Below are 57,671 nucleotides of genomic sequence, written 5' to 3' on the forward strand. Positions count from 1 at the left end.
CGCTCGGGCTGCTGGCCCGCCCGACGGTGGTGGAGGCCCACCGGGTCGACCTGGTCGGCGAGCACCTGGGCGCCACCGCCATCAAGACCAACCGGGTGATCGACTCGGCGCTCGGCGGGGTGCTGTTCATCGACGAGGCCTACGCCCTGGACAACCCCGGCTACAGCGGCGGCGACGCCTTCGGCGCCGAAGCCGTGCAGACCCTGCTCAAACGCGCCGAGGACGACCGGGACCGCCTGGTGGTCGTGCTGGCCGGCTACGAGGCCGACATGGACCGCTTCCTGCGCTCCAACCCCGGCCTGGCCTCCCGGTTCGACGTGCGGGTGGTGTTCCCCTCCTACGGGCCCGACGAGCTGCTGAAGATCGCCCAGGTCATCGCCGAGCAGGGCGGGGACCGCTGGGACGAGGCCGCCCTGGACGACCTGGCCGGCATCTTCCAGCGGGTCTGCGGGCTGGGCCGCATCGACGAGCTCGGCAACGGCCGCTTCGCCCGTTCCCTGTACGAGCGGGCCTGCGCCTCCCGGGCGCTGCGCGCCGCCCGCCTCGGCGCCGCCGCCACGCCCGCCGACCTGACCGTGCTGACCGCCGAGGACGTCCGCGCCGCCTACACCGAGCTGCAGCCCCGCCGCCGCTGACGTGGGTACGGCGGCCCTCGCGGGCGGTGCCTCCGGGTTCCCGTGAAATGACCCGCGGCGGGGACGATGGGACGACTCTGCGGACTGGTCGGTAATCGTCCGATCCTTTGCCTTTCGCTCCGAGAAACCTCACATTCCCCGGGAATGCCCATTTGGCAGAGGAGGCACAGAGCTTCGCCCGGCCCCGCGGGCCCCGAACCGGGCAGCGGTCGCCCGGGTCCATCCGGCTGACGCCGTCGGGAGGAGTTTCCTGTGACGACCGTCCGCTCCAGCCCCGCCGGAACGCGCGATGCCCGGCGAGCCGCCTGCGCGCCGCCCGCCCGGCGGATCGGCCCGCACGCGCTGCTCGCCCTGATCGCCGGCGGGGCGGCCGGGGTGCTGGCGCTGTGGTGGGTCAACACCCCGCCGGCGTCCGGGCCGGGCGCCCTGATCGCCGGGGCCGGGCGGATCACCGGGCTGCTGGCCGGGTACGGCTGCGCCGTCCTGCTGCTGCTGATGGCCCGGGTGCCGGCGCTGGACCGGGGCGTGGGCACCGACCGGCTGGCCCGCTGGCACGCCTTCGGCGGGCGCTATGTCGTCGGGCTGGCCGTCGCCCACACCCTGCTGGCGATCTGGGGTTATTCGGTCAACACCCGCACCGGCCTGGCGAGCGGGGCGGCGACCGTGGTGCTGGACCAGCCGGACATGCTCAAGGCCACCGTCGCGACGGTGCTGCTGGTCGGCGTCGGCGGCATCTCCGCCCGCACCGTCCGCCGCCGCCTGCCGTATGAGGCCTGGCAGCTGCTGCACCTGGCCACCTATCTGGCGATCTTCCTGGGCTTCTTCCACGTGCTGTCCAACGGCGATGAGTTCGTCGGGAACCGCCCGGCCCGGCTGGCCTGGTATGCGCTCTACCTCGTCACGGCGGCGCTGCTGGTGTGGTACCGCCTCATCACCCCGGTGCGGCGCGGCCTGCGGCACCGGCTGCGGGTGCTGGGGGTCCGCCCCGAGGCCCCCGGCGTCGTCTCGGTGTACCTCACCGGCGCGCACCTGGAGGAGCTGCGCGCCGAACCCGGCCAGTTCTTCCGGTGGCGTTTTTGGGCCCCCGGCCTGTGGTGGACCGCCTCCCCCTACTCGCTGTCGGCGCCGCCGTCCCCGCACCGGCTGCGCATCACCGTCAAGGACGTCGGAGGCCACAGCGGCGCGCTGGCCCGGCTGCGCCCCGGCACCCGGGTGTGGGCGGAGGGCCCCTACGGCGGGTTCACCGCGGGACGGCGCCCGCGGCGCAAGGCGCTGCTGGTGGCCGGCGGCGTCGGCATCACCCCGCTGCGGACGCTGTTCGAGACGCTGCCGGGCGATGCGGTGCTGCTGTACTTAGCGCGCCGCCCCGAGGACCTGGCGCTGCGCGCCGAGCTGGAGGAGATCGCCGGCAGGCGGCCGGGCCGCGTTCACTGCTTCGTGGACGAACCGGCGGCCCACTCCTGCCCGCTGACCACCTGCGCGCTGCGGCGGCTGGTGCCGGATGTGGCCGACCGCGACGTCTACCTGTGCGGGCCTCCCGGCATGATGCAGGCCGTCATACGGGCCCTGCGGAGAGCCGGAGTGCGGCGCCGGCACATCCACTACGAGTCGTTCGAGTTCTGAAAAGGGGCCGACATGCACCGAGCCGTCGTGACCGTCAGCGTGACCGTCGCCGGCGTCTGCCTGATGCTGGCGCTCAAGGCGCACCAGGCGACCGGGTCCGCCGGCTGCCCGGCCGGGCAGGGCCCCACCGCCGGCCCCACGCCGGTCACAACCGCTCTTCCCGCAGGTCGCTGACCTCCTCGCGGGGCGCCCAGGCGTGGTAGACCCCCAGGTCGAACTCCTCCAGGCCGAGCCGCTCGGCGACCGCCGGATCCTGCCCGAGGTACTCCACCCGCAGCCATTCCTCGTGCTCGCCGAGCACCTGGAACGGCTCGCCCCGCCAGGTGCACAGCGTGACCACGTACACCAGGTGGTCGACCTCGTCGGCGGCCACCACCCGCACATGACGTCCGGGGGCCGCCTCCAAGAACCCCTCGGCCGGCGCGCCGGTGTAGAGCCTGACCACCTCGCCGTCCGGGCTGGCCTCGTACTCCAGGCCCCGCCAGCTCGCGTAAAACCCGTCCCGGACGGTCACTGCACGGCCTCCTCGATCCGGATCCAGCCGCGGACGTCGGCGTCGTAGACGGCCAGGAACGTCTCGTTGCCCAGCTGATCGATGGCGAACATCTCCGCCCCGTGCGGCAGCCGCTGGCTGCCGGTGCGGAACGCCGGCACCGTCGAGCCGGCGGCCGGGGGAACGGGCCGCAGCAGGGCCGGCTTGAGCACCGGCCAGCGGATCACGAACACCTGCGCGTCGCCGGGCGAGAACGCCGAGCCCTCCCGGTCCAGCCCGAGCTCGCCGATCAGCTGCCCGGCCGTCCGCAGGCCGCTGACGTCCTGCAGCCGGTAGATGCGGCCGGCGACCCAGTCGTAGCCGCCCTCCAGGTAGTGGACGACGTGGTCGGGTCTGATGACCTTCTGCATGACCACGCCCGCCTCCGGAACATCGTCGGCGGCCTTGTCACCGGCCTGCTCGCGGGCGCCGGAGGGCGCGGCGCTCCGGCCGGCGGCCGGGCCTTCCGCGACCCGCGGAGGCGGATCGCCGCGGAGGGCGTCCGCGGCCGGGGAGGGCTCGTGCGGGGCGGACGGGCCGGCGGCCTCGTCTCCTGCCTGCTGGGCGGGCTCGGCGGGCCGGTCCGGCGGCGGGCTAGGCGCGACGTTCGGGGACGCGCCGGTCTGGAGAACGTCCGCGGCCGGGGAACGGTCTTTGGGGGAGTCCGCGGCGGTGGCGGACCGGCCGGTGCCCGCGGCCACGGCCTCCTTCTCCGCAGGGTCGCCCTGGAGGGCATCGGCCGTCCCGGACCGGCTTTCAGAGGAGGGGGCGGCCGTTTCGTCTTCGGCCGGTGAGCCCTGCCCGGCGGCGGGCTCATCGGGCCGCTTGACCAAGGCGCTCCAGGCCACCGTGCCGCTCTCGGCGGCGGACCGGCCGGTGCGTTCCGGGCCGGGGGAGTCCGCGGCGGGTGCCCGGGAGGCGGGCGGCACCGGCGATCCCCCGCGGGCCCGCTCGGCGGTCTGCAGGATGGTGCTGGTGTCGATGTAGGCGGCGCTCGGCAGCCTGGTGTTGATCGCCAGCTGCCAGTCCGGGCGCTGCCAGTTGAGCGCCAGCTCCGTGAACGTGGTGCGCCGGTAGTCCATCAGCTTGCCGCCGAGCGCCCAGTCCATGTCCTCCGGGGAGGTGAACGCCAGCACGTACGTCCCGTCGCGGTAGTCGGCGGTGACCGGCTGCCCGTCCTCGGTGACCGGCACATACAGCACGCACCGCAGCAGCACTCCCAGGTACCCGGCCTGGTCCCCGCGGGACTTGGCGGCGACCAGCTCCGCCTCCACATCGCTCGGCGAAAGCGGGGCCGCCGCGGCGGGGGAGGCGAAACCCGCGGCGGGGGCCTGCTCCGCGGCGGGCGGTGGCTGCTCGGGGGGCGTCCGCCCCGGCAGCGGCCGGCTCGCCCGGCGCACGTCCACCCGGGCGGGGTCGGCGAGGGGAATGCCGAACTCGGTCAGCTCCACGTGGGAGGCGCCGATGAACGCCTCGTACACCAGATCGGCGGGGTTGCCCGCCAGCTGGACGTCCCGCAGCGCGGTGACCATCATCGCCGCCAGCCGCCGGTACTCCTCCGGGGAGGCGCCGGCCGGCAGCTCGCAGGTCCAGTTGGGATGCTCGCCCGGCGGCCGCCAGCCCGCCGCGGCCAGCCGCTCCTCGGTGCGGGCGTCGAAGGCGGGCGCCGACGGCGGCAGGGCCCGCCCGCTGACCGCCTCCGCCCGCACCCGCTGCGCGTCCCGGAACGCCTGCACGTAGTAGCTCTCCTGGAGCCGGTGCGAGATCACGATCACCATCTCCGGCTCCATCGACGCCAGCTCGCCCGCCAGCTGCTCGGTGAACTCCGTCCAGCTCAGCAGCTCCTCTTCGGCCGGAGTTCCGGCCGCCGGGATGCCCAGGCCGGGCATCGGCAGGAAGGCCGGCTGCTCGCCGCCCCGGCTCGCCTCATAGGTCAGCTCGGCCACCGAGGAGATCCCGTACACGTCGCTGAACGCACCGACCATGCGGTCGGCCAGCTCACCGCACTCGGCGGCCTGCTCGGGGGTGATGTCGGCGATGTCGGCCGGCAGCATGACCCGGCACCACCAGTTGCGGCGGGCCTGGCCGTCAGGGGCCAGCCAGCCCATCTGGGACAGGCGCGATTCCTGCTTGGCGGTCAGCGGCTCGGGCAGGTAGTCGCTGCTGACCGCCTCGGCGTGCAGCCCGTTCCGGTAGCGCATGGCCTGCACGTACGGAAGGCCGCCCGGGCCCTGCACGATGACGAACGCGTCGATCGGCAGGTGCATCAGCTCACGGGTCAGCCGCTGTGCGAAATCGGTCCAGTCCAAATGATTGAACTCCCCGGCAGGCAGGTGATCAATTGGCGCGATGTGACGGTAGCGGGTGGAACGCTACCCCATCGCTTATTTCATTCGGGTTCCCCGATGGCATCCACCCGCATGCGCACCCAGCCGCCGCCGGCGGCGTCGTAGACCGCAAGCGGCCGGGACCGGGTGCCGTCCCCCAGGTCCTCCCATATCTGGGCGCCCTGAGGGAGCCGTATCGCCCTGACGTCGCCGGACGGTGCCCCGGTGGGGCCCGCCGGGGCGGCGTGCCGGCCGGGGGGCGCGGGAGCCGCAGCCGGTGGTCCGCCCGGCGCGGCAGGGCCGCTCCCCGCCGCCTCGTAGGGGGTGGGAGCGCTCAGCGGGACCGCGGCGGTGCCGGCCGCCGCGAGCCGCTCGTCCGCATCGTCCGGCGCGGACGTCGCACGGTCGCCGGCGGTGTCCGGCCCGGTGCGCCGGCCCGGTGCGCCGAGACCCTCGGGAACACCGGGGACGGCATGACCGGCCGGTTGCGGGCCGGTGGCCTGCGCGAACGGAGCACCGGCCGGCTGCGGTCCCGAGGCCGCCTCCGGTGCGGAGCCGCCGTCGCCGGGGACGGGCTGCGGCCCGCTGTCCTGCGGACGGGGAACGCCGACGCCGGCCGGTTGCGGTCCCGAGGGAGCCTCTGCCGCGGGAACGCCGCTGCCGGAAGAGACGCCCTGAGGGGAGGCGGAGTCCGCTGCAGGGTGCGATCCGGTGTGCGTGGCCGGCGTGGGGACGCCGTCGGGAGTGGCGTGCTCCCCGAGCGTCGGCTGTGGCCCGGTGCCCGCGTGCGGAGCGCGGTGATGCGGTGCGGCATGGCCCCCGGGCATCGCGGGCTGCGGCCCGGTGTGCGCCTCCGGCGGGGGGACATCGCCCTCGGACGCGGTGTGCCGGGGGGAGGCGGTGCGGTCGTCCTGGGCGGCAGGCCCCGAGTGAGGGGCCGGGACGCCGCCGGGGGTGGTGTGTTCGCCGAGCGTCGGTTGTGGTCCGGTGCCCGCGTTCGGGACGAGGGCGGGGCTGTTCGGTGTGGGCTGGCCGTCGGAGGCGGTGGGTTGAGGGCCGGTGTGTGCGTCCGGTACCGGGATGCCGCCGCCGGGGGTGGTGTGCTGAGACGGTGCGGCAGGGCCACCGGGTTGGGGGCCCGCCCCCTGCGGGACGGAGGCGGCGTGCCGGGGGGAGGCCGCGTGATCGTCCGGTGGGAGGGGCGATGAGCCGGTGGCGTGCCGGGACGGCGGGACGGAGGCGTCCGGCGGGAGCGCGGCCTGAGGGGGAGTGCCCCCGTTGGGCGAGGAGGCCTGCTGCGGCCCGGCGGCCTCGGGGGAGAACGGCTCGGTGGGCAGGGACGCCGGGGAGGCGGGCTGACCGGTGGTGCGGCGGCTTTGGTCCAGGCGGGCGATGGCCGCCGCATCCAGCAGGATCTCACTGGGCAGGCCCGCGTTGACGGCCAGTGACCACGACGGGTTCGGCCAGGTGGCGGCGAGCGTGCCGAACGACACCAGGCGGTGCGGCGGCGGGGTGGGCGACCCCGGCCGCATCGCCGCGGTCATCGCGCCGACCGAGGAGAAGGCCACCACGTAGGTGGTGCCGGCGATCGTGGTGGTGACCGGATCGGCCGCCCCGGGCTCCTCGGGCAGCGGCAGGACCAGGTCCGAACGCAGCAGCAGGTCGAAGTAGGTGACGTGGTCGCCCTGCCGCTTGGCCTCGGCCAGCCGCCGCTCCAGTTCGCCGCCGTCGGGATCCGCCTGGGCAAGCGGGTCGGAACCGGCCTGCGCGGGCGGGGCGGACGCGGCGCCCTGGGCGACCCCGTTGACCGAGGCCGCCGGGCCTTCGGCGGCCGGATCGCCCGCCGGGGCCGCCGGCGGCTGGGGGGACACCGGGGCGGGGGTGGAGCGCCGCTCGGTGACGCGGGCCGGGTCGGCGGGGGGGATGCCCAGGTCCACCAGCTCGATCAGGCCCGTGGTGCCGAGCCGGTGGAACGACTCGTGCACCAGGTCGGAAGGCCGCCGCACGCCCTGCACGTCCCGCAGCGCGTGCACCATCATGTCGGCCAGCCGGAAGTGGTCGGCGACGGTGGCGAACGAGGGCAGCTCGGTCCACCAGTTGCGCGGGCCGGGGTCGCTCGGCGGCCGCCAGCCGGTCTCCCTGAGCACCTCCTCATCAGCCGGCGTCAGCAGCAGCGGCCCTTCCAGAAAGAAGTTGCTGACGGCCTCGGCGTACAGCCGGTCCGCCTCCCGCATGGCCTGGACGTAGTGCCTGCTTTCGGCGCGCTCGCGGATGATGAGGATCGTGTCGCGATCGAGACCCGCCAGCTCACGGCCGAGGCGTTGGGCGAACTCGGACCACTCCAACAAGATCACTCCTCACTGGCCATCGGCGGGCTTGGCAGGGCTCCGAGTGATGTGGCGCTTGCCTCGCGGGCGGGTTCGGTGGATTCCCGGAGCATTTGATAATCGCCTTCTCAGAAGTCTCCCGCAAACCGGAGATCTCGGCTGATCTTCATGGTCCTGCTCACATCGGCGGAGGAGAGTGACGCAATGTGTCGAGCTGGGCGCGGAGCGCCTGCGGGTCGTCTCCGTGCCGCTCCAGCACCTCGATCAGCCGGTGCAGGATCTCGTGCCGTTCAAAGCCCCTGTCCAGCAGCGCCTGCGCGGTCTCCCACAGCTGGGGCGGGTCCCCGTGCCACAGGCGCACGGCCAGCCGTTCATGCGCCATCAGGTGCTCATCGGCGTCGTCGGGATGCTCGAACCGCAGCATGATCCACCGGTCGCCCGGGTCGGCCGGGTTCAGCGTGCCCAGATCGACCCGTCCATGCCCGGGAATGTGATGCTCGCCGTTCAAAAAGGGCAGCGCGAACGCCCGGCGCGGCAGCGCGTCCAGCTCCCCGTCCGGCAGCAGCCGCCGCACCAGGTCGCGGTCCAGCCCGAACGCCGACGGGTCGCGGTAGGCCTCGGTGAAGGCGCCGGTGGCGTCCCAGACCGCATCCAGCGTCGCGCGGATCCCCTCATCCGGCAGCCCGGAGCGGCGGCCCGCCCAGCGCACCCAGGCGGCCAGCACGTGCGGCATGGCCTCCTGCTCGTCCGGTGACAGCAGCACCTTGCGGGGCAGCCAGTCCAGCAGGAACATCTCGCACTTGACCGGGCTGACCCGCAGCGGACGGCCCTGGTCGTGCTCACAGCCGTACTCGATGATGCGGTCCACGCAGCGGCCGGCGGCCGACCGGTCCGACAGCTCCTCGGCCTCGTCGGAGGCCAGGAAGCGGGCCGCCAGCGTCGCCCGCCGGTCCTTGCCGTACACCGGCGCCGTCGGCCGGCGGCCCCCCGGCGGCAGCGCCCGCACCCGGGCCCGCAGGAAGGCGTGGTAGCGGGCGAAGGACTCGGCGACCGGCGGGTGCTCGGCGGCGTCGGTGCGGTCCAGGGCGTGCTCCAGCAAGGCCCTGGCGTCGCGCGGATCCAGCTCGACGAAACGCATCAGGGGGTTGGTGCGGTGCTCATGGCGGCACTGCTCCAGCAGCTTGCCGACCCGCGAGGACACCCAGGCGTCCCGCACCATGCTGGAGCGGTTGTGATCGACCTGCACCACCAGGGCGTGCCGGTCCTCGCCGGCGTAGCTGTAGACGCACACCACCGAGTCCTGGTCGCCGTAGACGTCGCGGGAGGTGAAGCACTCCTCGGGGGTGACCATGCCGACCCGGTCCGACCAGGCGGGCCGGGCCACCCCGTGCTCCATCAGGTCCAGCGCGGCCCGTTCGGCCTTGACCGCCTGGCGGGCGGTGCCCAGGTAGGCCATCCCCGTCAGCAGCGCCAGCGCCGCCGGCACGCGGGCGCGCGCGGCGTGCCCGATCAGCGCCTCTCCGACGATGCGGTCCGCGTCGCCCTGGGGGGTGCGGTGCCCCCACCAGGTGCCCAGAATCTCGCTGACGATCAGTTCGGCGTCCAGCGGGCTGCGCACCGCCAGCAGTTCACGGGCGTGCCGCAGCATGTCGTCGAAGATGCCGGCGATCTCGTTCGGCGGCGGCTGGGGATCCCCGGAGGAACGGCTGCGGGGGTTCACGCCTCCACCTTCTCAGACTCGGTCACGTGCCAGATCACCAGGGCGGTGCCGCGGACCGCCGTAGGATCGCCCGGCCAGGGCCCGCTCAAGCGGCGCCGGGAGGGACGGCCGATGCCCGCATCGCCACTCTACCTTCAGGCAGTGGCGTCCATACCGGGACCGCGCGACAAGGCACGAAAACCGGTGCCTGGGGCCGGGACGGGGCGTATCGGCGCATCTGCTCAGCGGGCCTCGCTGGAGCGTTCCCGTGATCGGGATCTCCACGGCGTGGCCCGCCCCGACGGCGGCTCGGACTTGACCATCCCGGTGAGCCGCTCGCGGGCCATGCGCTCGACCAGCGAGGGCGTCGGCTCCACGCCCAGGTGCGCCATGCATGCCAGCACGTCGGCGACGCACCGCCGCACGGTCTCGGCCGACAGCGGGACGAACTCCGCCGCCAGGCGCCGGGACAGCAGCTCACGAGTGTCGCCTCTCCGGTCGGCAAGCACGCGCATCCGGGCACCCCCTCATCTGCGCCGGCCCCGCGAGAGCACGCCGAACTTCCCCCAGGTCCGGCGCGCGGGCTCACCGCCCATTCCAACCGTTTCGCGGCAAGTGTCAAGGGCCGATCGGCCCGCAGCCGGCACTCTTTACGGAACGTTCCGGGCCACGATCCACGTCCTTGACCAATCAACCTTTTCCGGCACTCGTCCCGCGGGCCGTCTGCGGGGCCTTCCTCGCCGTCCGGGGTGTCGCCGGCTGTGCCCTGCTGCACTGTTGTCCACGGGCGATCACAGAAGAGACGTGGGACGTGACTGTCCAGCCGCCCTCCTATTGCACTGTTTGTCTTTTTTGTCGCGAGTTGTGGAGAGTGTTCGTGTTCTGTCGGGAACGCAAGGCTGCGGATATGGATCCACGCAAGACCTGCAGAGCGGCTCTCATCTGCTCCTGAAGAGATGCGGCCGGGGTTAAGACTCGTCTGGGAACCTCACGCATTGCACCATTCCCAACAGTCACGACGGTTAGAATCGCGCGTTGGACGCGAGCAAGGGGGCTGGCCAATCCAAGCCCTGGACATGCGCCGGCAGATCCTGCCGTCCAGGGGCAGAGGGGAGATCGTTCGGTGGATGACGCGGACGCCGCGGTCGAGTCGGGACTGATCGATCTCAGCGAGTTCTCCCTCCAGGAGCTCGAAAAGCTCTCCAACCCGGTGCTGCAAGAGGCGGTGCGCCGAGTGTGCGCAGAGGCGACCGACCCCCGCCAGGTCGTTGCCGGGTTCGAATCGTCCCTGGCTGACGCCGTACCGTGAGCACCGTCCATAAACGAGAGGTGAGCTCCGGTATCTCAACCCAGGGCTCCGGCGGGACGTCGCAAAGCCGCTCGTGGCCTGAGGACGGGCTGGACGTTGCCCGGCTGCTGGCCGGCGGGTGGCGACCGGTTCCCTTCCAGGAGTTCATCCTCAAACTCCACGGCCGCTGCAATCTCGCCTGTGATCATTGCTACGTCTACCGGGCCGCCGACCGGAGCTGGCAGGACCGGCCTCGGGCGATGAGCATCGAGACCATCCGGGTGAGTGCGGCTCGCATCGCCGAGCATGCCGCCGCGCACGAGCTGCCGCGGCTCGATGTCATCTTGCACGGCGGGGAGCCGCTGCTGGCGGGACCTCGACTGATCGAGCTCACCGCACGCGAGCTGCGTCAGGCGGCCCCGGCCGGTTGCCGGGTGAACATCGGCGTCCAGACCAATGGCGTTTTGCTGACCCGGTCGATGCTGGATCTGCTGGCCGAGTGCGACATCGGCGTGTCGGTCAGCCTCGACGGCACCAGGGAGGCACACGACCGGCATCGCCGTCACCGGGACGGCCGGGGCAGTCACGCAGAGGTCATGCGTGGGCTCAGGCTGCTGGCCGGGCCGTACCGGAGGCTCTACCGAGGACTGCTGTGCACAGTTGACCTGGCCAACGACCCTCTGGCCACCTACGAGGCGCTGGTGGAGACCGAACCGCCCAAGGTGGACCTGCTGCTGCCGCACGGCACGTGGGCGGCCCCGCCACCCGGGCTGCGCCCCACGGGGGACGGCCCCACCCCCTATGCCGACTGGATGATCGCGGTCTTCGACCGGTGGTACCGCGCCGCACCCCGGCGCACCGGGATTCGGTTCTTTGAAGAGATCATGAACCTGGTGCTGGGCGGGCGCAGCCGGAGCGCCTGCATCGGCCTGTCCCCGGCGGCCATGGTGGTAGTCGACACCGACGGCACGATCCAGCAGGCCGATGTCCTCAAAACGGCCTTCGCCGGAGCCCCTGAGACGGGGTTGCACGTGGCTCGCGACTCCTTTGACCGGGCTTTGCGACACCCCGGGGTGGTGGCGCGTCAGATCGGCCTCGCGGCGCTATGCGAGACCTGCCTGAGCTGCCCGGTGCGGGACGTCTGCGGCGGCGGATCGTACGCTCACCGGTACCGGCCCGGCCACGGTTACCGCAACCCATCGGTGTACTGCCGCGAACTGGAGAAGATCATCCGCCATATCAGTGCCGAGATGCGTCGTGATCTGGCCGCGCTCACGCCCGCCCGCCCGATCCGCAGACACCGCTTGCCCGCCTCGGACTTTGCGGCGCTCGCAGCCGGCGGTGGCGGCCGAGCGACGGTGAAGCTGCTGCAGAACGCCGTCCTCAGCAAGCAGCTGCTTCGAATACGCGCACTGAACGAACTGACCGGGGCGCTGGACACCGCGAGTTTCCGCCTGCTGGCCCGGGTCCAGGCCACAGCCCCGCAGATCGTCACCGAACTGCTGAGATATCCGCACGTGGTCGCCTGGGCGGCCACCTGCCTGCGCAGCCTCCGCACCGGCGAGGGCGACGACGGCGACCTGGCGCACCTCGGCGGGATAGCGGCGGCGGCGGCCATCCGGGCGGGAGCGGATGCCACCGCCACGGTTCCGGTACGCGGCGGTGTGGTCGCGCTGCCCACTCTGGGCTGCGCCCACGTGGGGCCGCCGGACTTCGACGGTGTCGCGCGCGTCCTATCGGCACCGGACGGAGCGGAGATCTCCACTGAGCACGGCACCGTCCGTCTCCCCTCCGATCCCACTGCCGACGCCCCCGGATGGCTCGGCCTGCGGCGGTTGCGAGCCGACTGCGATGGGCGGGTTCTGGAGATCTACCTGGACGATCTCGATCCGTTCCGGGGCGGCTGGCAGCTCGATCCCGCACCGCGTCTCACAGAGGACGCCATACGGTCATGGCAGCGGACTTTGGAGGGCGCCTGGTCGATTCTGGTGCGGCATCACCCCCACTGGGCCGAGGCGATCGCGGCGGGGCTGACCGCCATAGTCCCCCTGGCCAGACGCGGAAGACATCGCGGCGTGAGCGCGACGAGCGCCGAAGCCCCTGGGGCGATCGCCTTGTCCCCGCCGGGCGATGCGCTCTTGCTGGCCGAGTCTCTCGTTCATGAGTTCCAGCACGTCAAGCTGTGCGCGGTCATGGACATGTTCGCCCTGCACACCGCCGATGACAGCCGGTGCTTTTACGCGCCCTGGCGGGAAGACCCCCGCCCGTTGGGCGGACTGATTCACGGCGCCTACGCGTACCTGGGAGTGACTGATTTCTGGGGCCGCCAGCAGCAGGTCGCGAACGGCGATGAGGCGGCCTATGCCAAGTACCTCTTGGCGTTGTGGCGGGAAGAAACCTGGCGCACCCTCGGGGTCATTGAACGCTCCGGCCGGCTCACCGGGACGGGGGAGAGATTCATCGCCGGGATGCGTGCCGCGCTGGAACCGTGGATGGACGTTCCGCTCCCGGCCGACTCTTGCGCCATGGCCGCCGACACGGCTGCCGATCACGCCCTCATGTGGCGGTTGCGGCACCTGCGCCCAGCCCTGGACGCAATCGACCGCCTCGCCGCGGCGTGGCCACAAGGAGAGCCGGAGCAGATGACCGCCACTGCGGCTTTGGTGCTCTCCGACCGAGGCCCCGGTAACCGCGCACGCCGTACCGAACTGCGGCACTTGCGGCTGCGTTTTCCCGAGAAATTCCAGCGATTGCGGGCTCGTGCGGAAAACACAGATCCATCCGTCCGGATGCGGGAAGAGGCAGATATCGCGCATGTGAGCGGAGACTTCGCCGCGGCGATCGATGGCTACCGCGCTCGGCTGGCGGACGATCCACAGGACATCGAGGCCTGGTCCGGTCTGGCCGTTTCCGCGCGCCGGGAGTACTCAGATCAAGGCATCGGGCCGTTGTTCACCCATCCCGAGGTGGTGATGGCCGTATATCGCCGAATTAGGGAACACGGGAAAGACGCACCCGACCCGGTGGACTTGGCGCGATGGCTGGCACCCGCCCTCCAAAGGGCTTCGCGCGAGTGGAGCATTCCCGCCTCGCACGGCTGAGCGATGCTCACAGCGGGATGGGGGCGATGTCACATTCGATCAGCTCGTCTGCGTCGGCTCTGCGTACATCGGGATGATCTGCGCCAAGAACGCTCGCGAGGTTCTGCGGAAGGGAAGGCCCTGAGGATTCACGGCCCAGCCTTCTCAACAGAACCTGGTGATTGTGCTCACAGATGAGGCTGTAGACATGGTCTGGGCCGTACTGCTCGCGGAAACGGGCGCGCGTGTCCTCTGATCTGCCCAGTGCGGCTTCCAGCCGGCCGGTGTGGAACAGGTCGTGCACCAGGCCCACAGAGCAGCAGAGCGAGTAGTGGTGGTCGGCTCCGAGCGTGCGCTGCAGGGCACGCAGGGCAGAGTCGTCGGCCAGGAGCGCGGCCTCGTGCTCGCCCAGTGCCCGCAGGTTAAGGGCCAGGTCGGTGGCGCAGGCATGCGTGAACGGATGGTCGGCGCCAAGAAGCCGGCGGTATCCGCGGGATGCCTCCTCGCTCAGCTCCCGTCCCCGTTCGGCGTCACCGGTGACCGCGCACGCCACCGCCAGGCTGCGCTGCGCGGCCAGCGTGTCGGGATGCTCGGGGCCGAACCGCTGCCGGTGGAGTTCGAACGTCGCCTCGGCCAGCTCCCTGGCCTGCCGGTAGGCCCCCAGCCGACGCAGGGTGCCGACACGGCTCATCTCCGCCTGCAGGACGATGGCATGATCATGGCCGAGCGTCTCCCGCATCATTTCCAGCGCCTGCCGGTGCAGGGTTTCGGCTTCTCGGTAACGGCCCAGCCCGTGCAGATCGCGGGCGACCTGGTTCATCGCCACCAAAGTGCTGCGATGCCGCAGACCATGCTGGCCGAGCAACCGATCGAACGCGTCTGAGTCGGTTTCATAAGCTTGCTGGAAACGCCCCATCAATCGCAGGTCGATGCCCACGTTGTTGATGACCCTGAGCGTTTCATCTCTATCCCTGCCGAGTATGCGCACCATGCGTCGCAGGGTTTGCCGGTCGAGCCGTAGCGCTCCGGCGAAGTCACCCTGCAACCGCAGATCGGCCCCGACGCTGTTGGCGATTTGGAGGGTCTTCAGATTGTCCGGCCCGAACCGGGCCAGGGTGCGCTGGTGGACCTCTGCATTGAGCCGTCTGGCCTCGCCGACCTCTCCGAGGGAGCGCAGCACGTTCCCCATCTGGCGGCCGGCGTCCAACACTTGCTCGTCATCTGAGCCCAGCAGGGGAGTCCACCGTTCCAGGGCTTTTTCACCGAGATCCCGGGCGCCTTCGAAGTCCCCCAGCAGGTACCGGTAGCGCATCTGATCGAGCACCACTTCTCTGGCGTGCTCGGTCGTGCCGTCGATGGCGCCTGCGGGCACCACATGGGGGGCGATCTGTTCCCTGCGCGCCCAGGTGGTCTCGTTGTCCGGGGGAGCCTCCGGGATCGCGGCGGCCAGGATCCGGTGGACGCGGTTGCGGACTTGCTCGCCCCTGCGTCCCGGCAGCCTGGCCTGCAGCATCACCCGCACCAGCCGGTGCACTTGGAGACTGGCCGTCTGCCGGTCGAAGCGGCCGAGCGCATAGCGGCTGATGTCGTTCATCGCCCGGGTCAGCCGGTGCGGATCCTCCAAGATCGCCTGAAGCACGGTCGGCAGCCGAGCATGGCCGCCGCTCGACAGCAGCTCCCGGGGGACTGGTTCGGACCCGAAGAACGCCCACAGTTCCAGCAGCCGTGCGGTCGCCGGGGCGTCCTGGCGCAGCCGTTCGAAGGCCAGTCCCAGCGTCGCTGCCAGAGGTCTTGGGTACTCCGGCGGCAGGGTGCGAATCCACTGCTGGGTGAACTGCGCCTCAAGTTGCCGCAGATATTCCTCGGTTTCCAGGCCGGTCTCGCCCAGCAGCGCGGCGGTCTGCTCCAGTGCCAACGGCAGGTCTTCCACCTGGGCGGCCAGCCGGTGGGCCTCGGACGCCGACAGCCGCGGTACCTGGTGGCGCAGGAAGGCGATGCTTTCCGCACGGGTGAACACGCCCACCTGGAGCACGGTGGCCCGCTGGCGCCACCGCTCGTCACCAGAAGTGACCAGGACGTGTCCCAGTCCTCTTTGCTGTGGGACGACAAGCCGCCCTTCGACCAGGTCAGCCGGCATCAGCGGCATGAGCTCGTCGGGGTCTATGGCGTTGTCATAGATCAGCAGCCATCGCCGGTACCGCCCGCCTCTCCGCAGTTCCTGGAGTACTCGTTCGACGGTCCGGTTGATGTCGTCGCTCAGCGGCGTTCCCAGCCGTCGCGCCAGCAACGTCAGAGAGGACCTGGCCAAAGTGATCTGCTCGGCGGGAATCCACCAGATGAGGTCGTAGTCGGCGATGTGGCGATGTGCGAACTCGATCGCCAGCTGGGACTTGCCTTCTCCTCCCAGGAAGTGGGCCTGTGGCAGCAGCGCTGTGACGCCGCTGTTCAGCAGGTGGCGGGTCTGCAGCAGCAGTTCGTCGCGTCCGATGAAGTTCGGGTTGCGCGGCGGCAGCCCGCCACCCAATACCGGCGCCGCCGGCCGGGCTCGGGTGATTTGCGGCAGGCCGCTGAACGGCGCGTCGTCCTCTTCGAACTCATCTGGCTGCCCGGTGGGGCCGGCGGATCCGAATTCGGCTCTCAGCCGCTCGGCGATCGCCGCATAGCGCCCGCCCAGACGGGCCAGCACCTGTGCCGTCACTCGAGCGAACGGCGGATCCAGCGGTGGGGTCTCGGCGCCCTGCTCCACTGCGCGCAGCAATGCCGAAAAGTCCGACCCCGCTCCCCACCGGTTCCGCATGACTTCCCAGACCTCCTGCACCACACGCAGCGCCTCACTCCGTTTGAGGGCGCTCAGCAGGATGTCTCGGATGCCGTCGAGGAACTCGTAATCGGCCTCCTCGGGATCTGCGGTCGTCCCCGTCTTGCGCAGCAGGCCGCTCAAGAAGACCTCGGCCAGATGAGAGGGCCGGGAATCGGGCAGCATGGCCTGCTGGACCAGTCTCATCACCGGCGGTCGCAGCGGAGCGGCGGCCAGATAGGCGGCCAGGCGGAATGCCGTGGGCGAGGCCGTGGCGCGGAACCGCTTCACCCGCTCGGCGGGGGAGAGCCCGTCCGGCTCGTCCTCGGGAGAATCCTCGGCGACCGGACGGCCGGTCGGCAGCGCCATGCCGGTCAGCCGGTTCGCCGTGCCGCCGACCAGCTCGGCCCATGGCCGCAGCCAGCGAGGCTCCAGTTCCAGCACCGGAATCGCGATGCCCGCAAGAGCCTCACCGCTTTCCTGTGACCGCACCTCCAGCTGTTCGTTCGGCTGGCCCGGCTGCGTCGCCCTGATCGACACCGGCACCACGTTCGCCGCACATCGCCACCACAGCCGTTGCGGCAACGGCTGGATGATCGCCACCGGCCCCATCCGGCCCCAGCGCGCCAGCAGCGCTGCGAACCGGCCGTCCTTCCAGGCACGGCCGATGCAGTCGCTGACGACCAAGACCACCCGCCGGTGAGTCGGATCGATCAGTTCCTCTGGGCTGCGGCCGGACCCGGTGCGTGGAGCGCCGGTATACAGGGCCAGCCGGTCATCGTCGGTGTCGATCCGCCACACCCGCACGTCGCGGAAGGCGGCGAGCTGTTCCAGGACGGACCGGAACTCACTGACGGTGCGCCGCCAGACCGCCATGGAGGCGCTTTCGTCGACCACCAGTGCGATGTCCAGGCGGCGTTCCTGCTCAGGGCGCAGCTCCGGCTGCCAGATGCCGGTGTCGGCGATCTGCTGGGCGGTCGCCTCCTCGTCCAGGTACTGACGCGTGCTGGAGTCGGCTCCCACCCGCAGCGGGCGCAGCGCCCGGGCCAAACGCAATATCCGGGGGAGCGCGGGTGGCGCGGGGACGCGCATCACCTGCGGGCCCGAGGCCTGGGGTGAGGTCAGGTGCAGGCCTGCCCGTGGGGGCGCGGGCCTGGCCGCCGCGGAGCGGCTCGGCGGGTCCGGGCGCAGGGCCGCAGGCTCGGGGAGGGAGGGCTCCTCCTGCCGCTCAGGAGGCGGGGGAGAGGGGTCGGCACGCGAAGCGCTCGTGGGTGCGCCGCCCGGCGCGGACAGATGACGAGCCAGCCAGAGGGCGTCGGCCAGCTCTTCGGCAGTGGGCTGAGGGTCGAGCCCGCGCAGGGTCTCGATGAGCCGGTCGATCATTATGAGCCGGCGGCGTCGAGCGGGCGCAGAACGGCTTCGCGCAGCTCCTCCATGGTCGCCTGCGGTGCACGCGCCCCGGAGGTGGCGAGGTAGATGGCGTTGAGCAGCTGGTCGGTGGCCAGCTCACCGCGGGCGCGGCGCTGCAGGAACTCCTCGATGAGGTCGGCGCTCTGCTCGCGTGCCTCCCTGCCCAGGTGCGCCTCGACGATCTCGGCGAGCTGCTCGGGACCGGGCTGTTCGATCATCAGCCGGATGCAGCGGCGCAGGAACGCCGGTGGGAACTCACGCTCCCCGTTACTGGTGATGATCACGATGGGGAACGCCGAGCAGCGCACCTGCCCGCGCTCCACCGGCACACGGTCCTGCCCGTCATTGGTCATCACGTGGACGATCGACTGCTCCTCGGGCAGCCGCTCCAGCTCCGGGATCGCGAAGCCGCCCTCTTCGAACACGTTGAGCAGGTCGTTGGGCAGGTCGATGTCGCTTTTGTCAAGCTCATCGATCAGCAGCACCCGGGGACGCGGCTGCGGCAGCAGCGCCGTTCCCAGCGGTCCGAGCCGGATGAAACGGCCGATGTCCGGAGCCTCATCACCGGCGGTGGACGACATGGCCTGACGCAGGCTGGTCTCGTGCAACCGGCCGATCGCGTCGTAGTGGTACAGCCCTTGCGCCAGCGTGGACTTGCTGGTGATGGGCCAGTACAGCACCGGTTCCAGCCCCAGTTCATAGGCCACGCTGTAGGCCAGCGTCGACTTGCCGGTACCCGGCTTGCCGGTCACCAGCAGTGGGCGCCGCAGGTAGATGGCGGCATTGACCATCGTGACCACGTTCTTGTCGGCCCGGTAGGAGAGCGCCCGGTCTCTGCGCCTGTCAATGCCGGAACGGTCGAACCGCCGCCAGGGCGGCGGCTCGGGCAGCCGGTCGAGTCCATCGTGCGGCCGGCCGTCGCCTCGGTAGATGAACCAGGTCTCCTCCGGAGCTGCGGGTGCGGGCTCGGTCGTCGCCACGGGGGTCCTCCAGGGGGTCAGGCCGGCGCGCTGAGCCGGACATAAGGTTCGGGGAGCCGGTCGGCGTCGTCGAACATCAGCGTGAGCTGGAACCCGAGGTGGTCATCGGCCGGCGCCTTCTCCAATGCACGCAGGGCCTTGCGCCGCAGCTGCAGCACGCTTTGCGGAAGAGAGAACACCCCTTGGTCCCACAACTGCTGGACCTCGGTGAAGAAAGAACCCGGGTCGCTTTCCCGGCGGCGGCACCAGACGGCGATCGGTATGCCCGCGTGCAGGCTGACCCACAGCTCGTCGGGCGTCTTTTCGCGCTCCGCCGACGGGGGGAAGGACATCGCGACGCCGATCGAAGATTCCTCCAGCAGGTTGTTGTAGAGCAGCTCGTGTCCCAAAGTGCTGCGTACCGGCAGCCGGCACAGGCTCGCCCGGGTGGGGTTTCCACGCAGCCAGTTCCACTTGCGCCGCCAGTTGTGGTGCAACGTCCGGCTGCGCATCCGGTCGAAGCTGCGTACCACGACCGGGTACTCGATGCCCAGCCGGCGCGTCAGCCCTTCGATATTGATCTGGATCTGGTCGAAGGGGACGTCCAGCAGGACACGAGGCAGAACGAACTCCACCATCAGCTCGGTGTGGGGCCGGTTGACGACCTGTGGGTCGGCGAGCAGCTTTTCGATCACCTCTTGCAGCCGGTGCCGCGGGAGGGGATCTTCATCGTCACAGTGGAGCATGACGCCGTGTTCGCCGTCGCACTGCAACCAGGCCGAGGTGAGGTAGTGGTCGGCGGTGATGGCGTCCGGCCGGAATTCGATGATCAGGTAGCTGTAGGGGCCGGCGGACTCGGCGGCAGGGACGGTGCCTTCCAAAGCGCGTACGGCGCGTTCGCGGACCGCCCCTTTGGCTTCGGGTGCCAGTTCGAGCCGATCGGCGAACCGGTCGGCCCAGGAACGCAACGCGCTTGCGGTGGGTTCGGCGACCCGGGCCGCCAGGTTTTCGACGAACACCAGCAGCGGTGGAACCCCATCCAGGCCACTGGTGAGTTCTTCCAGCTGAGCGAGGACTTCGCTCAGATCGCCGGGGTCGCAGTGCAGCGGTGGCCCGAGCGGCTCCACCGCCTTCCGGTACAAGTCGGCGACGAGGGCGGGGGTTATCGTCCTGAACCCGCCTTCGGCTGACTCGCGCACGATCCGGTGCAGGTCAGAGCGCTCCTGGAAGGTCAGCAGCGGCTCAGGGAACAGCTGCTCGACCAGCTCTTTGACACGCCGCACGGCCCTGCTGTCTCCACAAACCTGCTCAACGATCTTTACCAGAGTCTGGATCGCCCCAGGGTAGGCGAGGCATGCCCGCACCAAATGCATCACGTCGTACAAAGGGCGTTCATCGCGTGCGAAGGGCAGGTAGTGCCCCAGGGCGTCTTCCAGAAGCTGGATGTACAGATCCCGGTCGCTCTGCCGCCGCATGCCCTCTACCTCTAGGAGGGCGCGAACCAGTTGCAGCTGTTCTTCGAAATCTGGTGACCAGGCCACTCGGCCTCACCCCCTCTGGGCGCAGAGCCGCCGCATCCCCCTCCCGGTCGCCATATCGTACGTGCTCCAGAAGTGGTGGTCAGTTGGGCGCTTGTCAAGAACCCGTGCCGGAGGGAAGCAAGGGGTATTGGCCGAAGTCTCTATTAGAGGGCGCCTTCAACAACATTTTGGGATCGTCCGATACTGGTGAGGTGGTCGTAGGTGACCGCGCATGTCAGCAGGACCATGGTGATGAACACCGACCAGATGACTGCTTGCGTGTCCAGCATGGAGATCACCAGTCCGGCCATCAGCGCGCCGATCGCGGACGGGGCTCGGGTGGCGAAACTCTTCAGGCCGGCCACTCTGCCACGTAGCCTCTCTGGGACGCTCCTCGCTTGGTAGGCGGTGAGGGCGACGTTCATATGCCCTCCGACGAATCCCACTCCGAACCAAGCGGCCACCAGGACGATCGGGTGGTCGGAGATGAGAAGCGTGAGGGTGAGGAGTAGCCATATCCAGGTGCAGATTGTGCTTACCCGGGAGAGCGAGATCCGGTACAGCAGCCGTGGGGCGGTGCATGCGACCAGCATTCCGCCAACGCCGGAAGCGGCCAGCAGGATGCCGATGAAGGCGTGAGGGAATCCGTTTTTCTTGGCCATGATGATGAGCAGCAGAATAATCGCCTGGAAAAGCAGGTTGGTGATGGTGCATACCATCATGGCTCTTCTCATGGGCTTGTCGGATCGCAGCCAGGTTACGGCTTCACGGATTGGGGTGGTATGTCTTTTGCCGCACCGGTCCATCCGGAATCGGTTTTTTTCTATCTTTGTCAGGGTGAGAACGGAAATCAGGGTCGTTGCCGCGCCGAAGGCGAAGGGGTAGGCTGAGCCGGCCCCACAGAGAAAACCGCTGAGCGGGCGTCCCAGGGCCAGCGCCCCATGATTTTGTGCTTCGCTCTTGCTTACTGCTTTGAGCGTCGCCGTCTCTTTTGGTGGGAAGAGCCGAGGGAAAGCTGCAATTTCCGCGGTATTGTAGAGTGTTAGAAAGACGCCATCCAAGGCCGCTGCGAGCGGTAGCAGCACCATGAGCAGGCGGTGGCCTGCCGATCCCGCCAGTCCCGCTCCCAGCAGCATGAAAACCAGGGCGCGGGCCAGCTGGCTATAGATCATGATCTTCCGCCGGTCGAAGCGGTCGGCCAGCACTCCCGCCAGCGGGTACATCAACAGGATCGGCAGAATTCCGGCAGCCGTCACTGCACCGGCGAAGGCAGGTGAGAAATTCGCCTCCAGTGCCAGCAGAGGAAATGCCATGGTGACGCTGATGCTGCCGAGCCGCGATACCGTCGAACCACCGAGCAGAAGCCATAGGTCGGTTGACTGTTGTGCTTCCGGACGATCGAGCTCGGCGGCCTGGGTATCAACCGTCTCGGTCAACTCTGTACGCTCCTCTGCCTTGCTGGACCGCCGGCGTCGGTGCGTTCTCGGTTCAGGCCGGCCGGATGGTGGAGGCATTATCCGATCAAGGATCTGCCGATGCGTTCATTGCAAAAGCTTGATAATTTCCTGCCGGCCTCTTAGACTGGCATGAGAAGTGTGCGCATGGCACACAGAGATGCGGTGTGAGAATGGTACCACCGCTCGAAGATGATGTCCGAATTTACAAAATTGGGCATCTCTATTTTGGCCCCTTTTGTAGCATTTGTCGGGAGATGTCGCAAATCTTTCAAAGAAAGAGTGTTTTGTGGCGTCTGTATATCGGCGTCCAGGTGATGGCTTGCTTGTGTCTTCTGTGACCATGAAGATCGTTTGTCCTTTTCGGGGGCTGCTGGTGCCCCTCGGACGCCACACGAGTGACAAGTGCGGCAGTACGGCGGCAAGCAGGGGGAACGCCATCTCGGTCTGCTGGACGCGTCCGGATCTCTGCGCCGATCACAGCGTCCGGGTGCGACGGGGGAGAGCTTGTGACCCGACACTCGGCGTGTCGCCGTAGTGACAGTGTTCGATGGGTGCCGCCCCTTGGGATAGCGAGTCGCAGTGATCTACAACACTGACTCAGCTTCAAAGCCGCATAGCGGTCGGCACCCTTCATGGCCTGGTGGCCGGTGCAGGTCCAGGAGCGGCCTGCCCGCCGCGCGGATTCGGACACCACGCCTTGAGGGGACAGGTCTTCAGGGCGTGGGGGCGCTCTGTTTCCAGGCGGCATCGCGCCGGGCTCGATGCGACGGACGGCCACAGTGGGGCGGCAGGCGCTGAACCTTATTTCAACACGCCGTCTCCGCGGGCCGAGGCGGGCGCCCTTGCAGCCGAGGAGGAAGCCGTGACCCACCGGCCGCTGCTCCGCGGGGCGCCGGGGCCACGAAAAACGCTCGAACCGGGCCGGGAGCATGCTGAGCCGCCTCAACCAGCGGTTGCCTTCTCACTGCAATAGGCGGTGTGCCGACCGTGTCCGCCTGGAGCGCCGGCAGTTCTTGGTGGTGCTTCAGTGTTAGTTATGACTGAACGTAAAGCAGTTACGGTTGAGCGTAGAGCTTGAGACTGAAGCTTTGGCAGCAGTTTTAAGCTCACAGGGCACCAAGAAAGCCGGTGCTGTTGGCAGCCTTGCCAGAGCTACGGCATGGCCAAGGGAACGGACCGCTGCAAGCGGTTTGCCGTCACCCGCCCCCATTGTCGCCGGTGGCGGTGACGGTCTATCCAGCGGCCGGGACAGGGAACACGGCGGCTCTGCGGGCCGCCTCGTTGTCTGCACAGAAGGCGGCGCGTCCCCCGGTGTGCAAGGACGCGCCGTTGATCAGGTGTCAGGCGGCGGTGTGAGTGGGCTCCGGCTCCATGACCGAGTCGAAGCCCGCGGACGAGACCACCGACGAGGTTAGGGCGAGGGCCTCCCGAAGCTCCGCGAAGAAGGGCGAGTCACCTTGCCCGTCGTCCAGCTTCTGGAGCTGAATCAACGTCAGCCCCGACAGGTCGATCAAAGAAGCCTGGTGGGCGAGTTTCTGGTCTTGCATGGCCTTCTCCCTTGCGATGACCACCGGTGTTCGCCGCGACGACGGTGTCGATCTACACAAAAGCGACAAAACGCTCTCTTGTTCATAGTGCCATGGCCTGGCGGCCATGGGCCATCCCCGAAGCTCCACCGTGGCCCGGAGAAGCAAGAGATCAGACGATGTCCCAATTAAGGGGCGGCCGAAACGTGCTAATACGGAGAGCTGAATAAGGGCGGGAGGGAGGAGAACTGCCGAACTATGGCGTATTACATGATCGCTGTCTCTTTGTTATGGGACGCTCGGTTGAGCGAGCTTAAGATTCCCGGAAGGGAAGTCTTCCGTGGCGGTCTGGGAAAGCGGAGGTGGGGCATGACGCGGGGAGGATACACCGGGGCCGGCGGGCCGTCGGTTGCCGTCCCTGAGGTCTGGGGGAAGATCCCGCCCCGCAACAAGAACTTCACCGGGCGGGAAGAGCTGCTGGCCACCCTGCGGCGGAACATCAGCGGGCAGGTGACCGTGGTGGTTCCACACGCCCTGCAAGGCCTGGGCGGTGTGGGCAAGACCCAGATGGCGATCGAGTACGCCTGGCGGTTCCGGTCCGAGTACGAATTGGTGTGGTGGATCCCGGCGGATCAGCCCATCTTGGTCCGTTCGTCCCTGGCGGCGATGGCTCCGCACCTGGGCCTTCCCTCGGCCTCGACCATGGGAACGGAGGAGGCCGCCGAGGCGGTGCTGGCGGCGTTGCGCCGGGGCGATCCCTACTCGCGCTGGTTGTTGATCTTCGATAACGCTCACGAGCCCGAGGACATCAACGATGTCATTCCCCGCGGGCCCGGCCATGTGCTGATCACCTCTCGTAACCAGCGCTGGGAGGGAGTGGCCGAAACCCTCCCGGTGGACGTGTTCACCCGGGAAGAGAGCGTGCAGTTTCTCAGCAAGCGAGTGCCGCGGGCGATCAGCCCGCAGGACGCCGACCACCTTGCGGAGGCGCTGGGAGATCTGCCGCTGGCCCTGGAACAGGCGGGCGCGCTGCAGGCGGAGACCGGCATGTCGGCCAGTGAGTACTTGCGGCTGCTGCGCGAGCGCACCAGCCAGTTGCTGTCGGAGGGCAAGCCCAGCGAATACCCGGTATCGATGACGGCCGCATGGGCGCTGTCGGTGAACAGCCTCAACGAGAAGATGCCCGAAGCAGTGGAACTGCTGCGGTGCTGTGCCTTCTTCGGACCCGAACCCATTCCCCGGGACGTCTTCTTCCGGGCCCACCCGGGGCTGGGCCCCAAACTGTCCGCACTGCTCAAAGATCGCATCCGGCTCACCCGCGCGATCGGGGAACTGGGCCGCTATGCGTTGGTGCGCATCGACTTGGCCAGCCGCACGATCCAGGTGCACCGGCTGATTCAGGCCCTGCTGCGCGATCAGCTGTCCGAGGCCGAGCGGGCGCGGATCCGCAACGAGGTGCACCTGCTCCTTGCCCAGTTCGCGCCCGAAGACCCCGAGGACACCAACAACTGGGGCAGATACCAGCAGCTGGTCGGGCACATCGAGCCGTCGGGAGTGCGGGAGAACCAGGACCCGGCGATCCGTGACTTCGCCCTTAACATAGTGCGATACCTGTACATGTCCGGTGACTATGCCTCGGCCCGCCGGCTGGTCAATCAGCTGCTGGATCAGTGGGCGGCCGACGCCGGCCAAGAAGATCTCCGCATTCTGGCGGCCAGGCGGCATCTCGGCAACATCCTGCGGGCTCTCGGCGAGTACAGCGCCGCCTACGAGATCAACAGGGCCGCACTCGACGCCGCTCGGGAACGGGGCTTGGAGAGCCATCCAGAGGTGGTCAACCTCACCAACTCGCTGGGGGCCGACCTGCGGGCCCGGGGCGAGTTCGCTGAGGCGCTGAAACATGACGCCGAGTCCCTCAGACTGCACGAGGAGGTCTTCGGCAGGGAGAACATCGCGACCCTGCGAGCGATGAACAGCCTCGCACTGGACTACGGGCTCAACAGCGACTACGCCCGCTCCAGGGAGCTGCATCAGGATGTGTTCGATCTTTTGCACTCCGAAGAGCAGAACGCCGGCGCGGCCACCGTCCTGAACGCGTGGACCGGGCTGGCCCGTGCGGTACGGCTGTGCGGTGACTACGCGGAGGCCTGCGACCTCGGCGAGGACGCCTACTACTACGGCATCGAGCAGTTGAGCGCCGATCATCCGTGGACCCTGCGGACGGCCAAGGACCTGTCCATCGCCTGGCGACGCGCAGGCGACTATGAGAAGTCCCTGGAAGTGGCCGAGGAGATGCACTCCCGGCACTTCCGGCTGTTCGGGATCGACCACCCCGACACCTTGGCCGCCGCGATCGCCCTGGCGAACATCCAGCGGACGGTGGGGCGGCTGGATGAGGCCATGGAGCTGGCCGCCGACACGGCCCGGCGCTACTCCAAGGCGTACGGCGGCGACCATCCCTTCAAACACGGCTGTTACGGCAACCTGGCGCTGCTGCGCCGGGTGTGCGGGGACGCTCAAGGCGCCCGGGAGACCAACGAGAAGGCATTGGCGGGCCTGGAGAGCAAGCTCGGGCGGGACCACCACTACTCGCTGACGGTGGCCACCAACCTCGCCAGCGACCTGGCGGTGCTGGGCGATCTGGAGAACGCCTGCCGGCTCGGTCAGGGCACGCTGCGCAGGCTGCGCAAGCTTCTGGGCGAGACGCACCCGATGACGCTGCTGTGCGCGGCGAACCTGTCGGTCTCCCTACGGGCGGCCGGCGAGGAGGAACAGGCCGAGCGGCTGTACGAAGAGACCATCGACGCCTACGCCAGAACGCTGGGGCTGGAGCACCCGGACGCGGTGGTCGCCCAGGAACGCCGGTACCTGGACGCCGACTTCGACCCGCCGCCCATCTGATCCGAAGCCAGGTCCGCCCGGTGTCCGTCTCCCCCCGCGAGACACCGGGCGGATCTCCTTTCAGGAGGCGGGCAGCAAAGAGGGCTCCCCGTTGCGGAGCCGCCAGCGGGTCAGGTGACGGCGGGCAGCCTCGTGGGCGCGCTCCAAGGCCGGACGGCTCACCGGCTCGTCCAGCCAAGGGCGCAGGGTGCGGCGCATCCGTGCGACGAACGCCTCGCCTTCGGGGGTGAGCCGGCCGCTGGCCAGCAGGGTCCGGGCGCCCAGGTCCGCCGCCTCCCGCCAGCGGGCGAAGTCGCTGTGGGCGCGCAGGGCGAGCGGGCCCGACTCGCGTTCGCGCTGGCGCCGCCAGAAGCCGGCGATCCCGAGGTGGGCGTACGTGCCCTGCAGCAGCCCTTCGGCCGGACGGGGATCCTCCCGCCAGGGCGCGTAGTAGCGGCTGCCGTCGTCGGGCAGGGTCAGCGGGACCACATCCAGCAGCGCCGACAGCTTGGTGTGCTGCACCTCGTGGGCCAGCGTCACCGCGAAGAAGTGGGGGTCGGGCGGGGTCGACAACCCCACATTGCCGAAGGCGTGCCGGGGCGTGGCGCTGGATTGGCCCTGCTTGGGCGGGGTGAGCGGAGTCAGCACGGTGATGGAGGAGACGACCTCCTCGGCGGTGGTCCAGTGCCCGCTGCACAGAATCCGCCAGGCCTGCTGGAGCGTCTCCCGCCAGTGCCGCAGTTCTTCGTCTGTGAGCCGCCGGTCCAAAGGGGCGCTCCCAGGGGCGCGGTCGGGGTCGTGGTCGTCCAGCAGGAACTCCACCCGGGATCCCTGCCACTGGGCGCGCAGCCGGCGCAGCGCCTGCCAGCCGGGGCCGTCTTCGTGCGGGTCGGCGGGGATCGTGATGGTGGTGCCCGCCGCGATCACTTCGGACCGGTCGGGGCTCGACCGTACCAGCGCGGTGTCCTGGCCCGGGAGCAGCGCTCGTCCCAGGGAGGGCAGGATGACGGCGCCCTCTCGTACGGGGACCTCCACCGTGCAGGGACGTCGCGCCCGGACGGCCGCCGCGGCGGCCAGGGCCGCCAGTTCCCCTGGGTGGGCCGTCTTCGGATCCCCTTGCTCGCCGAGCAGTGCCAGCAGGGTGCGCCGTGCCCAGACCCCCACGAGGGGGTAGGACAGCACGGACCAGGTCTGGGCGGGGTGGGTCTGCTCGATGTCGGCCAGCAGGCGGTAGGCGCGCCGGGCCTGGTCCGCCTCGGCATGGCCGACCTTGACCGCGGCGTTCTGCACACCATGGATCAGCAGCATGCGTTTGCTGCGCTGCGCCGCGTGCAGCGCGGTCAGGGCGCGTGCCCCGCCTCCCCCGGCGGCCAGGGCGAAAAAGTCCTTTTCGGGGATGTGGTGCCTGCTGAGATCCATCGAAGACTGCCTCCGCATGATTGAGCACGGTCAGGAGGAGGGCCGGATCAGCGTCGCCATGTCCTTGGCGACCGCTCCTTGGATGTGGGTGATCAGGCGGAACAGGTCCGGGCAGTAGACCGAAGGGTTGGCAAATCCCGTACCGGAGCGGTAACGGTGCGTGTAATGCCCTCCGCCGCAGACCCGTTGCAGCGGGCAGGAACGGCACTGAGCGGCCAGTGCGCGACGGCCGATCTGCCGGGCGGCGATCTGGGGCAGCAACAGCGCGGAGTCAAAGGAATCCCGGGCGACGTGCAGCGGGGTCCCCGTGGCGCCGTGGTAGGCGGACTTGAGCGTGTCAACCTGCTCGATGGCGCCGTTGGTCTCCACCACGGCGACGGCGACCGGCGAGAGCCCGACCGCCTCGCTGCTCGAGGGACGCCCCAGCAGCAGCCGGAAGATCTCGCTGAACAGCCTGATCCGGGTCTTGCGGACCGGCGCCCGGTACCAGTGCTCGAACACTTCGATGAGCCAGTCGGCATAAGGGGTGGCTGGGTCACCGGGGACGCGTCCGGGAGGCGGGGTGTCCCAGTTGCCGTGGGGGAGCAGGAAATCGATGCTCGGCGGCTCGAATTTCAGCAGCGCCTCATAGCAGGAGACCGGGTCGTTGCGCAGGTCGATGGTGCTGAGCAGACCGCTGAACAGATGCCGGTAGGCCGGGTCGGTCAGCTTGCGCAAACCCGCTGTCACCGCGGCGTGGCTGCCCCGGCCGTTGGCCCACCGCCGGTGCCGGTCGTGGGCCTCCTCATCGCCGTCCAGGCTGACGCCGACAGAGATGTTCAGCTCGTCGAACAGCGCCAAAAAGATCGAATCAAGCCGGACACCGTTGGTCTGCACATGAAAACGCACCGAGATATCCGGGCCCGCAGCCGCGCGTATGGTGTTCACCGCGTATCGGATATGGTCCGGACCGGCCAGCAGCGGCTCACCGCCGTGCAGAATGACCGAGACCTCTGACAGCTGGTTGGCGCGGGCGTGCTCGGCGATTCGCCGGGCCGTGTGGTCCAGGACGGTCCTGCTCATCCGCCGGGGCTGTCGCCGCCATCCCTGGTCGGCCATCTCGTACATGTAACAGTAGTCACAGGCCAGGTTGCAGCGGCTATGGATCTTCAGGACGAACCGGTTAAAGGGGGTGGGCCGCCAGCCCGACTCCAGTAGCCCCTGGACGTCGAGCAGCGCCGGCCATTCGCTTCCGGGACCCGTCGGACCGGCGGCGACTGTCACGCTGATCAACCCCCATGGTTGGATACGAGCGCGACACTGCGCTTTGCCCGACTTGTAGTTATATGTACACCCTAAGAAGATTCTCAAAACCCGCCAACCCCTCCGATGTGCGTGATGGGGGTTGTACTTGTTCCGGTGTGGTCGGAAAAACGGTGAAGTTCTGCCTATATCGGCCGTGAAGAGACCGTCATCCTGCAAAGTGACCGGAACCGGTCACCGATGTTGTCCGTGATCGAAAGCGCGCAGCCGGGTAACGCCGTCTCGCCCACCCGCCGGTGCCGTACGGCGTAGGATCTTCTGACGGCCGCCCGTCGTCGGAGTGCCGCCCCGCCGAGCTCTCCGGCGGCATGGGGGACGCCCGTCACCTGGTGACCGGGGATGGGCGGCCGGCAAGGCCGTCCGAACATGTTGCCGAACGGGACTTCCTTCGGCGCTGAACCCCCGAGATGATGAAGACCTGATTCCGACCGGTGTTGCGATGGAGGTGGGAGCGCTAACCTGCTCCCATTCACTCATAGTGATGAAGACTTGCCTCACGGTACGGGCTCTTCTGCTATCCGTGCTATCCGGAAGGCTCTTGAAAATGAGCGCCGCCGACCGGCGACCGAAGGATTCGGAGGTGTCGAAGATGAGCGCCGATACGTCCGTGCCGCATCCACGGGTCGCCGGCTTGGACGCGGTCGACTCGGCGTTGCTGGCGGCGCTCATGAAGGACGCCCCGGTGGGGCTCGCGCTCTTCGATGAGGAACTGCGCCTGCGGCGGGCCAACGACGCCATGCTGGAGATCCTGGGAGCGCGGGCCGAGGACGCGCTGGACCGGCGGCTCTCGCAGGCGCTGCCGGGCGATCCGGCCACCACCGTGGAGACCGCGCTGCGCAAGGCGCTGGCCGAAGAACGCGCGGTCACCGACATCGAGCTGGCCGTGCCGCACGGCGAGCAGGACGCCTCCGGCGGCCGCCCGCGCTACTACGCCTGTTCCTGCTTTCCCTGCCGCCAGGACGACGAGCGGTCCGCAGGAGTGATCTTGACCGCCCTGGAGGTGACCGAGCGGAGGCTGGCCGAAGAGCAGATCCGGCGCAGGGAGCAGCGCTACCGCTCGCTGGTGGAGACCAGCTCCCAGGTGGTGTGGGTGACCTCCGCCGACGGGAGGGTCGTCGAGGACGCGCCGGAGTGGCGCGCGGTCACCGGCCAGAGCGTCGAGGACTACCTGGCCGGCGGCTGGCTGGCCGTGGTGCACCCCGAGGAGCGCCCGCGGGTGGAGGCGGCCTGGCGGGAGTGCCTGGCCGACCAGAGCCCCTTCGAGGCCTCCTACCGGGTGCGCACCCGCGGCGGTACCTACCGGTACTTCGATGTGCGGGCGGTGCCGATCTGGCGGGGCGATGCGGTGGTCGAGTGGGTGGGCGCCAACACCGACGTCACCGGGCAGCGCGAGGCCGAGGAGATGCGCGGGCGGCTGACCGAGCAGCTGTCGGCCGCCGCGCTGCGCACCGCCCGGCTGCAGCAGGCCACCTCGATGCTGGCCGAGGCGCTGACGGTCAGCCAGGTGGTGCAGGTGATCACCGAGGTGGGGCGCTCGGCCATCGGCGCCGACCACTCGGCGGTGGCGCTGCTGGACGACGACAAGCTGCGGCTGAGCATCATCGCCCCGGCCGAGGACGGCGACGGCGGCACGGCGCTGCGCGGCGCCATCTCCATCAACGAGCCGACCGTGATGTCGATGGCGATCCGCGAGGGCCGTCCCTTCACCGCCGGCTCTCCCGACCAGCTGCGGCTGCACCTGGGCCGGGACGAGACCGCCACCTTCCCCTGGCACGCCGACGAGCGGGCCTGGGTGGGGCTGCCGCTGCTGGCGGCCGGAGCCCCGATCGGCGCGCTGCGTTTCTCCTTCACCCGGCCGCGCGAGATCACCGAGGAGGAGCGGGTCTTCCTGGAGGCGCTGGCCGGCCAGTGCGCCCTGGCGGTGGAGCGGGCGCTGCTGTTCGAACGCGAGCACAAGACCGCCGAGGAGCTGCAGCGCAGCCTGCTGCCCAGCGACCTGCCGCAGGTGCCCACCATGCGGCTGGCCGCCCGCTACCACCCGGCCACCCGGCATGTGCAGGTCGGCGGCGACTGGTACGACGCCTTCCGGCTGCCGGACGACCGGCTGGCGGTGGCGGTGGGCGATGTGATGGGCAAGGGCGTGCTGGCCGCCGCGGGCATGGGCCGGGTCCGCAACGCGCTGCGGGCGCTGGCGCTCAACGATCCCCGGCCGGCCGCGGTGCTGGCCGGGCTGGACCGGTTGTTCGCGGCCACTGAGGACGAAGAGCAGTTCACCACGGTCGCCTACGCGGTGATCGACCCCGAGACCGGGCAGGGAGTGCTCAGCAACGCCGGGCATCCGCCGCCGCTGCTGCTGGGCGGCGAGCGGCCCGCCCGGCTGAGCACCGCCGAGCCCGGAACCCCGCTGGGCTGGCCGAGCCAGCGGCAGCAAACAAGTTTTTCCATCGAAACCGGCAACACTGTGGTCTTCTATTCCGATGGACTTGTGGAGAACCGTAGGCGGGGGGTGGACGCCGGCCTGGCCGAGCTGGTCACGGTAGCGGCCGACGCCCCACCGGAGGTGGTGGCTGATCCGGAGAGACTCGTCGACTTCCTGGTCGATCGGATGCTTGCCGGATACGAGCAAGTGGACGATGTGACCGTGCTGGCCCTGCATGTCCCGCCCAAGTAGGGCGTGCTGACCGCACAGGCGTACGGAGGACCGCCCGATGCCCTCTAAGGTGGTTGGGGTACCGGGCAGGACTCTTCGAAGCGGAATGTGCGGCCGTGCCACAATGCTTGACCTTGGTGAGAGCGGGTACGCTGCAGTGCCGCGCGATCAGTCAGGCCCTGCCGAGTGCGAGCTGCTCAGGCTCCGCCACCAGCGGGGTCACGCCCGCCAGGGCACTTGGGTCATAGCCACACGTTCGTTCGAGAGGTATTTGTGTCGCCTGCTAGCTCGACCTCGAAAGCGTCAGATCTGCACGAGCACGTCATCGGGCAACTGATCGAGCGTGGCTCGAAAGCGTCAGATCTGCACGAGCACGTCATCGGGCAACTGATCGAGCGTGGACGGTCCCAGGGTTACCTCGAAGCCGACGACGTACGCCGTACGTTCGAGGAGGCCGACATCCCCGTGTCTAAGGCCTCCAGCATCTTGCGGAGCCTCAGCAAGGAGGGTGTGACCGTCATGGTGAGCGCTGCCGACTCCGCGGCGCCGAAGCGTTCGCGCAAGCGGACATCGGCGGGGCGCAGAACTAAGACCAAGACGACGGCCGCGGCCAAGGAGCAGCAGCCGGACACGGTGACCGCGGTCGTCGGCGAGGAGACCGGCAAGAGCAAGAGCACGGGCAAGGCCACATCCAAGTCCACTTCGGCCAAGAAGAGCTCCGCCTCGACGAGCCGTGGCAGCACGACCAAGAAGTCCGCGCCGGCCAAGAAGAGCTCCACCAAGAAGTCCACCTCGACCCGCAAGACGGCCGCCAAGGCCGGCTCGGCCAAGGCGTCGTCCCTCCTCAAGGACGACCCGGAGCTGGTGGACGACGTCGAGGTCACCGACCTCGACGACGACCTGGACCTGGACGTCGACCTGACCGACGACCTCGTCGATGACGTGATCGACGAGGAGGACGAGCTGGACGAGGAGGAGGACGAGGCCGCCGAGACCTCCAAGAGCTCCTTCGGCAAGGACGACATCGACGACGACGTCCTGGTCATCACCGACGACGACGATGACGCCCCGGCCCAGCAGATCGCCTCGGCGGGCGCCACCGCGGACCCGGTCAAGGACTACCTCAAGCAGATCGGCAAGGTTCCCCTGCTCAACGCCGAGCAGGAGGTGGAGCTGGCCAAGCGCATCGAGGCGGGCCTGTTCGCCGAGGAGCGGCTGGCCACCATGGGCGACCAGCTGTCCGAAGAAGACAAGGCGGACCTGGAGTGGATCGCCGAGGACGGCCGCCGCGCCAAGGCCCACCTGCTGGAGGCCAACCTGCGGCTGGTGGTCTCGCTGGCCAAGCGCTACACCGGGCGCGGCATGCTGTTCCTGGACCTGATCCAGGAGGGCAACCTGGGCCTGATCCGCGCGGTGGAGAAGTTCGACTACACCAAGGGCTTCAAGTTCTCCACCTACGCCACCTGGTGGATCCGGCAGGCGATCACCCGGGCGATGGCCGACCAGGCCCGCACCATCCGCATCCCGGTGCACATGGTCGAGGTCATCAACAAGCTGGCCCGCGTCCAGCGGCAGATGCTGCAGGACCTGGGCCGCGAGCCGACCCCGGAGGAGCTGGCCAAGGAGCTCGACATGACCCCCGAGAAGGTCATCGAGGTCCAAAAGTACGGCCGCGAGCCGATCTCGCTGCACACGCCGCTGGGCGAGGACGGCGACAGCGAGTTCGGCGACCTGATCGAGGACTCCGAGGCGATCGTCCCGGCCGACGCGGTCAGCTTCACGCTGCTGCAGGAGCAGCTGCACTCGGTGCTCGACACCTTGAGCGAGCGTGAGGCGGGCGTGGTGTCGATGCGGTTCGGGCTGACCGACGGCCAGCCCAAGACCCTGGATGAGATCGGCAAGGTCTACGGGGTGACCCGCGAGCGCATCCGGCAGATCGAGTCCAAGACCATGTCGAAGCTGCGCCACCCCTCCAGGTCGCAGGTGCTGCGCGACTACCTCGACTGAGCGCTTCGCCCGGCGAGCCGTCCCCTGCGGGACGGCCCGTCGGGCTCGCCGTCTCCCCGCCGTCGGCGGGTGACGCCCGCGTGGTTGACCGGTTGAAAATTGTCAAGTCAAGTGTTTCGCGGGTGCGTAACATACTATTTACATGTAAGTAGCGCTGCCTGTTCCGCTTCTTCCTACGCTCCCCAATATGGGAGTGATGGAGCTCGACCGGGTGCGCCACCGGTCTTCTGGAGCACGATCCCGCACTGCACGTCTGGTACGTGGGCGTCCCTGGTGGGACCCCATCCTGGACCGGGCCGTCGAGGCCGTCCGCGACCGTTACCTGAGAGCCGGCGTGGCCCTGCTGGCCGACAGCCGTGCCGACCCGGAGGTGCGATCCCTGCGGGTGGAGGCGCTGTCCAAGGCCGCCGTCGGCTTGAGCCAGGGGATCGAGGCGTTGCTGGCCGAAGATCCCCGCAATCCCGACCTGTGGCTGTGGCTGGGACGCACCCGCGTCGAGGAGGCGTGGAAGATCCGGCCCGACGCCCGGGCTCGTTCGGTGCAGGCCTCCGGCTTCACCGCCTACACCAAGCGGATGCGCTCGGCGCACGAGCCGCTGCTGCGAGCCGCCGAGCTGTTCCCCGCCGATCCCGTCCCCTGGGAGTCCATGATGTGGATGGCCCTGGGCCTGGGCATGGACCGGGAGAACAAGGACGCCCTGTGGGAGCAGGTCTACCGGCGCTGTCCCACCCTGTTCGGGGCGCACGTGGCCCGGGTCGTCACCCTCTCCCCGCAGTGGGGCGGGATGAAAGAGGAGATGTTCGACTTCGCCCGGGTCGCGATGAGCACCGCCTCCCAGGAGGACCCGCGGGCCGCGCTGATCCCGCTGGCCTATTTTGAATATTTTGTACAGGAACGTTCCGGAATCATCCGTGGGGCGTCCTCCTGGTTCTCCGCCGACGAAATCCGCGAGGTCCAGAACGCCGCACGAGGGTGGTTCGAGGGCCATCGCCCCCATCCCCGCACGATCCAGGCGCACAACTTCTTTGGAGCCGCCTTCTACCTGGCCGACGCCCGGCGGCCCGCTCGCCAGCACTTGATCCGCACCTACGGGCGGCCGAGCGGCCGTCCCTGGAGCTACCTGGGCGACGAGACCGACCAGTACATCAAGGCCTGCCGCAACCTCAACCTCGACATCACCTGATCCGGGCCGAAGGCGCCGGGGCGATCAGGCGTGCAGGACGACGTCCAGCCGCCCGCCGCCGTCGGCCAGTTCGGCCGTGTAGCCCAGATCGCGGACGGCCTTGAGCAGCTCCTCGGGGGAGGCCGGATCCACTCCGGCGTTGAGCAGGTCATGGGCGATCTTGCCGCGCGTGGCCTTGGCCGCGTGGCTGACGACCGTGCGCCGGGGAGTCCCGTCCGGGCCGGACCTTTGGCGGAGCACCCGTACGGCCGTGCAAGGCGCCGCGGGCCGCCACGCGGCCGCATAGGGGGCCGAACGCATGTCCACCACCAGGCCCGCCGGGCGCAGCGCCCGCGCCAGGGCCGGCCGCCAGAACGCGGCCAGCGCGCCCAGCGGGGGCAGAGCGAGCCCCATCGCCAGCCGGTAGGGCGGGACCCGGTCCGTCAGGCGCAGCGCGCCCCACAGCCCAGACAAGATCACGATTTGTTCTTCGGCCGCCCGCCTGGCGTCGGCGTTCAGCGATTCCAGCGCCAGGTTCTCGTGCAGCACACCGGTGTAGAGCCGGGACGCCGGCAGGGTGGGAGCCCGGCGCAGCTCCCGGTTACGGCGCAGGGCCTCCTGCGCCTGCGTCCGCGGCAGCGCCAGCACGTGCGCGGCGTCCTCGCGCCGGCAGACCCGCTCCAGTGCCGCCAGCGCCCGTTCCCTGGCCGGTCTCAGCTCAGGGAAGCTCAGCTCCTCCAGACGCAGCGGCGGGCCGTCCCCGCCGGAGGCCTTGCCCTCCGACGGCGGCAGCACGATCAGCATGGTCTCCCCGATCCATGGTCAGCGGTGGACGCACGCGCGAACGGCGGCCACCGCTGTGATAGCCGCCGTTCGTGGTCTATGACCCCGGGGGCGTCCGGGGGCTTTTTATCGAAGGGCTACCGCTCCTGCCGGTGAGCGGTGGCCGGGGTCTTCATCAGCCGGTCGGTCTCGTCGTAGATGTCCGCCCCACAAGCGCGGAGCGACGCGCTGTACTTACGCCCGTGGTGGGCGCAGAACAGAAGGTCGCCGCCGCCCGCCAGGACCGCACGGACATAGGCCTGAGCACCGCAACGGTCGCACCGGTCGGCGGCCGTCAGCGGCTTGGTTGGGGCTAGGGCTCCGGTCACGGCACCTTCCTCAAATCTCGGGGTCGGTACTTAGGACAACATCTAACCCGACGCCGAGCTTCCCAACCCGGTTCTCACTACGCCCAGAGCGGAATGGGCCAATAGGTGACCGACGTCACATGTTGTCCGGTGCCGGGAAACTCACCGCTTCGCCTCCTGCCAGGTCAGAGCGGTGAAGCGGCGAGCCTTTGAGTGAAATGTCAGCGGGCGGGGGTAGCCTTCTGCCCGATGCCCTGACCCCCGAGGAGCGCAAGCACGTTGACCGCAGTGACCGCCGAAGCACCCGCACATGACGACCCCCACGGTTACTCCGCCCGGCACCTGTCGGTGCTGGAGGGCCTTGAGGCCGTGCGCAAGCGGCCGGGCATGTACATCGGGTCCACCGACAGCAGGGGCCTGACCCACTGCCTGTGGGAGATCGTCGACAACTCCGTGGACGAGGCGCTGGCCGGTCATTGCACCAAGATCTCGGTGGTGCTGCACGCCGACGGCTCTTATGAGGTGTGCGACAACGGCCGCGGCATCCCGGTGGACATCGAGCCCAGGACCGGCCTGCCCGGTGTGGAGCTGGTGATGACCCGGCTGCACGCCGGCGGCAAGTTCGGCGGCGTCTCCTACACCGCCTCCGGCGGCCTGCACGGCGTGGGCGCCTCCGTGGTCAACGCCCTGTCGGCGCGGCTGGACGTGGAGGTCGACCGCGACGGCCACACCCACGCCATGAGCTTCAAGCGCGGCCTGCCCGGGGAGTTCGCCGCCCCCGGCCCCGAGCGGCGCTTCAAGAAGAAGTCCGGGCTGCGCAAGATCGCCGAGGTGCCCCCCGGCGTGACCGGCACCCGCGTGCGGTTCTGGCCCGACCTGCAGATCTTCCTCAAGGACGCGCGGATCGACACCGAGACGGTCATGGACCGGATGCGGCAGACCGCCTTCCTGGTCCCGGGCCTGGAGATCAGCGTCCGTGACGAGCGCGGCGAGGAGCCGGTCGCCGAGACCTTCAAGTTCGACGGCGGCATCAGCGAGTTCTGCGACTACCTGGCCAAGGACGAGCCGATCTGCGACACGCTGCGCTTTCGGGGCCGCGGCCACTTCACCGAGACCGTCCCGGTGCTGGATGAGCAGGGCCACCTGACCCCCACCGACGTCGAGCGCGACCTGGAGGTCGATGTCGCGCTGCGCTGGGGCACCGGCTATGACACCGTCTGCAAGTCCTTCGTCAACGTCATCGCCACGCCCAAGCACGGCACGCACGTCACCGGCTTCGACCGCGCCCTGGTGCGCACCATCAACGAGCAGCTGCGCGCCACCAAGCTGCTGAAGAACGGCGATGAGCCGGTCACCAAGGACGACATCCTGGAGGGCCTGACCGCCGTGGTCACGGTCCGGCTGCCCGAGCCGCAGTTCGAGGGGCAGACCAAGGAGGTGCTGGGCACCTCGGCGGCCACCCGGATCGTCGCCCGGGTCGTCTCCGAGGGGCTGAAGGAGGCCTTCGACAACCCCAAGCGGGGCGCCCGCCAGCAGATGCGCGCCGTGCTGGAGAAGATCGTCGCCGCCGCCAAGGCCCGCATCGCCGCCCGCACCCACCGCGACAACCAGCGTCGCAAGAACGCCCTGGAGAACTCCGCCCTGCCGGCCAAGCTGGTGGACTGCCGCACCACCGACGACCGCAGCGAGCTGTTCATCGTCGAGGGCGACTCGGCGCTGGGCACCGCCAAGCTGGCCCGCAACTCCGAGTTCCAGGCCCTGCTGCCGATCCGCGGCAAGATCCTCAACGTGCAGAAGGCCTCCATGGCCGACATGCTCAAAAACGCCGAGTGCGCCGCCATCATCCAGGTGGTCGGCGCCGGCTCCGGCCGCACCTTCGACCTGGAGGCGGCCCGCTACGGCCGGGTCATCTTGATGGCCGACGCCGACGTCGACGGCGCCCACATCCGCTGCCTGCTGCTGACGCTGTTCTACCGGTACATGCGTCCCATGCTGGAGGCCGGGCGAGTGTTCGCCGCGGTGCCCCCGCTGCACCGCATCCAGCTCACCAACCCCAAGAAGGGGCAGGACAAGTACGTCTACTGCTACACCGACGCCGAGCTGCGCCGGAAGCTGGTGGAGTTCGAGCGCCGCGGCATCCGCTGGAAGGAGCCCATCCAGCGCTACAAGGGCCTGGGCGAGATGGACGCCGACCAGCTGGCCGAGACCACCATGGACCCGCGCCGCCGGATGCTGCGCCGCATCCGGTTGCACGACGCCGAAGAGGCCGCCAGGATCTTCGACCTGCTGATGGGCAGCGAGGTGGCCCCCCGCCGGGAGTTCATCACCGCCGGCGCCGCCGAACTGGACGCCGAACGCATCGACGCCTAAGCCGCGGCGAGCCGCCGCGAGGTGTTCGGATGCGCCCGCCGATCACGGCGAAACGCTCTGCCGGGGCGCGTCCGGACCGTCCCTTCGCCCGGGTGTGATCTGGGCGGGGAGAGCGGTTCGGGCGCGCCGCCCGGGGTATGTCGATCATGAAAGCGCGGGGGGCGCCTGACCGCGCGGGCATCGGGAGGGCGTGATGGCGAAGGCGGTCACCGGAGCCGGTGCGCAGACCGGTGAGCTGCGGCGGGTCATCGGGCGCAAGGTGCTCGCGCTGTTCGTGGTGGGCGACATCCTCGGAGCGGGGATCTACGCCCTGGTCGGCAAGGTCGCCGGAGAGGTCGGCGGGGCCATCTGGGTGCCTTTTGTGACCGCCTTCGTGCTGGCGGCGCTGACCGCCTCCTCCTATGCCGAGCTGGCCGGCAAGTACCCGCAGGCGGCGGGGGCCGCGCTGTATGTCAACAAGGCGTTCGGGCTGCCGTTCGTGACGTTCATCGTGGCGTTCGCGGTGATGATGAGCGGGATCACCTCGGCGAGCGCGGCGGCCCGCGCCTTCGGCGGCGACTACCTGGCCGAGTTCGTCTCGCTGCCGGCGCTGGTGGGGGCACTGCTGTTCCTGGCGCTGGTGACGGTGGTCAACTTCGCCGGGATCTCCGAGTCGGTCAAGGTCAACGTGGTGCTCACGGTGATCGAGGCGTTCGGGCTGCTGGTGATCATCGCGATCGGGGCCTGGGCGCTGGCCACCGGGGAAGGAGAGCCGGGCCGGGCGCTGCAGTTCCGCGAGGGCGGGGTGCTGCTGGGCGTGCTCGGCGGGACCGCGCTGGCGTTCTACTCGCTGCTGGGCTTTGAGGACTCGGTCAATCTGGCCGAAGAGGCCCGCGACCCGGCCCGGGACTACCCGCGGGCGCTGTTCGGCGGGCTGGGGATCGCGGTGGCGATCTATGTGGCGGTGGCGTTCACCGCGACGATGCTGGTGGACACCGACACCCTCAGCTCCTCCAGCGGGCCGCTGCTGGAGGTCGTGCACGTGGCCGGGCTGAGCTTCCCGCCCAAGCTGTTCGCGCTGATCGCGCTGCTGGCGGTGGGCAACACCGCGCTGATCAACATGATCATGGCCTCTCGTCTGGTGTACGGGATGGCGCGCGAGCGCATCGTGCCCGCGGTGTTCGGCATCGTCCATCCCACCCGGGCCACGCCCTGGGTGGCCATCCTGTTCACCGTGGCGCTGGCGGTGATCCTGGTGAGCACCGGCGATATCGGCGGGCTGGCCGACACCACCGTGCTGCTGCTGTTGTGCGTGTTCGCGACGGTGAACGTGTGCGTGCTGGTGCTGCGCCGGGACCGGGTGGCGCACCGGCACTACCGGGCGCCCACCTGGATGCCGGTGCTGGGCGCGGTGGCCTGCGTGCTGCTGGCCCTGCCGATCACCGGCAGGGACGCGGCGGTGTATCTGCGCGCGGCCCTGCTGGTGGCCATCGGGGTGGCGCTGTGGCTGGTCAACCGGGTGATCGTGAGCAGGGCCGCAGGCGGCGGCACGCCTGGGCCCGGCGCCGGGTGACAGACCCCAACATCGGGGCGCCGGACGGCATAAGGCTCGTCAAACCGCCGGGGCGGCCGATGCCCGCGACCGAAGACGCGGACACAATGTGTTCGTTCAGTGACGTAATGCAGTAGACGTGCCGGGCGGTCGCCGGGTGGGGAGGGGCGCAGGGTGCCGAAGACACAGCTGATCGCGGACTATCTGCACACCTGCGCCCGGTGGCGGATCAACCTGGTGGAGGAGAGCGACTGCGGGCGCAACGCCCGCGCCGCGATCGCGCTGATCGACGCGGCGGAGTACGCGGCCTCCCTGGACGAGCACGACCAGGTGGTGGTGCGCCTGGCGGTCGCCGGCTGTTTCTCCGGCGGCCGGTTCGACCCCGGCGGGGAGGGCGAGCGCATCGTCCGGAACTGGTGCTATGACGGCGGGCTGCAGCACCCGGGCGAGCTGCTGGAACTGCTGGCCGAGGCGGCGGAGCGCACGGTCGCCTCGGCGCCGCGCCCCCCGCGTCCGCGCACCGCCCAGCCGTGAGGGCGCCGTCCGGGCGCACCGGCTACACGAAATCGCGGTGGTGGAGCTGAGGCTTGCCCGTCGGCGTGGTGAAGATCCTGCCGCGGGACCTGCTGGGCAGCGGTCGCATCACCGTAGGCAGGCCTTCGCCGACCGTATGACCGGGAAGCCTTGAGGCGGGTGCTCGTTGGACTCGGAAAACCTCTGGGGCAGCAGGCCCGCCCGGCCGCACGCCGCTGCGGCGGACCGTCCAGGCGCTGAGCGAGGTGCTCTGGCGCCGGACGCGCACCGGAACCACATCGGGTGCGGGGCCGTGCACGATCGTGAGCCGTCCGGACGCCGCATTCGGCGTGATCTTTGGGTCGGCGGCGGGCCCGGGACCCGCGGGCGCGTCCACAGCGCTCCGCCCGCTCCACGGGCAGCCGCCCATCCGTCGTGCGGGCATGGCTGCCCGTGCCCGGTGATCGGACTGGCCGAGATCATCGCCAAGACGGCGGCGGCGGTGCCGGTGGACCGGACATCGGGCCGGTGGGGCCGTCCGATCACCTGCAGTGGCGGCCGTCACCGTGGACGTGCGGGCTGCAGGCCCTGCCGTTCCGGTTCGCCCCGGCCATCCGCGGAAAGCGCCCTGCCGGGGTCAGGCCGGTTCGTTGCCCGGCTTCCACTTGATGCCGCAGCCGAGGCTGGGGATGTGCGGCTCGGGCACGGTCTTGCCGGCCAGCACCAGGTCGATGGCGGCGCGCAGGGAGCTGCCGTCGGCGGGGACGTCGTTGCCGGGCCGGGCGCCGTCGAACTGGCCCCGGTAGGCCAGGCGCAGGTCCCGGTCGTAGAGGAAGAAGTCGGGGGTGCAGGCCGCCCGGTAGGCCTTGGCCACCTCCTGGGTCTCGTCCACCAGGTAGGGGAAGGTGAAGCCGGCCCGCTCGGCCTGCTCGCGCAGGTGGTCGGGGCCGTCGTCGGGGTAGTTGGTCACGTCGTTGCTGCAGATGGCCACGGCGGCCAGGCCCTTGTCCCGGTATCCGGCCACGACCGAGCCCAGGGCGGACTCGATCCGCCGCACGTACGGGCAGTGGTTGGACAGGAACATCACCAGCACCGCGGGGGCGCCCGACAGGTCCTTCAGCGACACCGTGCCGCCCGTGATCGCCGGGAGCGTGAAGTCGGGAGCCGGCGTTCCGAGCGGAACCATGAACGAAGCGATGGCCATGACACCATCCTGACAGAGTCGGCCCGCCGCCCGACTGAGCTTTTCAAATATTTCCTATCTAGAAAGTTGATTTTTTGTGCGGGGTGTGCCTACGCTCGTTGCGTGCCGTCGAACAAGCGCCTGACCAGCAGAGGCCACATCGACTTCTGTCGCGTGGCCAGCGCCCTGTGTCCGCGCTGACCGCGCCCCCGTGGCGACAACCCTCCGAGGCGACGTGCGCGCCCTGCCGGCCGGCGTGAAAAGACCTGCCGGAGCCGGACTTTCCACCCCCCCTTTTCGGCGCCGAAGGGTGCCGTGGCGTCCGCCTGCATGTCTGCCCGGAGGGGACGCGACCGAAAACGCCGCGGGAACGGGCCGCCGAGGCCGCCTCCCGGCCGTGCGTGCCCGACAAGCCGGAGCCTTCCCTCCGATACGGGAGGCGATCGAACCGGACTGTTGAACTCGCCCTGCCCGCCGCCATGCGGGACGCCCTGGAAGCGGGCACCCGCTGTGGCGGCGGGGCGGCAGGGCTCACCGACGGCTCGGCCCGGTGCTTGTGTCCTCACCGGCCGAGCCCGGAGGGCGCCGTCAGTGCGGCGCGGGGCCTGCGCCCGTCGCCTTCGGCGTCCTCCGGCCGCCGGGAGCGGCAGGCCGCCCGAGGCGGACCTTGGGGTGGGGGCCGCCGGCCCGCCGCTCCCGGCCTTCGGCGTTCACCGGGAAAGGGGCGCTGCTCGTGGTGCTCCTGAGGTCCGGGACATATTTCCCGGTAAAACTACGGCGGTATTGAAATCATGGTGAGGGTTTTTGTGTCGAGATGTGCGTGCTCGGCCCTTGCTCACCTGCCGCCATGTCGACTTCCGGTGGGTCACGGCAGACCGCTGTAGCCGCGTGTACCGGAACTGAGGTTTTCTCATCGAAATGAGGAGGGCGATCCGGGTGCACGGCGCCCATCGGAACGGCGCCGGTGTGCTGTCGCCCCAGTCGAGAGCGATCCGGCGCAAGGGCGCCTTTTCGGTACGTGGCCTTCGAGGTCTAGGACGGGGCTAGGGCGGTTTCCAGCGCCATGATGTCGCAGGTCACAGCGGAGTTCCCGGATGTAGCGCCCCAGCAGGCGACCTCCGGAACGGCGTGTCGAAAAGGCCCATCGAGAAAGCCTCACTGGCCGGCCTGACACCGAACGAATTTCACGGGCCGTCTTCAATGGAAACTGTGAACAGGAGTGTGCTTTTCCTGATCTGAGAGTTTGTCGTGCGCGCTTATAGTGAGTTGGTGCGGATCTGCAGAAATTTGCCGTCTTCAGTCGACCTTGGATAGTGCGCTTCGTGTCCAGATTGACACATAGCACGTGACAGGGAGAACGGGAGAGGGCAGAGCCATGCTCCTTGCGATGGTCCGGCAGGAGGTGGCTCCCGAGATGGGCGAGCAGTCCACGCGCCTGCGCCTGGGGGAGATCTACGAGTCGTTCGACATGCCGGGGCTGCGGGCCGAACTGCTCGATGAGCGGCTCATTGTGAACCCGACGCCGATCAAGCTGCACAACCGCGTCGTCACCTGGCTGACGGCGGAGCTACTGGGCCTGTGCGCGGAACGGGACTGGGATCTGCTGGCCCATGGCGCAGTGGAACTAGCGAAGACCTCCGACAAGGTGCAGCCGGATCTCTTCTCTGCCCACTGGACGAATCCATCGATCATCAATGGCTGACCCTTGCCAAGGACGTGCTGCCGGCGGTCGAGGTGGCCTCTTCCGTCCAGCGGGCACGGCGACCATGAGGTCGAACGGGGCGCCTGCGCGCGCAGCGAGATCCCGATTTACCTGGTCATCGACCCTCGGGACGCCGGGATCACCCTGTATTCGGGGCCGGAGCCGGGCGGTCATTCGCCGATGGCGGCCGTGCCGGTCGGCGACAAGCTCGACCTGCCCGGGCCGTTCGGGATCGTCTTGGACACCGGGACCACGCCGAGGCGTCCGGAGCGTTCTGAGGACGCCCAGCGGAAACCGGGGCGATGACCGTTGCTCCCGTGGCCGGGAGCGGCCACGGGAGCAACGGGTGGCTATTCGGCGGAGGGCTCGGGCGGCTCCTCGGGCAGGGGAGGCAGGAGCGAGCCGATCGCACCGCCGATGGCGGCGATGGCGGTGGGGAGCTTGTCCCCGGAGCCGTCACGGCGGCCCAGCTCGGCGGGCAGCTCCACGGTTTTGCCGGCCTCGGAGACGGCGCGCAGCGGGGCCGGACCGGCCCACGCCCGCAGCAGGACGTCCTCGCCCTTGAGGAAGCGGTGGGAGCGGACGCCGCCGGTGGCGCGGCCCTTGCGCGGGAAGACCGCATAGTCGGAGACCTTGACGGCCCCGTTCTGGGTGCCGGGCAAGGCGGTGGAGGAACCGGCGATCGTCACCACGCGGGACTCCCGGTCCGGGTCGACGGTGCCGAACCAGATGACGCGGGCGCCCTCCGACAGCTTGATGCCGGCCATGCCGGCGGCGGCGCGGCCCTGCGGGCGGACGTTGGCGGCGGCATAGCGCAGCAGCTGGGCGTCGCTGGTGATGAAGACCAGGTCGTGCTCGTCGGAGGCCAGCTCCACGGCGCCGACCACGCGGTCGCCGTCCTTGAGGGAGATGACCTCGAACTCCTCCCGGTTGGCCGGGTAGTCGGGCACCACCCGTTTGACCACGCCCTGTTCGGTGCCCAGGGCCAGGCCGGGGCCGTGTCCGGTCAGCGAGCCCAGCCCGACCACGCGCTCCCCGTCGGCCAGCGTGGTGTACTCGCTGATCGGGGCGCCGCCGGCCAGTGACGGCGGGCCGTCGCCGGGCGGCAGCGCCGGCAGGTCCAGCACCTCCACCTTGATCATCCGTCCGGCGGAGGTGACCAGGCCGACCTCGCCGCGGGTGGTGGCGCGCACCACCGCGGCCAGCACATCGTGCGGGCCGCTGCCGCTCTCGGCGGGCAGCGGGCCGGGGCCGGCGGTGCGGGCCAGCAGCCCGGTGGAGGACAGCAGCACCAGGCACGGCTCGTCGGGGACCTCCAGCGGGACGGCGGCGGCCGTCTGCCCGGAGGACTCCAGCAGCACGGTGCGGCGCGGGGTGCTGAACTTCTTGGCCACCTCGCCCAGCTCCTTGGCGACCAGCTTGCGCAGCTTGCGGTCGGACTCCAAGATCGCGGTCAGCCGGGCGATCTCCTTGCCGAGCTGCTCGGACTCTTTTTCCAGCTCCAGCCGGTCGAAGCGGGTCAGCCGGCGCAGCGGGGTGTCCAGGATGTACTGGGCCTGGATCTCCGACAGCTCGAAGGTCTCCATCAGGCGCCGCTTGGCCTGGGCGGAGTCGTCGCTGTCGCGGATGATCGCGATGACCTCGTCGATGTTGAGCAGCGCGACCAGCAGCCCTTCGACCAGGTGCAGCCGCTCCTGGCGCTTGCGGCGGCGGAACTCGCTGCGGCGGCGCACCACCTCCAGGCGGTGGTCCACATAGACCTGCAGCAGCTCCCGCAGGCCCAGCGTGCGCGGCTGGCCGTCGACCAGCGCCACGTTGTTGATGCCGAAGGTCTCCTCCATGGGGGTGAGCCGGTACAGCTCGGCCAGCACGGCCTCGGGGTTGAAGCCGTTTTTGACCTCGATGACCAGCCGCAGCCCGGTGGTGCGGTCGGTGAGGTCCTTCAGGTCGGAGATGCCGGTCAGCTTCTTGGCCTGGACCAGGTCCTTGATCTTGGCGATGACGCGTTCGGGACCGACCCCGTAGGGCAGCTCGGTGACCACGATGCCCTTGCGGCGGGGGGTGACGTTCTCGATCCGCGCGGTGGCGCGCATGCGGAAGGTGCCCCGGCCCTTGGCGTAGGCGTCGCGGATGCCCTCCAGCCCCACGATGATCCCGCCGGTGGGCAGGTCGGGACCGGGCACGAACTGCATCAGCTCCTCGAGCGTGGCGTCGGGGTGCTCCAGCAGGTGCCGGGCGGCGGCCACCACCTCCCCCAGGTTGTGCGGGGCCATGTTGGTGGCCATCCCGACCGCGATCCCCGAGGCCCCGTTGACCAGCAGGTTCGGGAAGGCCGCGGGCAGCACCTCCGGCTCGCGCTCCTGCCCGTCGTAGTTGGGCCGAAAGTCGACGGTCTCCTCGTCGATGGCGTCCACCATCAACATGGCCTCGTTGGACAGGCGGGCCTCGGTGTAGCGCATGGCGGCCGGCAGGTCGTCGCCGCCCAGCGAGCCGAAGTTGCCGTGCCCGTCCACCAGCGGCATCCGCATCGCCCACGGCTGGGCCATGCGCACCATGGCGTCGTAGATGGCGCTGTCGCCGTGCGGGTGCAGCTTGCCCATCACCTCGCCGACGACCCGGGCGCACTTGACATGGCCGCGGTCGGGCCGCAGCCCCATCTCGTTCATCGAGTACAGGATCCGGCGCTGGACGGGCTTGAGCCCGTCCCGGGCGTCCGGCAGGGCCCGGCTGTAGATGACCGAGTAGGCGTACTCGAGGAAGCTGCCCCGCATCTCCTCGGAGACATCGACGTCGATGATGTTCTCCTCGAAGTCCGGCGGGGGAGGGGGTGCTGGGGATCCGCGTCGTGCCATGCCCACATTGTGGCCGGTCCCGGGGACGGTTTCGGCCGCACGGGGCGTGCCCGCGCCGGTCGTTCCCGGCCGGGGACCTCTCGTGGCACATTTCGTGGCACATTGAGACGTCCCCGACATGACGGCCGGTGGAGGTGGCGATGGGCTCGCATGCGAACTTCCAGAACGAGATCTACCTGAACGGGCTCGGCGACGTCCGCCCCGAGCTGCCCACCGACCTGACCAAGCTGGAGAAGCTGGCCGAACGGCGGTTGCCGGCCGGGGCGTTCGGGTATGTGGCCGGCTCGGCGGGCGCCGAGGCGACGGCCGCGGCCAACCGGGCGGCCTTCGACCGGTGGCGGATCGTCCCCCGGATGCTGCGCGACACCTCCCGGCGGGACCTTTCGGTGCGGGTGCTGGGCACGGCGATGCCCGCCCCGCTGGTGGTGGGGCCGATCGGGGTGCTGTCGATCCTGCACCCGGACGCAGAGCCGGGGGTGGCCCGCGCGGCGGCCGAGCTGGGCGTGCCCATGGTGCTCAGCTCGGTGTCGTCGGTCACCATGGAGGAGGCGGCCGAGGCGAGCGGAGAGGGCTCGCCCCGCTGGTTCCAGCTGTATTGGTCCAAGAACCGGGACGTGGCGGCCAGTTTCCTGGAGCGCGCCAAGGCCGCCGGCTACACGGCGCTGGTGGTCACCCTCGACACCTACGCGATGGGCTGGCGGCCCCGCGACCTGGACACCGCCTACCTGCCGTTCCTGCGCGGCATCGGAGTGGCCAACTACTTCACCGACCCGGCCTTCCAGAAGGCGGTGGGCGGCCCGATCACCGACGCCAACCGGGACGCGGCGATCCTGCAGTGGGTGGCCGACTTCGGGGACCCCACGCTCACCTGGGACGACCTGCCGTTCCTGCGGGAGCACTGGGACGGGCCCATCGCGCTCAAGGGCATCCTGCACCCCGACGACGCCCGCCGCGCGGTGGACGCCGGGATGGACGGCGTCATCGTCTCCAACCACGGCGGACGCCAGGTGGACGGGGCGATGGCGGCGCTGGACGCGCTGCCCGGCGTGGTGGAGGCGGTCGGGGAGCGGGCCGAGGTGCTGTTCGACAGCGGCATCCGCACCGGGGCCGACATCGTCAAGGCGCTGGCCCTGGGCGCCCGGGCGGTGCTGGTGGCCCGGCCGTACGCCTACGGGCTGGGGCTGGCCGGGCAGGCGGGCGTGCGGCACGTGCTGCGCTGCCTGCTGGCCGAGCTGGAGCTGACCATGATGCTCTCCGGGTTCACTGGGCCGCAGGAGCTGACCCCGGAGATCCTGGCCCCCGCACCCTGACATATGTCATGGCCTGAGCCTGCGAATATCCCGGCCGGTTCCTGACGCTCGTGACTGCACGTTCCCGCCGTGCGCGGGAAGCATGGACGCCATGAGCGACCATGTGATCGAGGTACGCGAGCTGACCGCCGGGCACGGCGGGGTCGAGACCGTGCGCGGTGTCTCGTTCACCGTCGCGCGGGGCACCGTCTACGCGCTGCTGGGCGGGTACCGCTCCGGGAAGACGACGCTGCTGGAGACGGTCGCCGGGTGCCGGCGCCCCATGTCCGGGACGGTGCGGGTCATGGGAGCGGACCCGTATGCGCCTTCGGAGCGGCTGCCGGTGGGCACCGTGTGGCGGGAGGGCGGGCTGTTCCCGGGCCTGACCGTCGCCGAGGTGGTCGACGCCTGGCGCCGCTGGACGGTGAACCCGCTCGACCGGGACGAGGTGCTGGGACTGGTCGGGCTGGACCGCCGCGCCGGCACGCGCTTTGAGCGGCTGGGCCCGGCCGGCCTGCGGCGGCTGGACCTGGCGCTGGCCCTGGTGGGCCGCGCCGAGGTGCTGCTTTTGGACGAGCCCACCGCGGGCCTGCCCGCCACCGACGCCCACGCGATCCGCGGGCTGCTGCGGGACCTGGCCGGTGCGGGGGTGACGATCCTGCTGGCCACCCGCGACCTGGACGAGGCGTGCGCCGCCGACCGGGTCGGGGTGCTGGAGGAGGGGCGCCTGACCATCGGCCGTGCCTCCGGCTCCCTGCGCGCCGCCTGACCCGCGCTCACGTGGCGGCCTTGTCTCAAACGGCCGGTCCGAGGGGACTTCCCGGCAGGCCGCCAGGGGGCGCCTCATCTCCCTTCCCCCGGACGGGCAGCTCCCGGGACAGCTCCCCGGCGAAGCGCTGCAAGATCCCCAGCAGGTCGGCGGCCAGGCGGGGCGGACGGCGGCGATGCACGATGTAGATCTCGCGGGCCAGGGAAAGGCCGCGCAGCGGGCGGGCGGCGAAGGCGGGGGAGGCGGTGTGCCGCAGGGCGGTGCTGGGCACCAGGGCGACGCCGATGCCCGCCGCGATGAGCGCCAGCGTCACCTCATAGTCGTGGGTCTCGTAGGCGGTGCGGACCGGCACGCCGGTCTGCGCGGCGACCGTCTCCAGGCACACCCGGTTGTGCACCCCGGGCTCGCCGGAGATCCACTCCTCGCCGGCCAGGTCGGCGAAGGAGACGGCGGGCCGGTCGGCGAGCGGGTGCTCGGGCGGCAGCACCACCAGCAGCGGGTCGGTCAAAAGCAGCTCGCGCCGCAGCCCGGGCGCCGCGGGCAGGGACCCGCCGGGGTAGCGGTGGGTCACCAGCAGGTCCAGGTCCCGGGAGGTCACCAGGTCGTAGCCGCGCGGCGGCTCCAGGTCCAGCAGCGACAGCCGCACCCCGGGGTTGACCCGGCGGAAGGCGGCCAGCGCCTCCGGCAGCAGCGTCTTGCCGGCGCTGGCGAACGTGCCGACCGACAGGTGCTGCGGCTGCCTGCCGGCCGCCGTGCGCACCGCCTCTTCGGCGTCCCGCAGCTCGCCCAGCACGCGTTCGGCGTGCCGCAGCAGCACCCGGCCGGCCTCGGTCGGATGCGCCCCGGAGGCGGTCCGCACCAGCAGCGGGCACCCCGCCTCCTGCTCCAGTTTGGCCAGCTGCTGCGACAGGGCCGAGGGGGTGAACGACATCTGCTCGGCCGCAGCGGTGATGGACCCGGCTCGGCTCACCGCCACCAAAGCGCGCAACCCGGTGATGCTCAGCGCCATTAAGCGATTCTAAAGGCTTCCCATAGATCCTTACTGGTGCTTAAGGGGCAAGGGGACGAGACTCCTGGGCATGACAAGCGACACCATCGAAGCCCTGCCGGCCACAGAAGACGTCCGGGCGGCGGCGGAGCGGATCGCGCCCCATGCGCGCCGCACCCCGGTGCTGACCACCCGGATCGACGGCCGTCCCGTCACCTTCAAGCTGGAGCACCTGCAGGTGACCGGCTCGTTCAAGTTCCGCGGCGCGCTCAACGCCCTGCGCGGCGGCCGCGACGTCCACCGGGTGGTGGCCGCCTCGGGCGGCAACCACGGGCTCGGGGTGGCCGAGGCGGCCCGCCTGTGCGGCGTCCCCGCGCGGATCTACGTGCCGCGCTCCGCCCCCGAGGTCAAGGTGCGCCGCATCGCCGCCGCCGGCGCGCAGGTCGTCCGCTGCGGCGACCGCTACGCCGAGGCCGAGGAGGCCGCCCGCGCCGAGGCCGCCGCCACGGGCGCGGCCTTCCTGCACCCCTACGACCACCCCGAGGTGATCGCCGGACAGGGCACGGTCGGGCTGGAGATCATCGAGCAGGCCCCCCACTGCGACACCGTCGCCGTGGCGGTGGGCGGCGCGGGCCTGGCGGCCGGCGTCGGCCTGGCCCTCGGCCCCGGCCGCGCCCTGGTGGCGGCGGAACCCGAGCACTGCAACGCCCTGCACGCGGCGTTCGCCGCCGGCGAGCCGGTCGAGGCGCCGGTGGACTCCGTGGCCGCCTCCGCACTGGGCGCCTCGCGCGTGGGCCGGCTGCCGTTCGCCCTGCTGCGGGCCCGGCCCACCACGTGCGTCCTGGTCAGTGACGAGCAGATCCTGGCCGCCCGGGACCGGCTGTGGGAGGAGCTGCGCCTGGCCGTCGAACCGGCCGCGGCGGTGCCCTTCGCCGCCTGGCTCGCCGGCAAGGTCCCCGGAGAGCATCCGTGCCTGGTGCTATGCGGCGCCAACGCCGACTGGCGCCCGTCCTGAAAGACCCGGTGCGGCACGCCCGATGACGCCGTTTCGCATACCCTGAGCGGGTCCCGCCCCCTCTGTCGCGGACGGAGAGCAGAACCGGTGCAGTTGCGCGTTCCCCGAACCCCCGTGCTCGCCACCGCGATCGTGGGAATGTCGCTGGTGGCGCTGGGGGGAACACTGCTGCCCTCGCTGTGGCGGGAGATCGTCCTCCGCCACGACCTGGACCGCTCCCTGTACGCCCTGCTCAGCGTGGCCGGGCTGCTGGGGCTGTACGGGCGGCTGCTGTGGGGCAACCTGATGCGCCGCACCCACCCCCGCCACCGGGTGGGCCTGGCCGTCATCGCGGTCATCTCCTGCCTGCTGCCGGCGGTGCTGGGCCCGGACTGGGCGGCGGCGCTGGTGATGCCGGCCGGGCTGATCCCGCTGGTGCTGCCGCTGCGGGTGGCGGTGCCGGTCACCGCGATCGGGGCGCTGGGCATCACCGGCTACGGGCTGGCGCTGGGCCTGCCGGTGCCGACCATGGTGTATGAGTTCTTCTGGTTCCCGTTCGCCGCGCTGTCGGGCTACATCTCTTTCTGGCTGTTCCACGTGGTCACCGAGCTGCGCCAGGCCCGCGCCGAGCTGGCCCGCGCCGCGGTGGGGGAGGAGCGGCAGCGCTTCGCCCGCGACCTGCACGACGTGCTCGGCCACAGCCTGCAGGCGGTGGCGCTGCGGGCCGAGGTCGCCGAACGGTACCTGGACCGCGACGTGGCACGGGTGCGCAAGGAGCTGACCGAGATCCAGCGCATGGCCCGCGACTGCGTGCACGACGTCCGCGAGGTCGTCCGCGGCTACCGCGCCACCTCGCTGCGCACCGAGCTGGACGGCGCCTCGGCGGTGCTCAGCGCCGCCGGCATCCGCTGCCGCCCCCCGCGGGTGCCCGACCTGCCCGCCCACGTCCACGAGCCGCTGGGCTGGGTGGCCCGCGAGGCGGTCACCAACGTGCTGCGCCACAGCACCGCCACCTGGTGCCGCATCGAGGTGAGCGTGGACGGCCACGGCGTGCATCTGGAGATCGTCAACGACGGGGCCGGCCGCCGCGCCGCCGCCGAGCACGGCAGCGGCCTGACCGGGCTGGCCGAGCGGATCGCCGCCGTCGGCGGGAGCTTTTCCGCCGGCCACCGCGGCGACGGCACGTTCGCGGTGCGGGCCGCGGTGCCGGTGCGGGCGCCGGCGGAGGCGGCGCGGACCGGGGCGGAGGGAACGGCATGATCCGGGTGCTGCTGGCCGACGACCACCTGCTGATCAGGGAGGCGCTGGTCCTGCTGCTGGAGACCGAGGAGGGCATCGAGGTCGTCGCCGATGTGGGACGCGGCGATGAGGCGGTGGAGCAGGCCCGCGCGCTGCGCCCGGACGTGGCGGTGCTCGACATCGACATGCCCGGCATGGACGGTCTGGCCGCCGCCGAACGCCTCTCCCGCGAGGTGCCCTCCTGCCGGTTGATCATCGTCACCGCGCACGGCCGGCCCGGCAACCTGCGCCGCGCCATGGCCGCCGGGGTGCGCGGCTTCCTCGGCAAGGACGCCCCCGGCTCTCGGCTGGCCGAGGTGATCCGCCAGGTGGCCGGCGGGGCCCGCTACATCGACCCGCAGCTGGCCGCCGACGCGCTGGCCGCCGAGGAGTGCCCGCTGACCCCGCGGGAGCTGGACGCGCTGCGCGCCGCCGCCGACGGCTCCCCGATCTCCAAGATCGCCCGCAGCATGGGCCTGTCGGAGGGCACCGTCCGCAACTACCTGTCGGCCGCGGTCACCAAGCTGGGCGCCGACAACCGGCACGCCGCCGTCCGCGCCGCCCGCGACCGCGGCTGGATCTGACCGCCCGGCCGGAGGACCTTTGGGCCGCGGGCGGGTCGGGGAACGGCCGGGGCGGCTCGAACCGCTCCGCTGAGGCGGCGCGGCGGCACCGGAGGGGATCGCCGCCGTGCCCTTCCCGGCCTTTGAGATCGCCTTCACCACGGGCCGGGAGCGGATCGTCGACGGCGGGCTCGGCGTGTCGCGCTTCCGGCGGGGTCTTCCGCCGCCGGGCCGCGGTCTTCGGCGTTGATCGAGAGTTTTCCACAAAATCGCATTTCGGTGTGGAGACGTCCCAGCGGCTGATAAGCAACAAGGAACTATGGGCGACTCAAGCGACGGGCTGCGGGACGAGGCCGAGGCGTGCCTGCGGGCGCTGGCCGGTGAACAGGCCCGGTTGCGCGAGGACCAGTGGAACGCGATCCGCACACTGGTGCTCGAACGCAGCCGGATGCTGGTGGTGCAGCGCACCGGCTGGGGCAAGTCGGCGGTCTACTTCGTGGCCACCCGGCTGCTGCGCGACCGGGGCGCCGGCCCCACGGTGATCATCTCGCCGCTGCTGGCCCTGATGCGCAACCAGATCGCCGCCGCCGAGCGGGCCGGCATCTGCGCCCGCACCGTCAACTCGGCCAACACCGAGGTGTGGGAGCAGGTGTTCGCCGAGGTCGACGCGGGCGTGGTGGACGTGCTGCTGGTCAGCCCGGAACGGCTCAACAACCCCGCCTTCCGCGACGCGGTGCTGCCCAAGCTGGCGGCCGGGGCCGGGATGGTCGTGGTGGACGAGGCGCACTGCATCTCCGACTGGGGGCACGACTTCCGCCCCGACTACCGGCGGCTGCGCACGCTGCTGGCCGACCTGCCCGAGGGCGTTCCCGTGCTGGCCACCACCGCCACCGCCAACGCCCGCGTCGTCCAGGACGTGCGTGAACAGCTCGCTTCCGGCGCCGCGGCCGGTTCCGCCGGGGAGGTGCCGGTGCTGCGCGGCAGCCTGGAACGCGCCTCGCTGCATCTGGCGGTCGTGCGGCTGCCGACCGCCGAGCACCGCCTGGCCTGGCTGGCCGAGCGCCTCGGCGAACTCCCCGGATCGGGGATCGTCTACGCCCTGACCGTCGCCGCCGCCCACGAGATCGCCGCCTTCCTGCGCGAACGCGGCCACCGGGTGGCCGCCTACTCCGGGCAGGACGACCCCGACGACCGCCTGCGCGCCGAACAGGACCTGCTCGGCAACGAACTCAAAGCGCTGGTCGCCACCAGCGCCCTGGGAATGGGCTTCGACAAACCCGACCTGGGCTTCATCGTGCACGTGGGCGCGCCCCCGTCACCGGTGGCCTACTACCAGCAGATCGGCCGGGCCGGGCGCGGTATCGAACGCGCCGAGGCCATCTTGCTGCCCGGCGCCGAGGACCGGGACATCTGGTCCTACTTCGCGAGCCTGGCCTTCCCGCCCGAGCCGCTGGTGCGGGCCGCCCTGGACGCGCTGGCCGCCGCCGGCCGCCCGCTGTCCACCGCCGCCCTGGAACCGCTGGTCGACCTGGGCCGCAGCCGGTTGGAGATGATGCTCAAGGTCCTGGACGTGGACGGCGCCGTCCGCCGCGTCAAGGGCGGCTGGGAGGCCACCGGCCGCCCGTGGACCTACGACGCCGACCGTTACGCCCGGCTGGCCGCCGAACGCGCCCGCGAGCAGCAGGCGATGCTCGACTACCTGGACACCACCGGCTGCCGGGAGGAGTTCCTGCGCCGTCTGCTCGACGACCCGCAGGCGGCCCCCTGCGGACGCTGCGACAACTGCACCGGCCGGCACTGGCCCACCGAGGTCTCCGAGACCACCGCCGAACAGGCCCGGCGGCGGCTGCGCCGCCCCGGCGTCGAAGTCCCCCCGCGCCGGATGTGGCCCACCGGGGTCTTTGGTGACCTGGGCGTCTGCGGCCGCATCCCCGCCGGCGAGCTCGCCGAGCCCGGCCGTGCCCTGGGCCGTCTCACCGACATCGGGTGGGGCAACCGGCTGCGCGCCCTGCTCGCCGACACCGCCCCCGACACCGAGGTCCCCGGCGAGATCCTCAACGCCGTGGTGCAGGTCCTGGCCGCCTGGGACTGGGCGGAGCGCCCCGCCGCCGTGGCCGCCGTCGCCTCCCGCACCAGACCCCGCCTGGTCTCCAGCCTGGGGGAGCGCATCGCCCACATCGGCCGCCTGCCCTACCTGGGCGAGATCGCCTCCCGGGGCCCCGGCCCCCGCCGCCACAACAGCGCCCAGCGATTGCGCTCGGTATGGCGCTCCCTGACCCTCCCGGACCGCATGGCCGCCGCGGTGGCGGCCGTCCCCGGCCCCGTCCTGCTGGTCGACGACCGCATCGACACCGGCTGGACCATGACCGTCGCCGCCCGCCTCCTCCGCCGGGCCGGCGCCCCCGCCGTTCTTCCCCTGGCCCTGGCGGTGACGAAGTGATCAGTGGGGCTCGGCCGGGAACGCCGGCCGTGCGGGAGCGATCTGGGAACGCATCGCAGACGGCGGCGGTGCGCGAGCACGCCGTCGTCCCCGTCGCGAACTGCGGAGACGGCGTGTTGAAGAAGTTCGGCGGGCGTGCTGAACGACCGGTGAGCTGCGGGGCGCCTGACCGGTCGCCGGTGAGGTGGTGCGGGCGAGGCGACGACCGGCGGTGCGCGGTGGCCCATCGGGGTGAGCCCCGGCCGGGATGCCGCGCTGAACAGACCGACCGGCGGGCGTGCCGGAACGCCCGGTATGCCCCCGAAGGCGGGGCCGGCCGGGAAGCCGGTGCGGACGGGCTTAGTTATTGGCCTTCTTGATCTCGTTGTCGACGGCCTTCAGGACGGGGCGGGCGCCGACATTGGACATGGCACGGGCGGCCAGGCGGCAGCCGGAGGCCAGCGCCTCGGCGGGCGGCTTGCCGTCCAGCCAGGGGGCCAGGAAACCGGCGATGAAGGCGTCACCGGCGCCGGTGCCGTCAACGATCTTGTCGAGGGGCTCGGCGGGGGCCACCACCGGTTCGGCGCGTCCGTTGGTGTACCACAGCGCGCCGTCGGCGCCCATCTTGATGACCACCTGCGGGTACCAGGCGGTCAGCACCTTGGCGGCGGCCTGCGGCTCCTCCCGGCCGGTCAGCACCTCGGCCTCGGCGGCGTTGACGATCAGCAGCCGGACGCCCTGGGTCCACTCCAGGAACGGCTCGGCGCCGACCCGCTTGAGGGGCGAGGAGGACCCGGCGTCCACCGAGATCGACATCTGCGCCTCCCGGGCCAGCGCCAGCGCGTGCCGGGCGGCCTTGCGGGCCCCCTCGCTCAGCAGGCAGTAGCCCGACAGGTGCAGGTGGGAGCCCTGGGTGAAGACGTCCTGGGGAATGTCCTCCGGCAGCAGGGCGGCGTTGGCGCCCGGGTCCGACAGCATCGTGCGGTCGCCCTTGTGGGTGACGAGCACCACGCAGCGGCCGGTGGGGCGCTCGCTGTCCATCACCGTGCGGGGGTCCACGCCGAACCCCATGAGCTCCATGTCCAGGTTGCGGCCGGCGATGTCCGAGCCGCGGCGGCACACGAAGACGACCTCGGACCCCTCGACGGCGAGCCACGACGCGATGTTGGCCCCGGAGCCGCCCCCGTGCGTCGTCACCGTGGCCGGGGTGTCGCTTCCCTTGGCCAGGGGGTAAGCGGCCCGTGCCACGGTATCGGTCATGAGATCGCCGACCACGACCACGCGCGTCATGACGTCACCACCTTGATCAACACCAATAGCGCCCCGCTAGCAGATTATTCCGGGGGCGTGTGATCGACCGTAACAGTTCCAGGCCCCCTAGTAGGTCTCGAACTGGCACCGAAAACTTCGAACGCCCGCCACGGTATCCCCGGGAGGGACGTCCACCGGGTGACTACTCTCGAGTAGGTGAGCGACTCGTACCCCGATCACTGGGAGGCCGACGTCGTCTTGGCCGATGGCGGGACGGCGCATCTGCGGCCCATCCGCCCACAGGACGCCGACCTGCTGCGGGCCTTCCACAAACGGCTGTCGCCCGAGTCGATCTACTACCGCTTCTTCTCCCCCCGGCCGCGGCTGAGCGACCGCGAGGTCAAGCACCTGACCACGGTGGACCACCACGACCGGGTCGCGCTGATCGCCACCATCGGCGACGCCATGGTGGCGGTCGTCCGCTACGACCGCCTCCCCGAAGAGCCCGGCACCGCCGAGGTGGCCTTCCTGGTGGAGGACGCCCACCAGGGCCGCGGGCTGGGCTCGGTGCTGCTGGAACACGTGGCGGCCGCGGCGCGCGAGCGGGGACTGCGCCGGTTCGTGGCGCACGTGCTGCCGGAGAACCGGCGGATGACCAAGGTCTTCCGGGACGCCGGCTACCGCGCCCGGCAGCGCTTTGAGGACGGCATCCTGCAGCTGGTGCTGGACCTGGAGCCCACCGAGACGTCCCTGGAGGTGATGGCGGCCCGCGAGCACCGCGCCGAGTCGCGCTCCATCCAGCGGCTGCTGTTCCCCGGCTCGGTGGCGGTGATCGGCGCCAGCCGGGAGGCCCACAGCGTCGGCCAGACCGTGCTGCGCCACCTGCTGGCGGGCGACTTCACCGGCCCCGTCTACCCGGTCCACCCCACCGCGACCGCGGTGGCCGGGGTGCGGGCCTACCGCACGGTGCTCGACATCCCCGACCCGGTGGACCTGGCGGTGGTGGCGGTGCGCGCCGAGGCCGTCCACGAGGTCGTCGAGCAGTGCGCCGGCAAAGGGGTGCACGGGCTGGTGGTGGTCTCCGCGGGGTTCGGGGAGACCGGTGAGGAAGGCCGGGCCCGCCAGCGGGAACTGGTCCGCCTGGCCCGCGCCAACGGCATGCGCGTGGTCGGCCCCAACTGCCTGGGCATCGCCAACACCGACCCGGCCGTGCGGCTGAACGCCTCGCTGGCGCCCACCATGCCCGGCCGCGGCCCGATCGGCTTCTTCTCCCAGTCCGGCGCGCTGGGCATCGCCATCCTGCAGCGCGCCGCCGAACGCGGACTGGGCCTGTCGACGTTCGTGTCGGCCGGCAACCGGGCCGATGTGTCCGGCAACGACCTGCTGCAGTACTGGGAGGAGGACCCGGCCACCGGGGTCGTCCTGCTCTACCTGGAATCGATCGGCAACCCCCGCAAGTTCACCCGGCTGGCCCGGCGCATCTCGCGCGCCAAGCCGATCGTGGCGGTCAAGACCGGCCGCAGCACCCAGGGCGTGCCGCTGGGGCACGCCGCCCGCGCGCTCACCCTGCCCGACCACGCCGTCAGCGCCCTGTTCGCCCAGGCCGGGGTGATCCGGGTGGACGACCTGGACCAGTTGTTCGACGTCGCCCAGCTGCTGGCCTACCAGCCGCTGCCGGCCGGCGACCGGGTGGCGATCATCGACAACTCCAACTCCCTGGGCCTGCTCGCCCAGGACGCGGCGGTGGCGCTGGGACTGTCCCCGCGCGAGCCGGTCGACCTGGGGCCTGCGGCGGGCGCGGCCGAGTACGCCCGGGCGCTGACCGAGGCGCTGGCCGACGAGGCGGTGGACGCCGTGGTCGCCCTGTTCACCCCGCCGACCATCGGCGAGGTGGACCCGGGCGTGGCCACGGCGATCACCCGGGCGGCCGCCGCGGGCGCCAAACCGATCGTGGCGACCTACCTGGGCGCCGCCGGCATGCCCGAGCGGCTGCGCGCACCCGGCCCCGACGGGATGCCGGCGGCCGGCTCGGTGCCGTCCTATCCCGCCCCCGAGGACGCCGTGCGCGCCCTGGCGTACGTCACCCGCTACGCGCTGTGGCGGCGACGCCCCCAGGGGCGGTTGCCGCACCTGGAGGAGGCCGACCGCGACCGCGCCCGGGCGCTGGTGGAGGAGCTGCTGGACGGCGCCGACGGCCCGGTGACCGCCACCGCCGACCAGGCCGCCCGGCTGCTGGCCT

The 57,671-nt window shown here is 70.6% G+C and carries 37 protein-coding genes (2 of these 37 cut by a window edge); 19 read left to right on the forward strand and 18 right to left on the reverse strand.

From position 1 onward, the window contains the following. Both BUE48_RS07880 and BUE48_RS07885 read left to right on the forward strand, forming a co-directional pair. A protein-coding gene (locus tag BUE48_RS07880; protein WP_012851952.1) for an AAA family ATPase crosses the window boundary here: on the forward strand, positions 1 to 635 show its 3' end. The gene continues 1,825 nt to the left of window position 1, outside the view; the window shows 635 of its 2,460 coding nt (coding positions 1,826-2,460); its start codon lies off the left edge, out of view; it ends in the stop codon at positions 633 to 635. 252 nt (positions 636 to 887) lie between these two features. Next, entirely contained in the window at positions 888 to 2,258 is a 1,371-nt protein-coding gene (locus BUE48_RS07885) for a ferredoxin reductase family protein (RefSeq protein WP_286989521.1), read from the forward strand. 145 nt (positions 2,259 to 2,403) lie between these two features. On the opposite strand, the gene BUE48_RS07890 is transcribed toward BUE48_RS07885, so the two are convergent. The 5 genes from BUE48_RS07890 to BUE48_RS07910 all read right to left on the reverse strand — a co-directional run bounded on the left by BUE48_RS07890 (position 2,404) and on the right by BUE48_RS07910 (position 9,658). Next, positions 2,404 to 2,772 (reverse strand): UCP033725 family protein, encoded by a 369-nt coding sequence (locus BUE48_RS07890; RefSeq protein WP_012851955.1) that lies wholly within the window; start codon positions 2,770 to 2,772, stop codon positions 2,404 to 2,406. Beyond that, the gene (locus tag BUE48_RS07895) at positions 2,769 to 5,099 is read right to left on the reverse strand and encodes a TY-Chap domain-containing protein (protein ID WP_286989523.1); all 2,331 of its coding nucleotides are present in this window, start codon (positions 5,097 to 5,099) and stop codon (positions 2,769 to 2,771) included. The genes BUE48_RS07890 and BUE48_RS07895 overlap by 4 nt, the downstream gene beginning before the upstream one ends. Before the next feature lie 80 nt (positions 5,100 to 5,179). Beyond that, positions 5,180 to 7,465: an SseB family protein gene (locus BUE48_RS07900; RefSeq protein WP_286989525.1), complete on the reverse strand. Its 2,286-nt coding sequence runs from the start codon at positions 7,463 to 7,465 to the stop codon at positions 5,180 to 5,182. Between the two features lie 157 nt (positions 7,466 to 7,622). Next, positions 7,623 to 9,164: a hypothetical protein gene (locus BUE48_RS07905; protein WP_012851958.1), complete on the reverse strand. Its 1,542-nt coding sequence runs from the start codon at positions 9,162 to 9,164 to the stop codon at positions 7,623 to 7,625. A gap of 221 nt (positions 9,165 to 9,385) precedes the next feature. Then, positions 9,386 to 9,658 (reverse strand): hypothetical protein, encoded by a 273-nt coding sequence (locus BUE48_RS07910; protein ID WP_286989527.1) that lies wholly within the window; start codon positions 9,656 to 9,658, stop codon positions 9,386 to 9,388. Positions 9,659 to 10,266: 608 nt separating this feature from the next. Between BUE48_RS07910 and fxsA the strand changes: the two genes are divergently transcribed. After that, on the forward strand, positions 10,267 to 10,452 hold the full coding sequence (gene fxsA, locus BUE48_RS07915; protein ID WP_286989529.1) for an FxSxx-COOH cyclophane-containing RiPP peptide: 186 nt from the start codon (positions 10,267 to 10,269) through the stop codon (positions 10,450 to 10,452). 20 nt (positions 10,453 to 10,472) lie between these two features. Beyond that, the gene (locus BUE48_RS07920) at positions 10,473 to 13,532 is read left to right on the forward strand and encodes an FxsB family cyclophane-forming radical SAM/SPASM peptide maturase (protein WP_286989531.1); all 3,060 of its coding nucleotides are present in this window, start codon (positions 10,473 to 10,475) and stop codon (positions 13,530 to 13,532) included. A 7-nt stretch (positions 13,533 to 13,539) separates the two neighbouring features. Here BUE48_RS07920 and fxsT (BUE48_RS07925) read toward each other — a convergent pair whose 3' ends face one another. From fxsT (BUE48_RS07925) to BUE48_RS07945, 5 genes are all read right to left on the reverse strand, one after another. After that, positions 13,540 to 17,691, reverse strand: a complete 4,152-nt coding sequence (fxsT, locus tag BUE48_RS07925; RefSeq protein ID WP_286989533.1) for an FxSxx-COOH system tetratricopeptide repeat protein — start codon at positions 17,689 to 17,691, stop codon at positions 13,540 to 13,542. Next, positions 17,691 to 18,698: an AAA family ATPase gene (locus BUE48_RS07930; RefSeq protein WP_286989535.1), complete on the reverse strand. Its 1,008-nt coding sequence runs from the start codon at positions 18,696 to 18,698 to the stop codon at positions 17,691 to 17,693. The genes fxsT (BUE48_RS07925) and BUE48_RS07930 overlap by 1 nt, the downstream gene beginning before the upstream one ends. Positions 18,699 to 18,715: 17 nt before the next feature. Next, a complete protein-coding gene (locus BUE48_RS07935) occupies positions 18,716 to 20,218 on the reverse strand; it encodes a VMAP-C domain-containing protein (protein WP_286989537.1) in 1,503 nt (500 codons plus the stop codon). A 143-nt stretch (positions 20,219 to 20,361) separates the two neighbouring features. Continuing rightward, positions 20,362 to 21,633, reverse strand: a complete 1,272-nt coding sequence (locus tag BUE48_RS07940; protein WP_286989539.1) for an MFS transporter — start codon at positions 21,631 to 21,633, stop codon at positions 20,362 to 20,364. Positions 21,634 to 22,994: 1,361 nt separating this feature from the next. Beyond that, positions 22,995 to 23,201 (reverse strand): hypothetical protein, encoded by a 207-nt coding sequence (locus tag BUE48_RS07945; protein WP_286989541.1) that lies wholly within the window; start codon positions 23,199 to 23,201, stop codon positions 22,995 to 22,997. Positions 23,202 to 23,549: 348 nt separating this feature from the next. Between BUE48_RS07945 and fxsT (BUE48_RS07950) the strand changes: the two genes are divergently transcribed. Beyond that, positions 23,550 to 26,081 carry an FxSxx-COOH system tetratricopeptide repeat protein gene (fxsT, locus tag BUE48_RS07950; protein ID WP_286989543.1) on the forward strand — a complete coding sequence of 844 codons (2,532 nt, stop codon included), beginning with the start codon at positions 23,550 to 23,552 and terminating at the stop codon, positions 26,079 to 26,081. A 60-nt stretch (positions 26,082 to 26,141) separates the two neighbouring features. Here the strand turns inward: fxsT (BUE48_RS07950) and BUE48_RS07955 are convergent, their stop codons facing one another. After that, positions 26,142 to 27,479, reverse strand: coding sequence for an HEXXH motif domain-containing protein (locus BUE48_RS07955; RefSeq protein WP_286989545.1), 1,338 nt, complete (start codon positions 27,477 to 27,479; stop codon positions 26,142 to 26,144). 30 nt (positions 27,480 to 27,509) lie between these two features. Then, on the reverse strand, positions 27,510 to 28,742 hold the full coding sequence (locus tag BUE48_RS07960) for an FxsB family cyclophane-forming radical SAM/SPASM peptide maturase (RefSeq protein ID WP_286989547.1): 1,233 nt from the start codon (positions 28,740 to 28,742) through the stop codon (positions 27,510 to 27,512). Positions 28,743 to 29,370: 628 nt separating this feature from the next. Between BUE48_RS07960 and BUE48_RS07965 the strand changes: the two genes are divergently transcribed. From BUE48_RS07965 to BUE48_RS07975, 3 genes are all read left to right on the forward strand, one after another. Next, entirely contained in the window at positions 29,371 to 31,452 is a 2,082-nt protein-coding gene (locus BUE48_RS07965) for a SpoIIE family protein phosphatase (protein WP_012851966.1), read from the forward strand. A gap of 252 nt (positions 31,453 to 31,704) precedes the next feature. Next, positions 31,705 to 33,438 carry an RNA polymerase sigma factor gene (locus BUE48_RS07970; protein ID WP_502694597.1) on the forward strand — a complete coding sequence of 578 codons (1,734 nt, stop codon included), beginning with the start codon at positions 31,705 to 31,707 and terminating at the stop codon, positions 33,436 to 33,438. Positions 33,439 to 33,625: 187 nt separating this feature from the next. Then, entirely contained in the window at positions 33,626 to 34,621 is a 996-nt protein-coding gene (locus BUE48_RS07975) for a hypothetical protein (protein ID WP_012851968.1), read from the forward strand. A 24-nt stretch (positions 34,622 to 34,645) separates the two neighbouring features. On the opposite strand, the gene BUE48_RS07980 is transcribed toward BUE48_RS07975, so the two are convergent. Then, a complete protein-coding gene (locus BUE48_RS07980; RefSeq protein WP_286989550.1) occupies positions 34,646 to 35,404 on the reverse strand; it encodes a YaaA family protein in 759 nt (252 codons plus the stop codon). A gap of 116 nt (positions 35,405 to 35,520) precedes the next feature. Beyond that, on the reverse strand, positions 35,521 to 35,751 hold the full coding sequence (locus BUE48_RS07985) for a DUF7455 domain-containing protein (protein ID WP_012851970.1): 231 nt from the start codon (positions 35,749 to 35,751) through the stop codon (positions 35,521 to 35,523). 267 nt (positions 35,752 to 36,018) lie between these two features. Here BUE48_RS07985 and BUE48_RS07990 point away from each other — a divergent pair, with 267 nt between their 5' ends. The 3 genes from BUE48_RS07990 (at position 36,019) to BUE48_RS08000 (ending at position 40,165) form a co-directional block, all read left to right on the forward strand. After that, the gene (locus BUE48_RS07990; protein ID WP_425358359.1) at positions 36,019 to 38,100 is read left to right on the forward strand and encodes a DNA gyrase/topoisomerase IV subunit B; all 2,082 of its coding nucleotides are present in this window, start codon (positions 36,019 to 36,021) and stop codon (positions 38,098 to 38,100) included. 193 nt (positions 38,101 to 38,293) lie between these two features. After that, the gene (locus BUE48_RS07995) at positions 38,294 to 39,652 is read left to right on the forward strand and encodes an APC family permease (RefSeq protein ID WP_286989553.1); all 1,359 of its coding nucleotides are present in this window, start codon (positions 38,294 to 38,296) and stop codon (positions 39,650 to 39,652) included. A gap of 153 nt (positions 39,653 to 39,805) precedes the next feature. Beyond that, complete coding sequence (locus BUE48_RS08000; RefSeq protein WP_012851973.1) at positions 39,806 to 40,165, forward strand: hypothetical protein; 360 nt, start codon at positions 39,806 to 39,808, stop codon at positions 40,163 to 40,165. Between the two features lie 616 nt (positions 40,166 to 40,781). On the opposite strand, the gene BUE48_RS08005 is transcribed toward BUE48_RS08000, so the two are convergent. Further along, positions 40,782 to 41,348: a thioredoxin family protein gene (locus BUE48_RS08005; protein ID WP_286989556.1), complete on the reverse strand. Its 567-nt coding sequence runs from the start codon at positions 41,346 to 41,348 to the stop codon at positions 40,782 to 40,784. Between the two features lie 1,366 nt (positions 41,349 to 42,714). Here BUE48_RS08005 and BUE48_RS08010 point away from each other — a divergent pair. Then, a complete protein-coding gene (locus tag BUE48_RS08010) occupies positions 42,715 to 43,029 on the forward strand; it encodes a PDDEXK family nuclease (protein ID WP_286989558.1) in 315 nt (104 codons plus the stop codon). Between the two features lie 350 nt (positions 43,030 to 43,379). Here BUE48_RS08010 and BUE48_RS08015 read toward each other — a convergent pair whose 3' ends face one another. Beyond that, positions 43,380 to 45,881: a DNA gyrase/topoisomerase IV subunit A gene (locus tag BUE48_RS08015; protein WP_286989559.1), complete on the reverse strand. Its 2,502-nt coding sequence runs from the start codon at positions 45,879 to 45,881 to the stop codon at positions 43,380 to 43,382. 140 nt (positions 45,882 to 46,021) lie between these two features. Between BUE48_RS08015 and BUE48_RS08020 the strand changes: the two genes are divergently transcribed. Both BUE48_RS08020 and BUE48_RS08025 read left to right on the forward strand, forming a co-directional pair. Beyond that, positions 46,022 to 47,191: a lactate 2-monooxygenase gene (locus tag BUE48_RS08020; protein WP_286989561.1), complete on the forward strand. Its 1,170-nt coding sequence runs from the start codon at positions 46,022 to 46,024 to the stop codon at positions 47,189 to 47,191. A 91-nt stretch (positions 47,192 to 47,282) separates the two neighbouring features. After that, positions 47,283 to 47,939, forward strand: coding sequence for an ATP-binding cassette domain-containing protein (locus BUE48_RS08025; protein ID WP_012851980.1), 657 nt, complete (start codon positions 47,283 to 47,285; stop codon positions 47,937 to 47,939). Positions 47,940 to 47,964: 25 nt separating this feature from the next. Here the strand turns inward: BUE48_RS08025 and BUE48_RS08030 are convergent, their stop codons facing one another. Beyond that, positions 47,965 to 48,948, reverse strand: a complete 984-nt coding sequence (locus BUE48_RS08030; RefSeq protein WP_286989562.1) for a LysR family transcriptional regulator — start codon at positions 48,946 to 48,948, stop codon at positions 47,965 to 47,967. Between the two features lie 70 nt (positions 48,949 to 49,018). On the opposite strand from BUE48_RS08030, the gene BUE48_RS08035 reads away from it, so the two are divergent. The 4 genes from BUE48_RS08035 (at position 49,019) to BUE48_RS08050 (ending at position 54,202) form a co-directional block, all read left to right on the forward strand. Beyond that, positions 49,019 to 49,942, forward strand: a complete 924-nt coding sequence (locus BUE48_RS08035; RefSeq protein WP_286989563.1) for a threonine/serine dehydratase — start codon at positions 49,019 to 49,021, stop codon at positions 49,940 to 49,942. 87 nt (positions 49,943 to 50,029) lie between these two features. After that, positions 50,030 to 51,181 (forward strand): sensor histidine kinase, encoded by a 1,152-nt coding sequence (locus BUE48_RS08040; RefSeq protein ID WP_286989564.1) that lies wholly within the window; start codon positions 50,030 to 50,032, stop codon positions 51,179 to 51,181. After that, positions 51,178 to 51,783 carry a response regulator transcription factor gene (locus BUE48_RS08045; protein ID WP_012851984.1) on the forward strand — a complete coding sequence of 202 codons (606 nt, stop codon included), beginning with the start codon at positions 51,178 to 51,180 and terminating at the stop codon, positions 51,781 to 51,783. Before BUE48_RS08040 ends, BUE48_RS08045 begins: the two co-directional genes overlap by 4 nt. A gap of 298 nt (positions 51,784 to 52,081) precedes the next feature. Then, on the forward strand, positions 52,082 to 54,202 hold the full coding sequence (locus BUE48_RS08050) for a RecQ family ATP-dependent DNA helicase (protein WP_286989565.1): 2,121 nt from the start codon (positions 52,082 to 52,084) through the stop codon (positions 54,200 to 54,202). Positions 54,203 to 54,541: 339 nt separating this feature from the next. On the opposite strand, the gene BUE48_RS08055 is transcribed toward BUE48_RS08050, so the two are convergent. Next, positions 54,542 to 55,471, reverse strand: coding sequence for a carbohydrate kinase family protein (locus BUE48_RS08055; RefSeq protein WP_286989566.1), 930 nt, complete (start codon positions 55,469 to 55,471; stop codon positions 54,542 to 54,544). A 177-nt stretch (positions 55,472 to 55,648) separates the two neighbouring features. Here BUE48_RS08055 and BUE48_RS08060 point away from each other — a divergent pair, with 177 nt between their 5' ends. After that, positions 55,649 to 57,671: the 5' portion of a bifunctional acetate--CoA ligase family protein/GNAT family N-acetyltransferase gene (locus BUE48_RS08060; RefSeq protein ID WP_012851988.1), read on the forward strand. Its footprint extends 443 nt past the window's final position; only the first 2,023 of its 2,466 coding nucleotides appear in the window; the start codon lies at positions 55,649 to 55,651; the stop codon falls past the right edge of the window.

Origin of the sequence: Thermomonospora sp. CIF 1 (genome assembly GCF_001896795.1) — a bacterium.
Lineage (GTDB): Bacteria > Actinomycetota > Actinomycetes > Streptosporangiales > Streptosporangiaceae > Thermomonospora > Thermomonospora curvata.

Bases quoted from the DNA above. Each gene is read 5' to 3' on its own strand.
- BUE48_RS08030 (WP_286989562.1), bottom strand. From the start codon at position 48,948: ATGGCGCTGAGCATCACCGGGTTGCGCGCTTTGGTGGCGGTGAGCCGA.
- BUE48_RS08050 (WP_286989565.1), top strand. From the start codon at position 52,082: ATGGGCGACTCAAGCGACGGGCTGCGGGACGAGGCCGAGGCGTGCCTG.
- BUE48_RS07975 (WP_012851968.1), top strand. From the start codon at position 33,626: ATGGGAGTGATGGAGCTCGACCGGGTGCGCCACCGGTCTTCTGGAGCA.
- BUE48_RS08055 (WP_286989566.1), bottom strand. From the start codon at position 55,471: ATGACGCGCGTGGTCGTGGTCGGCGATCTCATGACCGATACCGTGGCA.
- BUE48_RS07980 (WP_286989550.1), bottom strand. From the start codon at position 35,404: ATGCTGATCGTGCTGCCGCCGTCGGAGGGCAAGGCCTCCGGCGGGGAC.
- BUE48_RS07945 (WP_286989541.1), bottom strand. From the start codon at position 23,201: ATGCAAGACCAGAAACTCGCCCACCAGGCTTCTTTGATCGACCTGTCG.
- BUE48_RS08010 (WP_286989558.1), top strand. From the start codon at position 42,715: ATGGTCCGGCAGGAGGTGGCTCCCGAGATGGGCGAGCAGTCCACGCGC.
- BUE48_RS07965 (WP_012851966.1), top strand. From the start codon at position 29,371: ATGAGCGCCGATACGTCCGTGCCGCATCCACGGGTCGCCGGCTTGGAC.
- fxsT (WP_286989543.1), top strand. From the start codon at position 23,550: ATGACGCGGGGAGGATACACCGGGGCCGGCGGGCCGTCGGTTGCCGTC.
- BUE48_RS07995 (WP_286989553.1), top strand. From the start codon at position 38,294: ATGGCGAAGGCGGTCACCGGAGCCGGTGCGCAGACCGGTGAGCTGCGG.
- BUE48_RS08005 (WP_286989556.1), bottom strand. From the start codon at position 41,348: ATGGCCATCGCTTCGTTCATGGTTCCGCTCGGAACGCCGGCTCCCGAC.
- BUE48_RS08025 (WP_012851980.1), top strand. From the start codon at position 47,283: ATGAGCGACCATGTGATCGAGGTACGCGAGCTGACCGCCGGGCACGGC.
- BUE48_RS08045 (WP_012851984.1), top strand. From the start codon at position 51,178: ATGATCCGGGTGCTGCTGGCCGACGACCACCTGCTGATCAGGGAGGCG.
- BUE48_RS08020 (WP_286989561.1), top strand. From the start codon at position 46,022: ATGGGCTCGCATGCGAACTTCCAGAACGAGATCTACCTGAACGGGCTC.
- BUE48_RS08035 (WP_286989563.1), top strand. From the start codon at position 49,019: ATGACAAGCGACACCATCGAAGCCCTGCCGGCCACAGAAGACGTCCGG.
- BUE48_RS08015 (WP_286989559.1), bottom strand. From the start codon at position 45,881: ATGGCACGACGCGGATCCCCAGCACCCCCTCCCCCGCCGGACTTCGAG.
- BUE48_RS07910 (WP_286989527.1), bottom strand. From the start codon at position 9,658: ATGCGCGTGCTTGCCGACCGGAGAGGCGACACTCGTGAGCTGCTGTCC.
- fxsT (WP_286989533.1), bottom strand. From the start codon at position 17,691: ATGATCGACCGGCTCATCGAGACCCTGCGCGGGCTCGACCCTCAGCCC.
- BUE48_RS07955 (WP_286989545.1), bottom strand. From the start codon at position 27,479: ATGGATCTCAGCAGGCACCACATCCCCGAAAAGGACTTTTTCGCCCTG.